Annotated in this window: 56 protein-coding genes and 1 pseudogene (2 of these 57 running past the window's edge); 24 read left to right on the plus strand and 33 right to left on the minus strand. The window is 70.7% G+C overall.

The window, feature by feature from the left end; translation table 11 throughout:
* From xseA to QFZ58_RS13630, 3 genes are all read left to right on the plus strand, one after another.
* On the plus strand, positions 1–402 hold the 3' portion of the coding sequence (gene xseA / locus QFZ58_RS13620; protein WP_307125192.1) for an exodeoxyribonuclease VII large subunit. It extends 810 nt beyond the left edge of the window; only the last 402 of its 1,212 coding nucleotides appear in the window; the start codon falls outside the window, past its left edge; it ends in the stop codon at positions 400–402.
* A gap of 188 nt (positions 403–590) precedes the next feature.
* A complete protein-coding gene (locus QFZ58_RS13625) occupies positions 591–842 on the plus strand; it encodes an exodeoxyribonuclease VII small subunit (RefSeq protein ID WP_307125193.1) in 252 nt (83 codons plus the stop codon).
* 155 nt (positions 843–997) lie between these two features.
* Positions 998–1,588 carry a malonic semialdehyde reductase gene (locus QFZ58_RS13630; RefSeq protein WP_307125194.1) on the plus strand — a complete coding sequence of 197 codons (591 nt, stop codon included), beginning with the start codon at positions 998–1,000 and terminating at the stop codon, positions 1,586–1,588.
* Between the two features lie 198 nt (positions 1,589–1,786).
* On the opposite strand, the gene QFZ58_RS13635 is transcribed toward QFZ58_RS13630, so the two are convergent.
* Positions 1,787–2,308 carry a DUF4245 domain-containing protein gene (locus tag QFZ58_RS13635; RefSeq protein ID WP_307125195.1) on the minus strand — a complete coding sequence of 174 codons (522 nt, stop codon included), beginning with the start codon at positions 2,306–2,308 and terminating at the stop codon, positions 1,787–1,789.
* Positions 2,309–2,451: 143 nt separating this feature from the next.
* On the opposite strand from QFZ58_RS13635, the gene glpX reads away from it, so the two are divergent.
* Complete coding sequence (gene glpX, locus QFZ58_RS13640; protein WP_307125196.1) at positions 2,452–3,483, plus strand: class II fructose-bisphosphatase; 1,032 nt, start codon at positions 2,452–2,454, stop codon at positions 3,481–3,483.
* Positions 3,484–3,798: 315 nt separating this feature from the next.
* Here the strand turns inward: glpX and QFZ58_RS13645 are convergent, their stop codons facing one another.
* Together QFZ58_RS13645 and QFZ58_RS13650 are read right to left on the minus strand one after the other, a co-directional pair.
* Positions 3,799–4,170: a WhiB family transcriptional regulator gene (locus QFZ58_RS13645; protein ID WP_307125197.1), complete on the minus strand. Its 372-nt coding sequence runs from the start codon at positions 4,168–4,170 to the stop codon at positions 3,799–3,801.
* 168 nt (positions 4,171–4,338) lie between these two features.
* Positions 4,339–5,010, minus strand: a complete 672-nt coding sequence (locus QFZ58_RS13650; RefSeq protein WP_307125198.1) for a DUF1707 domain-containing protein — start codon at positions 5,008–5,010, stop codon at positions 4,339–4,341.
* A 191-nt stretch (positions 5,011–5,201) separates the two neighbouring features.
* Here QFZ58_RS13650 and QFZ58_RS13655 point away from each other — a divergent pair, with 191 nt between their 5' ends.
* The 7 genes from QFZ58_RS13655 to QFZ58_RS13685 all read left to right on the plus strand — a co-directional run bounded on the left by QFZ58_RS13655 (position 5,202) and on the right by QFZ58_RS13685 (position 13,984).
* On the plus strand, positions 5,202–6,869 hold the full coding sequence (locus tag QFZ58_RS13655) for a fumarate hydratase (protein WP_307125199.1): 1,668 nt from the start codon (positions 5,202–5,204) through the stop codon (positions 6,867–6,869).
* Between the two features lie 196 nt (positions 6,870–7,065).
* Positions 7,066–7,563, plus strand: a complete 498-nt coding sequence (locus QFZ58_RS13660; protein ID WP_307128854.1) for a SigE family RNA polymerase sigma factor — start codon at positions 7,066–7,068, stop codon at positions 7,561–7,563.
* Positions 7,556–7,972: a hypothetical protein gene (locus tag QFZ58_RS13665; RefSeq protein ID WP_307125200.1), complete on the plus strand. Its 417-nt coding sequence runs from the start codon at positions 7,556–7,558 to the stop codon at positions 7,970–7,972. The genes QFZ58_RS13660 and QFZ58_RS13665 overlap by 8 nt, the downstream gene beginning before the upstream one ends.
* Positions 7,973–8,039: 67 nt before the next feature.
* A complete protein-coding gene (locus QFZ58_RS13670; protein WP_307125201.1) occupies positions 8,040–9,317 on the plus strand; it encodes a mannosyltransferase family protein in 1,278 nt (425 codons plus the stop codon).
* A 177-nt stretch (positions 9,318–9,494) separates the two neighbouring features.
* On the plus strand, positions 9,495–10,898 hold the full coding sequence (locus QFZ58_RS13675; protein ID WP_307125202.1) for an aspartate ammonia-lyase: 1,404 nt from the start codon (positions 9,495–9,497) through the stop codon (positions 10,896–10,898).
* A gap of 73 nt (positions 10,899–10,971) precedes the next feature.
* A complete protein-coding gene (locus QFZ58_RS13680; protein WP_307125203.1) occupies positions 10,972–11,661 on the plus strand; it encodes a DUF402 domain-containing protein in 690 nt (229 codons plus the stop codon).
* Between the two features lie 388 nt (positions 11,662–12,049).
* Positions 12,050–13,984 carry a SpoIIE family protein phosphatase gene (locus tag QFZ58_RS13685; protein ID WP_307125204.1) on the plus strand — a complete coding sequence of 645 codons (1,935 nt, stop codon included), beginning with the start codon at positions 12,050–12,052 and terminating at the stop codon, positions 13,982–13,984.
* A gap of 58 nt (positions 13,985–14,042) precedes the next feature.
* Here QFZ58_RS13685 and QFZ58_RS13690 read toward each other — a convergent pair whose 3' ends face one another.
* Positions 14,043–16,250 (minus strand): transglycosylase domain-containing protein, encoded by a 2,208-nt coding sequence (locus QFZ58_RS13690; RefSeq protein WP_307125205.1) that lies wholly within the window; start codon positions 16,248–16,250, stop codon positions 14,043–14,045.
* A gap of 222 nt (positions 16,251–16,472) precedes the next feature.
* On the opposite strand from QFZ58_RS13690, the gene QFZ58_RS13695 reads away from it, so the two are divergent.
* Together QFZ58_RS13695 and QFZ58_RS13700 are read left to right on the plus strand one after the other, a co-directional pair.
* Positions 16,473–17,444 carry an SPFH domain-containing protein gene (locus QFZ58_RS13695; RefSeq protein WP_307125206.1) on the plus strand — a complete coding sequence of 324 codons (972 nt, stop codon included), beginning with the start codon at positions 16,473–16,475 and terminating at the stop codon, positions 17,442–17,444.
* The gene (locus QFZ58_RS13700; protein WP_307125207.1) at positions 17,441–17,707 is read left to right on the plus strand and encodes a hypothetical protein; all 267 of its coding nucleotides are present in this window, start codon (positions 17,441–17,443) and stop codon (positions 17,705–17,707) included. The genes QFZ58_RS13695 and QFZ58_RS13700 overlap by 4 nt, the downstream gene beginning before the upstream one ends.
* A gap of 120 nt (positions 17,708–17,827) precedes the next feature.
* Here QFZ58_RS13700 and QFZ58_RS13705 read toward each other — a convergent pair whose 3' ends face one another.
* Positions 17,828–18,787, minus strand: coding sequence for a hydrogen peroxide-inducible genes activator (locus QFZ58_RS13705; RefSeq protein WP_307125208.1), 960 nt, complete (start codon positions 18,785–18,787; stop codon positions 17,828–17,830).
* A gap of 133 nt (positions 18,788–18,920) precedes the next feature.
* On the opposite strand from QFZ58_RS13705, the gene QFZ58_RS13710 reads away from it, so the two are divergent.
* A complete protein-coding gene (locus QFZ58_RS13710) occupies positions 18,921–19,475 on the plus strand; it encodes a peroxiredoxin (RefSeq protein ID WP_307125209.1) in 555 nt (184 codons plus the stop codon).
* A 12-nt stretch (positions 19,476–19,487) separates the two neighbouring features.
* On the plus strand, positions 19,488–20,024 hold the full coding sequence (locus QFZ58_RS13715) for an alkyl hydroperoxide reductase (protein WP_307125210.1): 537 nt from the start codon (positions 19,488–19,490) through the stop codon (positions 20,022–20,024).
* A 68-nt stretch (positions 20,025–20,092) separates the two neighbouring features.
* On the opposite strand, the gene QFZ58_RS13720 is transcribed toward QFZ58_RS13715, so the two are convergent.
* From QFZ58_RS13720 to QFZ58_RS13735, 4 genes are all read right to left on the minus strand, one after another.
* The gene (locus tag QFZ58_RS13720) at positions 20,093–21,490 is read right to left on the minus strand and encodes an AI-2E family transporter (protein ID WP_307125211.1); all 1,398 of its coding nucleotides are present in this window, start codon (positions 21,488–21,490) and stop codon (positions 20,093–20,095) included.
* 124 nt (positions 21,491–21,614) lie between these two features.
* On the minus strand, positions 21,615–22,322 hold the full coding sequence (locus QFZ58_RS13725; protein ID WP_307125212.1) for a lytic transglycosylase domain-containing protein: 708 nt from the start codon (positions 22,320–22,322) through the stop codon (positions 21,615–21,617).
* Positions 22,323–22,711: 389 nt separating this feature from the next.
* On the minus strand, positions 22,712–24,034 hold the full coding sequence (locus QFZ58_RS13730; RefSeq protein WP_307125213.1) for a PhoH family protein: 1,323 nt from the start codon (positions 24,032–24,034) through the stop codon (positions 22,712–22,714).
* A 382-nt stretch (positions 24,035–24,416) separates the two neighbouring features.
* Positions 24,417–25,178 carry an isoprenyl transferase gene (locus QFZ58_RS13735; RefSeq protein ID WP_307128855.1) on the minus strand — a complete coding sequence of 254 codons (762 nt, stop codon included), beginning with the start codon at positions 25,176–25,178 and terminating at the stop codon, positions 24,417–24,419.
* A gap of 207 nt (positions 25,179–25,385) precedes the next feature.
* Between QFZ58_RS13735 and mgrA the strand changes: the two genes are divergently transcribed.
* Together mgrA and QFZ58_RS13745 are read left to right on the plus strand one after the other, a co-directional pair.
* The gene (gene mgrA / locus QFZ58_RS13740; RefSeq protein WP_307125214.1) at positions 25,386–26,423 is read left to right on the plus strand and encodes an L-glyceraldehyde 3-phosphate reductase; all 1,038 of its coding nucleotides are present in this window, start codon (positions 25,386–25,388) and stop codon (positions 26,421–26,423) included.
* A 348-nt stretch (positions 26,424–26,771) separates the two neighbouring features.
* Positions 26,772–27,036, plus strand: a pseudogene (locus tag QFZ58_RS13745) (DNA glycosylase AlkZ-like family protein); the annotation flags it as partial.
* A 13-nt stretch (positions 27,037–27,049) separates the two neighbouring features.
* Here QFZ58_RS13745 and QFZ58_RS13750 read toward each other — a convergent pair.
* The 3 genes from QFZ58_RS13750 to QFZ58_RS13760 all read right to left on the minus strand — a co-directional run bounded on the left by QFZ58_RS13750 (position 27,050) and on the right by QFZ58_RS13760 (position 29,342).
* Positions 27,050–27,520, minus strand: a complete 471-nt coding sequence (locus QFZ58_RS13750; RefSeq protein WP_307125215.1) for a hypothetical protein — start codon at positions 27,518–27,520, stop codon at positions 27,050–27,052.
* Positions 27,521–27,637: 117 nt separating this feature from the next.
* Positions 27,638–28,447, minus strand: a complete 810-nt coding sequence (locus QFZ58_RS13755; protein WP_307125216.1) for a class I SAM-dependent methyltransferase — start codon at positions 28,445–28,447, stop codon at positions 27,638–27,640.
* 109 nt (positions 28,448–28,556) lie between these two features.
* A complete protein-coding gene (locus QFZ58_RS13760; RefSeq protein ID WP_307125217.1) occupies positions 28,557–29,342 on the minus strand; it encodes an A24 family peptidase in 786 nt (261 codons plus the stop codon).
* Between the two features lie 104 nt (positions 29,343–29,446).
* Here QFZ58_RS13760 and QFZ58_RS13765 point away from each other — a divergent pair, with 104 nt between their 5' ends.
* Positions 29,447–29,860, plus strand: coding sequence for a DUF192 domain-containing protein (locus tag QFZ58_RS13765; protein WP_307125218.1), 414 nt, complete (start codon positions 29,447–29,449; stop codon positions 29,858–29,860).
* Positions 29,861–29,899: 39 nt separating this feature from the next.
* Here the strand turns inward: QFZ58_RS13765 and QFZ58_RS13770 are convergent, their stop codons facing one another.
* The gene (locus tag QFZ58_RS13770; RefSeq protein WP_307125219.1) at positions 29,900–31,084 is read right to left on the minus strand and encodes a hypothetical protein; all 1,185 of its coding nucleotides are present in this window, start codon (positions 31,082–31,084) and stop codon (positions 29,900–29,902) included.
* A gap of 411 nt (positions 31,085–31,495) precedes the next feature.
* Here QFZ58_RS13770 and QFZ58_RS13775 point away from each other — a divergent pair, with 411 nt between their 5' ends.
* From QFZ58_RS13775 to QFZ58_RS13785, 3 genes are read left to right on the plus strand one after another with little or no spacing between them, the layout of a single operon-like run.
* The gene (locus tag QFZ58_RS13775) at positions 31,496–33,481 is read left to right on the plus strand and encodes a hypothetical protein (RefSeq protein ID WP_307125220.1); all 1,986 of its coding nucleotides are present in this window, start codon (positions 31,496–31,498) and stop codon (positions 33,479–33,481) included.
* A gap of 22 nt (positions 33,482–33,503) precedes the next feature.
* Positions 33,504–34,085, plus strand: coding sequence for a hypothetical protein (locus tag QFZ58_RS13780; RefSeq protein WP_307125221.1), 582 nt, complete (start codon positions 33,504–33,506; stop codon positions 34,083–34,085).
* A gap of 20 nt (positions 34,086–34,105) precedes the next feature.
* Positions 34,106–34,555, plus strand: coding sequence for a DUF3592 domain-containing protein (locus tag QFZ58_RS13785; protein ID WP_307125222.1), 450 nt, complete (start codon positions 34,106–34,108; stop codon positions 34,553–34,555).
* Positions 34,556–34,567: 12 nt separating this feature from the next.
* Here the strand turns inward: QFZ58_RS13785 and QFZ58_RS13790 are convergent, their stop codons facing one another.
* The 5 genes from QFZ58_RS13790 to QFZ58_RS13810 form a co-directional block, all read right to left on the minus strand.
* The gene (locus QFZ58_RS13790; RefSeq protein ID WP_307125223.1) at positions 34,568–35,026 is read right to left on the minus strand and encodes a hypothetical protein; all 459 of its coding nucleotides are present in this window, start codon (positions 35,024–35,026) and stop codon (positions 34,568–34,570) included.
* A 26-nt stretch (positions 35,027–35,052) separates the two neighbouring features.
* The gene (locus tag QFZ58_RS13795; protein WP_307125224.1) at positions 35,053–35,775 is read right to left on the minus strand and encodes a hypothetical protein; all 723 of its coding nucleotides are present in this window, start codon (positions 35,773–35,775) and stop codon (positions 35,053–35,055) included.
* Positions 35,776–35,807: 32 nt separating this feature from the next.
* Positions 35,808–38,216 carry a Tox-REase-5 domain-containing protein gene (locus QFZ58_RS13800; protein WP_307125225.1) on the minus strand — a complete coding sequence of 803 codons (2,409 nt, stop codon included), beginning with the start codon at positions 38,214–38,216 and terminating at the stop codon, positions 35,808–35,810.
* Positions 38,217–38,373: 157 nt separating this feature from the next.
* Positions 38,374–39,276 carry an SAM-dependent methyltransferase gene (locus QFZ58_RS13805; protein ID WP_307125226.1) on the minus strand — a complete coding sequence of 301 codons (903 nt, stop codon included), beginning with the start codon at positions 39,274–39,276 and terminating at the stop codon, positions 38,374–38,376.
* A gap of 103 nt (positions 39,277–39,379) precedes the next feature.
* Positions 39,380–39,715, minus strand: coding sequence for a hypothetical protein (locus QFZ58_RS13810; RefSeq protein ID WP_307125227.1), 336 nt, complete (start codon positions 39,713–39,715; stop codon positions 39,380–39,382).
* A 407-nt stretch (positions 39,716–40,122) separates the two neighbouring features.
* Between QFZ58_RS13810 and QFZ58_RS13815 the strand changes: the two genes are divergently transcribed.
* Both QFZ58_RS13815 and QFZ58_RS13820 read left to right on the plus strand, forming a co-directional pair.
* Entirely contained in the window at positions 40,123–40,974 is an 852-nt protein-coding gene (locus tag QFZ58_RS13815) for a helix-turn-helix transcriptional regulator (RefSeq protein ID WP_307125228.1), read from the plus strand.
* Positions 40,975–40,985: 11 nt separating this feature from the next.
* Positions 40,986–41,177 (plus strand): hypothetical protein, encoded by a 192-nt coding sequence (locus QFZ58_RS13820; RefSeq protein WP_307125229.1) that lies wholly within the window; start codon positions 40,986–40,988, stop codon positions 41,175–41,177.
* Here the strand turns inward: QFZ58_RS13820 and QFZ58_RS13825 are convergent.
* From QFZ58_RS13825 to QFZ58_RS13895, 15 genes are all read right to left on the minus strand, one after another.
* A complete protein-coding gene (locus QFZ58_RS13825) occupies positions 41,165–42,418 on the minus strand; it encodes a hypothetical protein (RefSeq protein WP_307125230.1) in 1,254 nt (417 codons plus the stop codon). The genes QFZ58_RS13820 and QFZ58_RS13825 overlap by 13 nt on opposite strands.
* 117 nt (positions 42,419–42,535) lie before the next feature.
* Complete coding sequence (locus tag QFZ58_RS13830) at positions 42,536–43,192, minus strand: OmpA family protein (RefSeq protein ID WP_307128856.1); 657 nt, start codon at positions 43,190–43,192, stop codon at positions 42,536–42,538.
* An 8-nt stretch (positions 43,193–43,200) separates the two neighbouring features.
* Positions 43,201–43,791 (minus strand): hypothetical protein, encoded by a 591-nt coding sequence (locus QFZ58_RS13835; RefSeq protein WP_307125231.1) that lies wholly within the window; start codon positions 43,789–43,791, stop codon positions 43,201–43,203.
* Positions 43,792–43,818: 27 nt separating this feature from the next.
* Complete coding sequence (locus QFZ58_RS13840) at positions 43,819–44,460, minus strand: pilus assembly protein TadG-related protein (RefSeq protein ID WP_307128857.1); 642 nt, start codon at positions 44,458–44,460, stop codon at positions 43,819–43,821.
* A complete protein-coding gene (locus QFZ58_RS13845) occupies positions 44,457–44,678 on the minus strand; it encodes a hypothetical protein (protein ID WP_307125232.1) in 222 nt (73 codons plus the stop codon). Before QFZ58_RS13845 ends, QFZ58_RS13840 begins: the two co-directional genes overlap by 4 nt.
* 203 nt (positions 44,679–44,881) lie before the next feature.
* On the minus strand, positions 44,882–45,961 hold the full coding sequence (locus QFZ58_RS13850; protein ID WP_307125233.1) for a response regulator transcription factor: 1,080 nt from the start codon (positions 45,959–45,961) through the stop codon (positions 44,882–44,884).
* A 99-nt stretch (positions 45,962–46,060) separates the two neighbouring features.
* Positions 46,061–47,401 (minus strand): sensor histidine kinase, encoded by a 1,341-nt coding sequence (locus tag QFZ58_RS13855; RefSeq protein WP_307125234.1) that lies wholly within the window; start codon positions 47,399–47,401, stop codon positions 46,061–46,063.
* Positions 47,402–47,411: 10 nt separating this feature from the next.
* The gene (locus QFZ58_RS13860; protein WP_307125235.1) at positions 47,412–48,299 is read right to left on the minus strand and encodes a DUF5936 domain-containing protein; all 888 of its coding nucleotides are present in this window, start codon (positions 48,297–48,299) and stop codon (positions 47,412–47,414) included.
* A gap of 13 nt (positions 48,300–48,312) precedes the next feature.
* Positions 48,313–49,248, minus strand: a complete 936-nt coding sequence (locus QFZ58_RS13865) for a type II secretion system F family protein (protein WP_307125236.1) — start codon at positions 49,246–49,248, stop codon at positions 48,313–48,315.
* A 10-nt stretch (positions 49,249–49,258) separates the two neighbouring features.
* Complete coding sequence (locus tag QFZ58_RS13870) at positions 49,259–50,596, minus strand: CpaF family protein (RefSeq protein WP_307125237.1); 1,338 nt, start codon at positions 50,594–50,596, stop codon at positions 49,259–49,261.
* Positions 50,597–50,627: 31 nt separating this feature from the next.
* A complete protein-coding gene (locus QFZ58_RS13875; protein ID WP_307125238.1) occupies positions 50,628–51,041 on the minus strand; it encodes a TadE/TadG family type IV pilus assembly protein in 414 nt (137 codons plus the stop codon).
* 6 nt (positions 51,042–51,047) lie between these two features.
* A complete protein-coding gene (locus tag QFZ58_RS13880) occupies positions 51,048–51,461 on the minus strand; it encodes a TadE/TadG family type IV pilus assembly protein (protein WP_307125239.1) in 414 nt (137 codons plus the stop codon).
* A gap of 5 nt (positions 51,462–51,466) precedes the next feature.
* On the minus strand, positions 51,467–52,735 hold the full coding sequence (locus tag QFZ58_RS13885; RefSeq protein ID WP_307125240.1) for an AAA family ATPase: 1,269 nt from the start codon (positions 52,733–52,735) through the stop codon (positions 51,467–51,469).
* A gap of 7 nt (positions 52,736–52,742) precedes the next feature.
* Positions 52,743–53,447 carry a Flp pilus assembly protein CpaB gene (cpaB, locus tag QFZ58_RS13890; RefSeq protein ID WP_307125241.1) on the minus strand — a complete coding sequence of 235 codons (705 nt, stop codon included), beginning with the start codon at positions 53,445–53,447 and terminating at the stop codon, positions 52,743–52,745.
* Between the two features lie 79 nt (positions 53,448–53,526).
* Entirely contained in the window at positions 53,527–54,393 is an 867-nt protein-coding gene (locus QFZ58_RS13895; protein WP_307125242.1) for a hypothetical protein, read from the minus strand.
* A gap of 573 nt (positions 54,394–54,966) precedes the next feature.
* On the opposite strand from QFZ58_RS13895, the gene QFZ58_RS13900 reads away from it, so the two are divergent.
* Positions 54,967–56,290, plus strand: partial view of a chitinase gene (locus QFZ58_RS13900; protein ID WP_307125243.1) — the 5' portion only. Its footprint extends 410 nt past the window's final position; the window shows 1,324 of its 1,734 coding nt (coding positions 1–1,324); it begins with the start codon at positions 54,967–54,969; its stop codon lies off the right edge, out of view.

The raw sequence follows: 56,290 nt of genomic DNA on the forward strand, positions 1-56,290 counted from the left end.
GGCGAGGAGCTCGACCGCGTCCAACAGCTCCGGGACCGGTCGCTGCGGACCCTGCGGGGGCTCATCGACCGGGAGGAGCGGGGGCTGGCGCATGCGCTGGGCAGGCCGTCGATGGAGCGGCCCCAGCGGATGGTGGACGAGCGGGAGGCGGAGGTCGACGCCCTGACCGGGCGGAGCCGGCGGGTGCTGGGGCACCTGCTGGACCGCGCCGACAGCGAGCTCGCGCACACCCGGGCCCGGGTGGTCGCCCTCTCGCCCGCGGCCACGCTGGAACGGGGGTACGCGGTGCTGCAACGGCCGGACGGGCACGTCGTGCGCTCTCCCGAGGACGCCGGTCCCCCAGGCGGAGAACTGCGGGCCCGCGTCTCCGAGGGCGAGTTCAGGGTACGGGTGGACGGGTGACCGGCCGACCCGGACGGGTGACCGGCCGATCCGGATCCCGCGGGACGGGTGGCCGGCGGATCCGGGTGACACGGACGAGTGACCGGCGGATCCCGGTGCCGGCGATCCGGTGACCGGCGGATTCCCGGTGACTGCTACCCGGTGACGGGCGGCCCGGGTTGTCATACCTCACGCATAAGGTGGATCACATGACGGACGACGGGACGACGGCGGCTGCCGCGACGGGCACGCTCGGGTACGAGCAGGCGCGGGACGAGCTGATCGAGGTCGTACGCCGCCTGGAGGCGGGCGGCACGACGCTGGAGGAGTCGCTGGCCCTGTGGGAGCGCGGCGAGGAGCTGGCGAAGGTGTGCCGGCGCTGGCTCGAGGGTGCGCGCGCCCGGCTGGACGCCGCGCTGGCCCGTCCGAAAGAGCCCTCGGAGGGCAGCGGCACCGGCTGACCGGGCGCCGGCGCCCGGTTCACCGGGTGCTTGCGGTTGTTCACCGGGCGCTGTGCGGTGGATCACCCCGGCGCTGATTTAGTTGAAAGTTAACCTATTTCTCGGCTACGGTGATCGCATCGCTCACCCCGTACCGCCGGAAGGTAGTTCCCCAGATGTCCCTCGTTCTTGACCCCGCCGCCCAGGACCTCCTCTTCCGCGAGGCCCGCACCGCCAACACGTTCACCGACGAGCCGGTGACCGACGAGCAGGTCCAGGCGATCTACGACCTGGTCAAGTACGGCCCCACCGCCTTCAACCAGTCGCCGCTGCGTGTCGTCCTGGTCCGCTCCGCCGAGGGCCGCGAGCGTCTCGTCAAGCACATGGCCGAGGGCAACCGGCCGAAGACCGCCGCCGCGCCGCTGGTCGCGCTCCTCGTCGCGGACCACGAGTTCCACGAGGAGCTTCCGGCCCTCATGCCGCACTTCCCGCAGGCCAAGGACGCGTTCTTCTCCGAGCGCCCGGTCCGCGAGCAGTCCGCCCTCCTCAACGCCGCGCTGCAGGCCGCCTACTTCATCATCGGCGTCCGCGCCGCCGGCCTGGCCGCCGGCCCGATGACCGGCTTCGACGCCGCGGGCATCGAGAAGGAGTTCCTGGACGGCGACCACAAGCTGCTGATGGCCGTCAACATCGGCAAGCCGGGCGAGGACGCCTGGTTCCCGCGTCTGCCGCGCCTGTCGTACGACGAGGTCGTCACGACCGTCTGACCGGCACACCCGGTCCAGTGGAAAGGCCCCCGGCGCCGAGCGCCGCGGGGCCTTTCCACGTACAGCGACGCCGCGTACAGCGACGCCACGTACAGGGACTCCGCATACAGGGACTCCGCATACAAGGACGCGCACAGGGGCGCCCCGCACACAAGCTTCGCGTACGACGGAGCAGTGGGTGTCGGGGACGAAAGCGGGTCAGGCACCCGTCTCGAGCGCCGCGGCCATCTCCGTCAGCCGCTCCATCGGGGCCGAGCCCGTGACGACCGTGGTCGCCCCCTTGCCGTGCAGCACGAGGGCGTCGTACTTCGAGCCCTCCCAGCGCTGCCACGCCTGGCCGGCCACCTGCTGCGTGCGCCCGGTGTTCTCCGCGTGCTGGCTGACCTGGGGCACGTACTTGTCCGCCGGGGTCGTGGACTGCTCCACCGCGACGTAACCGCCGTCCGGGTCCAGGAAACCGAGGTGCCAGCCCGCGCCGTTGCGCCCCTCGTAGGAGACGGAGGTCGGCTTCCACCCCTTCGGCAGCCCGTCCGGGGCGGCCACCGGGTACGGTGCGGCACGCCTCGCCGTGGCGAGCTCGACGCGGTAGTCGACGGCCTTGAGGGGGTCGGCCTTGTCGTCGTGCGGGATGAAGATGTAGACGCCGCCCGCCACTGCGGTGATCACGAGCATCGACAGGAACATGTCCCGGACCGTCTGCTTGCCTCGCTTGCTTGCCACGGAGTCAATGGTGGCATGGGGCCGTAGGGAACCAGCCAGCGGGGCGCCGCTCATACGTGACCCGCACTGCTCATTTTATCGACCTACCGATAGAGTCACAGCACCCTCTTTCCGGTCGTCGTCGTACAGAAAGGTGCGCTCCGATGTCCGAGCATCATCTGCCGTCCCAGCTCGAGGTCTCCCCGGAGGCCCCCGACCGCAACCTGGCCCTGGAGTTGGTCCGGGTCACCGAGGCCGCCGCGATGGCCGCCGGGCGCTGGGTCGGGCGCGGCGACAAGATCGGCGCCGACGGCGCCGCTGTGAAAGCCATGCGCACCCTCGTCTCCACCGTCTCGATGAACGGCATCGTCGTCATCGGTGAGGGCGAGAAGGACGAGGCGCCCATGCTCTTCAACGGCGAACGGGTCGGCGACGGCACCGGCGCCGAGGTCGACATCGCCGTCGACCCGATCGACGGCACCACGCTCAACGCCAAGGGCATGCCGAACGCGATCGCCGTGCTGGCCGCCGCGGACCACGGTGCCATGTTCGACCCGTCCGCCGTCTTCTACATGGACAAGCTGGTCACGGGCCCCGAGGCCGCCGACTTCGTCGACATCAACGCCCCGGTGTCGGTGAACATCCGGCGCGTGGCCAAGGCCAAGAGCTCCACCCCCGAGGACGTCACCGTCGTCATCCTCGACCGCCCCCGGCACGAGGGCATCGTCAGGGAGATCCGGGAGACGGGCGCCCGGATCAAGTTCATCTCCGACGGCGATGTCGCCGGATCGATCATGGCGGCCCGCGAAGGGACCGGCGTCGATCTGCTCATGGGCATCGGCGGCACGCCCGAGGGCATCATCTCGGCCTGCGCCATAAAGTGCCTGGGCGGTGTCATCCAGGGCAAGCTCTGGCCCAAGGACGAGGCCGAGCGGCAGCGCGCGCTGGACGCCGGGCACGACCTGGACCGGGTCCTGTCGACGGACGACCTCGTCAGCGGGGACAACGTGTTCTTCGTCGCCACCGGCATCACCGACGGTGAGCTGCTGCGCGGTGTGCGGTACCGCGCGGAGACGGCGACCACGGAGTCCCTGGTGATGCGCTCCAAGTCGGGCACGATCCGGAAGATCGACTCCACGCACCGGCTCTCCAAGCTGCGTGCCTACAGCGCGATCGACTTCGACCGCGGCAAGTAGAACCGGTCGGCAGGACCACGGGGGCTGTTCGTGCGGGCAGCCCCCGCGGTCCGCCGGTCCGCGCGAGGAACATCAGGGCCGCCGCCCGGTGCGTCCGGGCCGGCGCGCGGGAGCTGCGCGTACGCCGGATCAGGTCCGACGCACGGATCAGGTCCGAGGCACAGGGATCAGGTCCGACGCACAGGGGTCAGCTCCACGCGCCGGAACATCCGAACCTGCGCACCGGGACGTCAGGCCCGTGCGCCGGGACGTCGGACCCCGCACCGGAACGTCAAGGCACCGCGCACCGGGACGTCAGGCCCCTGCGCCGGGACGTCAGCCCGCAGCGGCTATGCGCTCCGCCGGGGCCGCCGCCTTGAGTTCGATGTCGCGCCTGCGCCGCCGGGCGAGCACCACCCGGCGCTCCGCGGCGGTGAGGCCGCCCCACACCCCGTACGGCTCAGGCTGTACGAGCGCGTGTTCCCTGCACTCCACCATGACCGGGCAGCGGCCACAGACCTGCTTGGCCGCTTCCTCGCGGGACAGTCGGGCAGCAGTCGGCTCCTTCGACGGGGCGAAGAACAGCCCGGCTTCGTCCCGGCGGCACACCGCCTCCGCATGCCAGGGCCCCGTCTGGTCCTCCCGCGCGGGATTGCGCTGGGACGGCACGGCGGCGACCTGCAGGGGCTGATGCGGCAGTTGCAGCACGGTCCACTCCTGACGACGACTTGGGCTTCGTGAGCGAGAGGCGATGCAGCACTCCCTACCCGCTGTACGCACGCCTATGCACTGAGTGGTCCCCACTTCGACCGCCGACAAGACCGCGCGGCCGTGTTCTGGCCGGAATGCGGCGGGACGGGAATCGGCCAGGCGTCCTCAGCGGCCGAGGTGTTTGCGCAGCTGGGCGTGGAGGTTGGCGACGAGCCTGCCCCGCTTGGGCTTTGCCTCGACGTTCCCGAAGACGGAATAGCCGTTCACGACGACCACGGGGGCTTCCGGGTCGGTGGATTCCAGTGTGTCGACCTCGAAATTGCCGAAGATACCGGTGCCGCTGCCACGCAGGGAAATGTTCTCCGGCACCTTGATTTCGACACTGCCGAAGATGGACGTCGCATTGATGACAGTCAGACGCTGGCCGAAAAGGGCTTCCGTCAAATCGATCTCGACGCTGCCGAAGAGCGCGAAGGAGTTCGTCCGGCCGCCCACCCGCCAGCGGCCCCTGCGGGTGGAACTGCTGAAGACCGCGACGAGGTTCTCGGCGGGTCCCGCCGGCGTGTCGGGGCCGTAGCCGTGGGGAGAGGCGGTCCGGGGGGCGGCGCCCCTGCTCGCCGGCAGGTCACTCACCAAGGGCTCGAGCTCGCCGACGGTCTTGGCCCGGTAGGCCAGGTCGACCCGCTCGGCGTGCTCCTCGGCGGTCAGCCGGCCTTCCGCCATGGCCTCTCGCAGGATGTCCGCGATCCGGTCGCGGTCCGCGTCGGACGCACGGATGCCGGCGGGCGCGGGACCGGCCGGAGCGACGGGCTGCTGGGGCTGCTTCTCGAGGTCCACCGGCCCAGCGTACCCAGACGCGATAGATCGCGACCAGTACCTCTACGGTCTTGTGCGGAATCCGGCGTGCCGGAGCAGGCGCTCCGGGGTGAGCCCTACCTCACAGACTCGGCGCGCCGACGGCGTTCTACCCTGGTGGATGCGCTGCCCAAGGGAGGTCAGCCGCTGTCGCCGAGTGAGGAATGGCCGTAATGCCAGAGTTTGCGTACTCCGATCTGCTCCCTCTGGGAGAGGACACCACGCCGTACCGGCTGGTGACCGCCGAGGGCGTCTCGACCTTCGAGGCCGACGGCCGTACGTTCCTCAAGGTGGCTCCGGAGGCTCTGCGCACGCTCGCGGCCGAGGCCATGCACGACATCTCGCACTATCTGCGCCCGGCCCACCTGGCGCAGCTGCGACGCATCGTGGACGACCCCGAGGCCTCGTCCAACGACAAGTTCGTCGCGCTGGACCTCCTGAAGAACGCGAACATCGCCGCCGCGGGTGTCCTGCCCATGTGCCAGGACACGGGTACGGCGATCGTCATGGGCAAGCGCGGGCAGAACGTGCTCACCGAGGGCGGTGACGAGGAGGCCCTGTCCCACGGCATCTTCGACGCGTACACGAAGCTCAACCTGCGTTATTCGCAGATGGCCCCGCTGACCATGTGGGACGAGAAGAACACCGGCTCGAACCTTCCGGCGCAGATCGAGCTGTACGCCACCGACGGCGGCGCGTACAAGTTCCTCTTCATGGCGAAGGGCGGCGGTTCGGCCAACAAGTCGTTCCTCTTCCAGGAGACCAAGGCGGTCCTCAACGAGGACTCCATGATGAAGTTCCTGGAGCAGAAGATCCGTTCGCTCGGTACGGCGGCCTGCCCGCCCTACCACCTGGCCATCGTCGTCGGCGGTACGTCGGCCGAATTCGCGCTGAAGACCGCCAAGTACGCCTCCGCGCACTATCTGGACGAGCTGCCCGCCGAGGGCTCCCCGACCGGTCACGGCTTCCGGGACAAGGAGCTGGAGCAGAAGGTCTTCGAGCTGACCCAGAAGATCGGCATCGGGGCTCAGTTCGGCGGCAAGTACTTCTGCCACGACGTGCGCGTCGTCCGCCTCCCCCGCCACGGTGCGTCGCTGCCCGTCGCCATCGCCGTGTCCTGCTCGGCGGATCGCCAGGCGACCGCGAAGATCACCGCCGAGGGTGTGTTCCTGGAGCAGCTGGAGAAGGACCCGGCGCGCTTCCTGCCGGACACCACCGACGAGCACCTGGACGAGTCCGGGAGCGTGGTGAAGATCGACCTGAACCGTCCGATGGACGAGATCCTGGCCGAGCTGACGAAGTACCCGGTCAAGACCCGGCTCTCGCTGACCGGCCCGCTGGTCGTGGCGCGCGACATCGCGCACGCCAAGATCAAGGAGCGGCTCGACGCGGGCGAGGAGATGCCGCAGTACCTCAAGGACCACCCGGTGTACTACGCGGGCCCGGCGAAGACGCCCGAGGGTTACGCCTCCGGATCCTTCGGCCCGACCACGGCCGGCCGGATGGACAGCTACGTCGCACAGTTCCAGGCGGCGGGCGGCTCCAAGGTGATGCTCGCCAAGGGCAACCGGTCCCAGCAGGTGACCGACGCCTGTGACGCGCACGGCGGCTTCTACCTCGGCTCCATCGGCGGCCCGGCGGCGCGGCTCGCGCAGGACTGCATCAAGAAGGTCGAGGTCGTCGAGTACGAGGAGCTCGGCATGGAGGCGGTCTGGCGGATCGAGGTCGAGGACTTCCCGGCCTTCGTCGTGGTCGACGACAAGGGCAACGACTTCTTCACCGAGCCCGCCCCTGCCCCCACCTTCACCAGCATCCCGGTCCGCGGTCCCGGCCTGGGCTGACCGACCGAGGACCGAAGGGGCGCTCCGGCCACGGGCCGGGGCGCCCCTTCGGCATGCGGGCCCGGACGCCGGCGGGCGACGGGTCCCCGGCGTCCGGTTCCGTGACGACCATCACTTTCTTTTGTCGTACTCCGTGTCGACCGGAAGCCCCGCGCCAGGCGTATGCCTGGTGAAGCGAGAGATCCGGGAGTGGTCGTTGACCGTCGAGGAGTTCGAAGAGTTCTACGCCCAGCGGGCCGCGCGTCTCACGGGGCAGTTGTACGTGATGCTCGGCGACCTGCACGAGGCGCAGGACGTCGTGCAGGAGGCGTTCGTCAAGGGGTGGAACCGGCGGCGGCAGCTGGACCGCGACGGGCAGCCCGAGGCGTGGATCCGCACGGTGGCATGGCGTCTGGCGGTGAGCCGATGGCGCCTGCGGCGGCGTACGGCGGACGCGTGGACGCGCACCGGCGCGCCGCCGGACATCGACGGTCCGGGGCCGGAGCGCGTGGCGCTGGTGGAGGCGCTGCGAGGGCTGCCGCCCCGGCAGCGCCGCACGCTGACCCTGCATTACCTGTGCGACCTCACGGTCGAGCAGATCGCCGATGAGACCGGCCTGTCCGCCAGCACCGTCAAGACGCACCTGGTCCGCGGCCGCGCCGCGCTCGCTCACCGCCTGCAGGACCCGCGCATGGAGGAGGTCACCGGTGCCTGAGCCCCACGACCCGCTGCGATCGTTGTTCGAACAAGCCGCTGCGGCCGGGCGGTCCCGCGCCGTCCCCGCCCCGATGGCCCGCATCGCCGAACGCGGCCGCCGGGCCCACCGGCGGCGGCTCGCCGCACTCGCGGCGGGCTGCCTGGTCCTCGTGGGCGGGACCGTCGCCACGTCGACGTCCCTGAGGAGCGCCCCGGCCCCCGCGGCGCCGGCGACCGGTGCGACGCACAGCACGCCCCCGCCCGCTCCCGCCCCCACCACCGGCCTGCCGCCGTCGAGCGGCGGCCCGAGCCCGTCGAAGACCCCCACCTGGCCGCCCGGCACGCGCATGCCGGGCGGTACTCCGACCGAATCGAGCCCGCCCCCACCCCCGCCCGAGGGGGCAGCGACCACCACTTCCGCGCCCTGACCCACCCGGCCCCGGGCCCGGCGCCGCCGGGCGGTCCCGCACGCCTCCCCTTCCGAGAGAGCAACGTATGTCCGCCACGTCGTCCAGGCCGCGTGAGAGCGCGCCCGTGTCCGTACACCGTTCCGCGACGCGGGAACGGCTTCAGGCACCCCCGCCGGCAGAGGGCGAGGCCGGCCCCCGCCTCTCGCCTCGGGGCCTCCTCGGCTCCCTGCCCTTCCGCCTGGACACGGCCGACCGTCAGGTCCTGTGGCTGTACCTGCTGACGCGCGCGGCCGTCTGGACCACCGCCTACTCCGCCCGTCACCTGTTCCCGGCGGACCGCGGTGCCCATCAGGCCGGCTCGGTCGCGTCGTCCTTCGAGCAGTGGGACTGGGGGCATTACCTGCACATAGCCAGAGACGGCTACTTCCCCGGGCAGGCGGGCCCCTGGACGGCCGGGTGGGACCACCGTGAGGCGTTCTTCCCCGGCTTCCCCCTCGTCCTGCGGGCCGTCCACACCGTCGTCCCGCACTGGACCGCGGCCGGCCTGCTGATCTCCTTCGTCTCCGGCGCCGTCGCCGTCCTGGCGCTGGCCCGGATCGCGCGGCTGCACCTGCCCCGGAAGGAAGCGGGCCGACGTGCCGTCCTGATGCTCCTGTGCTCGCCCTGCGCGGTGTTCCTGGCCGCGGGTTACACCGAGTCCCTCTTCCTCGCGCTGGCCCTCCCCGCCTGGCTCGCCGCCCGCCGCCACCACTGGCCTCTCGCGGCCACGCTGACCGCACTGGCGACCACGGTCCGCGTGAGCGGCCTCTTCCTCGCCGCCGCCCTCGTCCTCCACTTCCTGCTGTCGGCACCCGCACACCGGCGCGCGCGCCACCTGCCGTGGCTGGCCCTGCCCGCCCTGCCCGCAGCCGCCTACACGTACTACCTGCACACGCGCACCGGCGACTGGATGGCCTGGAAGCACGCCCAGGAACAGGGCTGGTACCGCACCTTCCACGCCCCCTGGGAGGCATGGGGCAACACCTGGAACGCCGCCTTCGGCCACGCCCAGACCACCGGGTACGCCTTCATGTCCCAGGCCGAACTCGCCGCCATGGTGGTCGGGCTCCTCCTGTGCGGCCTGCTGGTCCGCCGGCGACGGCCGGCCGAGGCCCTGTACATCGCCCTCAGCCTGTGGGCCCTGGGCACCTCCTACTGGTACACGTCCGTCCCCCGTGCCACTCTCCTGTGGTGGCCGCTGTGGATCACGCTGGCCCTGTGGAGCCTGCGCAGACCGCGGTTCCTGGCCGCGTACCTGTGCGTGGCCGCGCCCCTGACGACCGTTTTCGCCCTCGCCTTCCTCTCGGGACGGTGGGCCGGCTGACCACCCGGCTGCGGCAGGGCCATCAGCCCGGACCAGGCCGGATCAGGCAGAGGCCGCGCACCCCGCGATCCGTGGCGCGCGGTCCGCATGCCCCGTGAGGCACCGGGGCTGGAGTACAAGGGAGCGGGAATACGACGGGCCAGGCCCGCGCTCGCTCCAGCAGGAGGTTTACCAACCATGGACGGATCGGCCGACAGCACCCGGTACCGCATCGAGCACGACTCGATGGGTGAGGTGGAAGTACCCGCGCACGCCAAGTGGCGGGCCCAGACGCAGAGAGCCGTGGAGAACTTCCCCATCTCCGGCCGGCGGCTGGAGCGCGCGCACATCGAGGCCCTCGGCCGGATCAAGGCCGCTGCCGCCAAGGTCAACGCCGAACTCGAGGTGCTCGACCCGGAGATCGCCGACGCGATCCAGGAGGCGGCGGCGGAGGTCGTGGCCGGGCGGTGGGACGAGCACTTCCCCATCGACGTGTTCCAGACGGGCTCCGGCACCTCGTCCAACATGAACACCAACGAGGTCGTCGCCACGCTCGCCACCGAGCGCCTGGGCCGTGAGGTCCACCCCAACGACCACGTCAACGCGTCCCAGTCGTCCAACGACGTCTTCCCGTCCTCCATCCACATCGCCGCGACCGCCGCCGTCACCGCCGATCTGATCCCGGCACTGGAACACCTGGCCGCCGTCCTGGAGCGGAAATCGGCCGAGTTCGCGGAGGTCGTGAAGTCCGGCCGTACCCACCTGATGGACGCCACACCCGTCACGCTGGGCCAGGAGTTCGGCGGCTACGCCGCGCAGGTCCGCTACGGCGTCGAGCGGTTGCACGCCTCGCTCCCCCGCCTCGCCGAACTGCCACTCGGTGGTACGGCGGTGGGTACCGGGATCAACACGCCGCCCGGGTTCTCCGCCGCCGTGATCGCCGAGGTCGCGCGTACGACCGGGCTGCCGCTCACCGAGGCCCGCAACCACTTCGAGGCGCAGGGCGCCCGGGACGGTCTCGTCGAGACGTCCGGGCAGCTGCGCACCGTCGCCGTCTCGCTCACGAAGATCTGCAACGACCTGCGCTGGATGGCCTCCGGTCCGCGCACCGGACTGGCCGAGATCAACCTGCCCGACCTCCAGCCCGGCTCGTCGATCATGCCCGGGAAGGTGAATCCGGTCATCCCGGAAGCCGTCCTGATGGTCGCGGCCCAGGTGACGGGTAACGACGCCACGGTGGCCGCGGCGGGAGCGGCCGGCAACTTCGAGCTCAACGTGATGCTTCCGGTCATCGCGAGGAATCTGCTGGAGTCGGTGCGGCTGCTCACCAACGCCGCGCGGCTGCTCGCCGACCGGACGGTCGAGGGCATCACCGCCAACGTGGAGCGGGCCCGGACGTACGCGGAGTCCTCGCCCTCGGTCGTGACCCCGCTGAACAAGTACATCGGCTACGAGGAGGCGGCGAAGGTCGCCAAGAAGTCGCTGGCCGAAGGCACCACGATCCGCGAGACGGTGCTGTCCGGCGGATACGTCGAGCGCGGCGACCTGACGGTGGAGCAGCTCGACGAGGCCCTGGACGTGTTGCGCATGACACGGCCGTGACCCCGTACCGCGGCGGGCGACGCCGGGCGCGCGAGCCCGGTCCCATCCGGACGAGAGGCCCTAAGATCTTTTCATGACAGCCACGGAAGCAGGGGCTACAGAAGCGGGTGGCGGCGCGCGCTGGGTGCCGGGGGACCAGATCCTCTGGCGCTACCGGGGCAACGGCGGTGACGACGCCGTGCACATCTGCCGGCCGGTCACCGTCGTGCAGGACACCGACGAACTGCTCGCCGTGTGGATGGCATCGGGCACCGAGTGCGTGAGGCCGGTGCTCGCCGACGGCACCCAGGTGCACGCCGAGCCGCTCGCCACCCGCTACACCCGGCCGCGCACCACGGTGCGTTCGCGCTGGTTCGGCTCGGGTGTGCTCAAGCTCGCCCGGCCGGGCGATCCCTGGTCGGTGTGGCTCTTCTGGGACCGAGGCTGGCTCTTCCGCAACTGGTACGTCAACCTCGAGGAGCCCCGCTCACGCTGGGCCGGAGGAGTGGACTCCCGGGACCACTTCCTCGACATCTCCGTGCATCCCGATCGCAGTTGGGAGTGGCTGGACGAGGACGAGTTCGCCCAGGCGCAGCGGGTCGGGCTGATGGACCGGGCCACCGCGCACCGGGTCCGGGCGGCCGGGCACGCCGCGCTCGAGGTGATCCGCGCCTGGGGCTCCCCGTTCGCCGACGGCTGGGAGCACTGGCGGCCCGATCCCCGGTGGGAGGTTCCGCGCCTGCCGGATGACTGGGACCGCCCCCCTGTCCACAGCCTGTCGTGAGACCCTTGGTGCATCCCAGGGGGCAAACGTAGGATCACCCCCCGTGTGCCGCTCCTCCGGACCGCTCACCGCAACCGGCGGGCGCCACAGGGGATCTGACCACAAGTCACCGTACACATCGCATGTGTCGCACGGCCCACGGAGCCGGGTGACCCGTGCGGGCGAACGAGCCACTACGAGGGGGTGGAGACGTGCGCGCTGCCTGCTGCCCCGTCGCCGGACAGACCGATATCGGCCCACCGCGGGGCCGTCCGGTTTCGGCCCCGCTCACCGGGGCATCCGGTGACAGGCGTTGTTCTCACCGCGCTCGCCGGGGCACAGTGGCGCGACCCCCCGAGGTGACTGTGACCGCCTCGTACAACCGGCCCGGACGGACGGAATCCCACGCGTGACGGAGCATCCCACCTCCCACGAAGGCCGGCAGCCCCTCGCCGCCAGGCCGCAGGAACGCGCCCGGCCGCGGCAGCAGGAGGACGCCCCCGGTGCCCCGGCCCCGGGCGCCGCTGCCACCGCTTCCATCCCCGGCCCCTCCGCGGCTCCGAATCCGGGTCCGCCCTCGGGCCCGGAGATCGCTGCTCCCGGTGCGGACCACCAGGCGACCGCCCGTCGCGAGGGTGACCGGCTGCGCTTCGTGGGTGCGGCGACCCGCCGGATCGCCCGGGGCATAGACCTGGACGAGATCGTGCTGGGCCTCTGCCGGGCCAGTGTGCCCACGTTCTCCGACGCCATACTCGTCTACCTCCGCGACCCGCTCCCGGTGGGTGACGAGCGTCCGGTCAGTCCCTTCGTGTTGCGGCTGCGCCGCACGGACAGGCTGCGGCTGGCCGAGGAGGACGCCGACGGCGGCCCGGAGGGCGAGCGGCTGAGGCTGCCCGTCATCGGCCCGCACACCGGGCCGATGCCCGCCGCCGACCTCTGCGAGGTGCTGGCGGGGGGCGCGCTGGCCGAGGTCCTGCGGGGCGTGCGGCCGGTGTTCGGGGATTCCGCGGCCGCCCGCGTCGCACTGCCCGAACTGCTGGGCGCGGGCCGGAGCGTGCCCACGGGCCACCGGGCGATCCTGGCACCGCTGCGCGGGCGGCGCCGGGTGATCGGCGCCGCCGTGTTCCTGCGGGGCACGGACCGGCCGCCCTTCGAGGCCAACGACCTGCTGGTCGCCGCCCAGCTGGCGACGCACACCGCGCTCGGCATCGACAAGGCGGTGCTGTACGGGCGTGAGGCGTACATCGCCGACGAGCTGCAGCGCACGATGCTGCCCGACTCGCTCCCCCAGCCCACCGGCGTGCGCCTGGCCTCGCGCTACCTCCCGGCCGCCGAGACGGCCCGGGTCGGCGGAGACTGGTACGACGCGATCCCGCTGCCCGGCAGCCGGGTAGCGCTGGTCGTCGGCGACGTGATGGGCCACTCGATGACGTCGGCGGCGATCATGGGCCAGCTGCGCACGACCGCGCAGACGCTGGCCGGTCTGGATCTGCCGCCGCAGGAGATCCTGCACCACCTGGACGAACAGGCGCAGCGGCTCGGCAGCGACCGCATGGCGACCTGCCTGTACGCGGTGTACGACCCCGTCGCCCACCGGATCACCATCGCCAACGCCGGCCATCCGCCGCCCGTGCTCCTCCACCTGGGCGGCCGGGCCGAGGTCCTGCGGGTGCCGCCCGGGGCGCCCATCGGCGTCGGCGGGGTCGACTTCGAGGCCGTCGAGCTGGACGCCCCGGCCGGGGCCACGCTGCTGCTGTACACGGACGGTCTGGTCGAGTCCCGGATACGCGACGTCTGGACCGGGATCGAGATGTTGCGCGAGCGCCTCGCGGCCACGGCCCAGCTGACCGGGCCGGACCACTCGCCGCCGCTGGAAGCGCTCTGCGACGACGTGCTCGACATGCTCGGCCCGGGCGACCGTGACGACGACATCGCGCTGCTGGCCGCCCGTTTCGACGGCATCGCCCCGAGCGATGTCGCCTACTGGTTCCTGGAGCCGGAGGACGCCGCCCCGGGCCGGGCCCGCAGGCTCGCCCGCCGGGCCCTCAGCCGGTGGGGGCTGGACGACCTCTCGGACGAGGTGGAGCTGCTCGTCAGCGAGGTGGTGACCAACGCCGTGCGGTACGCGGAGCGCCCGGTGACCCTGCGGCTGCTGCGCACGGACATGCTGCGCTGCGAGGTGGGCGACGACTCCCCGCAGCTGCCCAGGCAGCGCCGGGCCCGCGAGACGGACGAGGGCGGGCGCGGTCTGTTCCTGGTCAACCGGCTGGCGAAGCGATGGGGGGCGACCCGGCTCTCGACGGGCAAGGTGGTCTGGTTCGAGATGTCCACGTCCGTCTCGTAGGCCCGGAGGCGGACATGCGGGAGGGACGGTGCCGGACGGCACCGCCCCTCCCGCGCGCTCACTGCCCCAGCAGGCCGGTGTCGCTGCCCGGGCGCTCGCCCGGCGGCCGGTCCTCGTCGGGTCCCTCGGAACTGGGCGATTCGCTCGGTGTCCCGGAGGGCGACTCGCTGGGCGTCTCCTCGGCCGGCGGCGACTCCTCACCCGGGGTCTCACTCGGAGTCTGCGAGGGCGTCGTCTCCGGCTCCTTCGACGGGGTCGCCTCCGGTGACTCGGTCTCCGGAGGCGTGGTGGAAGGGCTCTCGGTCACCGTCGTCTCACCGCGTTCCACGCCCTCCAGGTCGAAGGTCGCGTCGGAGCCGCCGCCGAGTGCTCCCAGGGTGTAGTCCGCCCAGATCCTGGCCGGGAAGCCGCCTCCGTTGGCCCGGCCGGAGTTGGCCGTGCCGGTGAGGCTGACCTGCGTACCGCCCTTGGGGGACTCGCCGTACAGGGCGACGACCGTCGTGAGCTCGGGGGTATAGCCGGCGAACCACGCCGCCTTGTTCTCCTCCGCCGTTCCGGTCTTGCCGGCGGCGTCGTAGGCCGGGGTGTTCGCCTCGTGACCGGATCCCATGTCCACGACCTCGGTCAGCGCGTCGGTCACGGTGTCGGCGGAGGCCCGGCTGATCACCTGGCTGCCGGTACCGTCCACGGGCTCCATGACGCGGTCACGGTGCACCGCGGACTTGACGATGGTCGGGGTGACCTTCCTGCCGTGGTTGTCCAGCGTGGCGTACACCCCGGCCATGTCCCACGTCGAGGCGTTCATGGTGCCGAGGGTCAGCGAGGGCGTCTCGGGGAAGTTCCTGTCCGGTACGCCCATGGCCAGCGCGGTCTTCTTCACGGCGGAGGGGGTGACGTCCACGACCATCTGCGCGAAGACGGAGTTGATGGACTTGTCCATCGCCGTCCGGACGGTCGGGCTGTCGTAGCTGATGTCGTCCTCGTTCTGCGGGGCGTACGGGACGTCGCTGCCGACCACGGGGCGCCTGCTGGTGCCGTCGTAGACCGTGTCGAGGCCGATCAGGTCGCCGTCCTGGGTGGTCGAGCCGTTCTCCAGTGCCGAGGCGAGCACGAGCGGCTTGAAGGTGGAGGCGGGCTGGTAGTCCCGGCGGGTGGCGTTGGATATGTAGTGCTCGGTGGCGCCCACGCCGCCGTAGAGCGCGAGCACCTTGCCCGTCTTCGGGTCCACGGACGTGGCGCCCGCCTGGACGGTCGCGTCGACCTGGTTGCTCTTGCGGTCCAGCTGGTTCTCCAGCTCGCGGTCGACCGACTTCTCGAGCTGCTTCTGCTTCTTCTTGTCGATGTTGAGGGTGACCGTCCAGCCGCCGGCCTCGCGCATCTCCTCGGTGATGCCCTGGCGCGCCATCTCCTGGTTGGCCGCCTCGACGAGGTAACCGGTCTGGCCCTCCATGCCGGGGGCGGCCTTCGGGGGCTGCGGGACGGGGAACGTCAGCTTCGCGCGCTCCGCCTTGTCCAGCCATCCCTCGTCGACCATGTTGTCCAGCGTGTAGGCCCAGCGTTCCTTGACCAGCTTCTTGCCGGTCGGCGAGGCGACCGCCCAGTCGTACTGGCTGGGCGCCTGGAGCAGCGCCGCGAGGTAGGCGCCCCGGGAGACGTCGAGGTCCTTGGCGTCGACCCCGTAGTAGGCCTGCGCCGCCGCCTGGATGCCGCTCGCGCCGCGTCCGTAGTACACGGTGTTGAGGTAGCCGGCGAGGATGTCGTCCTTCTTCGTGCGCTGGTCGACCTTGAGCGAGATCACCAGCTCCTTGAGCTTGCGGGTGACCGTCTGGTCCTGCGTGAGGTAGTAGTTCTTCACGTACTGCTGCGTGATCGTGGAGCCGCCCTGCTTGCCCTTGCCGGTCAGCGTGTTGAGCAGTCCGCGCGTCGTGCCCTTGAGGTCGACGCCCTGGTCCCGGTAGAAGGACTTGTTCTCGGCGGCGACGAAGGCGTGCTGGACCTTCTTGGGTACGACGTCCAGGTCGACTATCTCCCGGTTGACCCCGGAACCGGTACGGGCGAGGAGCGTGCCGTCGCTGTACTCGTAGACGTTGCTCTGCTTCTCGGCCTGGGCGTTGGCCGCCGGCACGTCCACGTACAGGTAGAGCGCCCCGAAGGCGCCCACCACGAGCAGGCAGAGCCCGAAGAAGGTGCCCAGCATCCTCCGCCAGGTGAAGAGCCGGCGTATGCCGCCGCTCCTGGCAGCTCGTCGCGCATCCGCTCGACCCATCGCTGTGGTGCTCCTGTTCCTCTGCTCGAACCGCTTCGCTCGGACCTGCCAGCTAACACCGAAGGCGTGGACAAAAGGCAGGCGATCCGGTCTTTTCCGGACGTGACAATCAGCACCCACCCCTATGGAACCGACTCACCAGGGGTGCGCAAGGTTGTGAGAACAGATAATGTGTTATCACATTGCTAGCGCGGTGATGCACCGCACGAAACGGGGGACCCCATGTCCGCACCTCACGACCGACCCGGCACCACCGACCCCGGCGCCGACCTGACGCCGGACGCCCCCGAGATGCCCGCTCCGCAGGTCAGGGAGACGACGGCCCACTCCATCCCCGGCGGCCTCGGGCTGCTGCTGACCGTCCTCGGGGTGTTCCTGGGCGTAGGACTGGCCGTCGTGGGCGGCGTGATCGGCTCCAACGGCCACAACGGCATCGGCATCCCGGTCTTCGTCCTCGGCCTGCTGCTCTTCATCGCCTCGCTCTTCTGCATGAGCGGTGTGAAGATGGTCGCTCCCGGCGAGGCCCGGGTCATCCAGCTCTTCGGCAGGTACGTCGGCACCATTCGCGCGGACGGCCTGCGCTGGATCAACCCGCTGACCTCCAGCCGCAAGATCTCCACCCGGGTCCGCAACCACGAGACGGCCGTCCTGAAGGTCAACGACGCCTACGGGAACCCCATCGAGCTCGCCGCGATCGTCGTCTGGAAGGTCGAGGACACCGCGCAGGCGCTCTTCGAGGTCGACGACTTCCTGGAGTTCGTCGCCACCCAGACCGAGGCGGCCGTCCGGCACATCGCGATCGAGTACCCGTACGACGCCCACGAGGAGGGCGGCCTCTCGCTGCGCGGGAACGCGGAGGAGATCACCGAGAAGCTGGCGGTCGAGCTCACCGCACGGGTGCAGGCGGCCGGCGTCCTGATCATCGAGTCGCGTTTCAGCCACCTCGCGTACGCCCCCGAGATCGCCTCGGCGATGCTCCAGCGCCAGCAGGCCGGGGCGGTCGTCGCGGCCCGCCAGCAGATCGTCGAGGGCGCGGTCGGCATGGTCGAGATGGCGCTGACCCGGATCGCGGAGCAGGACATCGTCGAGCTCGACTCCGAGCGCAAGGCGGCGATGGTCAGCAACCTGATGGTGGTGCTGTGCGGGGACCGCGCCGCCCAGCCGGTCCTGAACACGGGCACGCTCTACCAGTGACGGACGACACCGCCCCTGCCACCGGCGGGCCCCGGCGCGGGCCGCAGCAGCGCAAGCAGATGCTGTTGCGGCTCGATCCCGCGGTGCACGACGCGCTGGCCCGGTGGGCCTCGGACGAGCTGCGCAGCGCGAACGCCCAGATCGAGTTCCTGCTGAGGCGGGCACTGGCGGAGGCGGGGCGGCTGCCGGGGGGCGCCGCGCCCATCCCGCGCCGCGGGCGCCCGCCGAAGGCGCCACCCCTAGAGCCCGGAACCGACGCATAGCCCTGGTCCGGGACTCCGGACCAGGGGCCGCCGAGTTCGATGGCGGTCCGTATACATGCGAGGTAGGTCTGCGCGCGGAGTGACAGGGGGCGCGGTCCGGGCCCTGAGCCCGGACCGCGCTCATCCGCCCTCCGCCACCCGCACCGGCAGCGACCCCATGGCGCCGCGCAGCGCGGCCGCGAACAGTTCGAACTCCTCGTGCCGTGCCGTTCCCGTGCGTACGGCCAGCGCCACCCGTCGCGAGGGGGCCGGATCCGTGAAGTACCCGGTGGACAGCGCGTCGTTGCGCCCGGTCTCCACCGTCACCGCCGTACGCGGCAGCAGGGTCACCCCGAGGCCGCCCGCGACCAGCTGCACCAGGGTGGACAGTCCCGCGGCGGTCGTCGTCACCGGCGCCCCCTGGGTGCGCCCCGCCTCCCGGCAGATGTCCAGCGCCTGGTCGCGCAGGCAGTGGCCCTCGTCGAGCAGCAGCAACGGCAGGTCCCGCAGTGTCTCGCGCGGGACGTCCTCGCGCCCGCCCAGCGGGTGCCCCTGCTCCATCACCAGGACGAAGTCTTCGTCGAACAGGGGAAGTTCGGTGACCCCCGGCACCCCGAGCGGCACGGCGAGCAGCAGCAGGTCCAGCCGGCCGGCCGCCAGCCCGTCCAGCAGTGAGGACGTCTGTTCCTCGTGGACCTGGAGGTCGAGCTCCGGATAGCGCTCGTGGACCAGCCTGAGCACGGTCGGCAGGAGGTAGGGCGCGACGGTCGGGATCACCCCGAGCCTGAGCACGCCGGTGAAGGGCGCGCGCACGGCCTCGGCCTCCTCCATGAACTCGCCGACGGCCTCCAGTACCGCATGGGCCCGCAGCGCCAGCCGCTCCCCCGCGGGTGAGAGCAGTACCTTGCGCGTCGTACGCTCGATGAGCTGGACACCCAGTGCCACCTCCAGCGCGGACACGGCTCCGGAGAGTGCCGGCTGACTCATCCCGATTGCTGCCGCCGCGTCCCGGAAGTGCAGATGGTCCGCCACGGCGGCGAAGGCGCGCAGCTGGGAGAGGCTGGGCTGCTTGGGCCTATTCGGCTGATTTACATACGTCACTGATAGGTACCTCCGATCACCACGCCCAAGTGTAGCTATTTCCGTGATCAATGCACTCTGTGCCAAGGTAGACGCAGTCCAACCCCCCAGGAAGCCCCCCAAAAAGGGACGTCCTATGCAGCAAGGAGTGCGCGTGCTCACTGTCGGTGACAAGTTCCCCGAGTTCGACCTGACCGCTTGTGTGTCGCTGGAGAGCGGCAAGGAGTTCGAGCAGATCAACCACAAGACCTACGAGGGTCAGTGGAAGGTCGTCTTCGCGTGGCCGAAGGACTTCACCTTCGTGTGCCCCACCGAGATCGCCGCCTTCGGCAAGCTGAACGACGAGTTCGCCGACCGTGACGCCCAGATCCTCGGCTTCTCCGGCGACTCCGAGTTCGTGCACCACGCCTGGCGCAAGGACCACCCGGACCTGACCGACCTGCCGTTCCCGATGATGGCCGACTCGAAGCACGAGCTCATGCGTGAGCTCGGCATCGAGGGCGAGGACGGCTTCGCCCAGCGCGCCGTCTTCGTCGTCGACCCGAACAACGAGATCCAGTTCACGATGGTGACCGCCGGTTCCGTGGGCCGTAACCCCAAGGAGGTCCTGCGGGTCCTCGACGCCCTGCAGACCGACGAGCTGTGCCCGTGCAACTGGACCAAGGGCGAGAACACCCTCGACCCGGTCGCGCTCCTCTCGGGCGAGTGAGCTGATACGGACATGGCTCTCGACGAACTGAAGTCCGCCGTACCGGACTTCGCCAAGGACCTGAAGCTGAACCTCGGTTCGGTCATCGGCAACAGCGAGCTCCCCCAGCAGCAGCTCTGGGGCACCGTCCTGGCCTGCGCGATCGCCTCGCGCTCGCCGCAGGTGCTGCGCGAGCTGGAGCCGGAGGCCAAGGCCAACCTCTCCGCCGAGGCGTACACCGCGGCGAAGTCGGCGGCCGCCATCATGGCGATGAACAACGTCTTCTACCGCACCCGGCACCTGCTGTCGGACCCCGAGTACGGGAACCTCCGTGCGGGTCTGCGGATGAACGTCATCGGCAAGCCGGGCGTGGAGAAGGTCGACTTCGAGCTGTGGTCGCTCGCCGTCTCCGCGATCAACGGCTGCGGCCAGTGCCTGGACTCCCACGAGCAGGTGCTGCGCAAGGCCGGCGTCGACCGTGAGACCATTCAGGAAGCCGTCAAGATCGCTTCGGTGATCCAGGCGGTCGGCGTGACCCTCGAGGCCGAGGCCGTCATCGCCGAGCAGTAACCCCTGCACGAGAAGGGCCCCGTGGACGACCGACCGTCCCCGGGGCCCTTCTTACGTCCGCTCCCGCCTCACTTCGCGGGCGGCTCGTCCCGTGGGCCGGGATCCTCCGCGGTGTCCTCCGGCTCGTCGGCCGGCCCGGGGGCGGGCCGGTCGGCAGGCGGAGCCGTCGGCGCCACCGAGATCGCCGTGGCGCCGTGCGGGCCGGGGCCGTGGCGCAGGGCCGGCTCCTGGCTGTAGGACCGCAGATAGCCCACCACCGTGTTGGTCACGGCGACCAGGGGCACCGCGACGACCGCACCGCCGATGCCCGCGATCATCCCGCCCGCGGCGACCGAGAGGACGACGGCCAGCGGGTGGACGCGTACGGCCCGGCCGAGGATGAACGGCTGCAGGATGTGGCCCTCGATCTGCTGCACCGCCAGCACCACGATCAGCACCATCAGGGCGGTGAACACGCCCTGGGTGACGAGCGCGACGACCACGGCGAGCGCCCCGGAGACCACGGCGCCGACCAGGGGCACGAAGGCGAAGAGGAAGATGAAGACGGCGAGCGGCACCGCCATCGGCACGTCGAGGAAGTAGATGCCGAGCCCGATGAAGATCGCGTCGATCAGGGCGACGATCACCGTGCCCCGCACGTAGGCGGTCAGCGTCCGCCAGGCACGCGGCCCGGCGCCCGCCACTCCCGGGCGGGCCTGCGAGGGCACGAGCTTGAGCACCCACTGCCAGATGCGCTTGCCGTCGTACAGGAGGAAGAGCGTCGAGAACATCGCCAGCAGAAGACCCGTGAGGAACTCCACCATCACGGTGACGCCCTGGAGGCCGGCGGAGGTGATCTCCTCCGTATTGGTTCCGATGGTGTCGCTGAGGTTCTTGGCGATGTCGTTGATCTGCGACTCGGTGACGTGGAAGGGGCTGTCCAGCAGCCAGCGCTTCAGCTCGTCGATGCCGTCGCGGACCCGGTCGGAGAGCGTGTCCAGGTTGTCCATCACCTGCCACACGACGAACCAGCCGACGAGGCCGATGACGACGAACCCGAGCACCGCTGTGAACGACGTGGCGAGGCCCCGCGGCAGCCCCAGCCGCATCAGCCGCACGACGGTCGGCTGGAGCATCGCCGTGACGAGCAGTGCGGCGACGAAGGCCAGGACGACCAGCTGCACGGCGCTGATGACCCGCATCAGCACCCAGAGCGTGCCCGCGAGGACGAGCAGCCGCCAGCCCGCCTCGGCCGCGACGCGCATCCCCCAGGGGATGGCGGCGACCGGATCGGGCCTGGCCGCGACGGCGGGCGCGTACGCGGGCGGGCGCGGCACCTGTTCGGCTGCGACCGTGGCCAGCGTGGAGGAGGAGACGTGATCCTCCTCCGCACGGCGGTCGTCCTCGGCGCGCCGCTCTTCCAGGCGCGCCCCGATCTCGGTGAGTTCGGCACCCAGCCGACCGAGCCACCCCGGAAGTCTTGACATGCTGTTCCCTTTCCCCCGCCTGCTCCCCCCACGCCCCCGGAGCTGTCCGGATCGACCGTACACGCGAAGCCCCGCACCGTAGGACGGTGCGGGGCTTCGGGGAGGCTGAGAGCCGGCGGGGCTCCTAGTACCAGTGGTTGGCCTGCCAGAAGGACCAGGCGCCGCACGGGCTGCCGTAGCGGCCGTCCATGTAGCTGAGGCCCCACTTGATCTGGGTGGCCGGGTTGGTCTGCCAGTCGGCGCCGGCGGACGACATCTTGGAGCCGGGCAGCGCCTGCACGAGGCCGTACGCGCCGGAGGAGGCGTTGGACGCCTGGTAGTTCCAGCTCGACTCGTGGTTCACGATGTTGCTGAAGCACTGGAACTGGTCGCCGGGGATCATCTGGCGGGCCATCGCCTGGACATCCGACACGCTGTAGGAGCCCTGTGCCGAGAACGCCGAGGCGTCGCGGATGGCGGACCGGCTCGCGCGCTCGGCGTCCGCCTTCTCCTGGGCCTCGCGCTCGGCCTGGAGCTTCTCCTCGGCCGCCTTCTTCTTGGACTTGGCGTCCTTGGCGGCCTGGATGCGGGCCGTCTCCTCGGCCGACCTCTTCGCCTCCGCGTCTGCCGCGGACGCCTGGGCGTCCGCCTGCTGCGTGAGCGAGGCTGTCTGTACCTGGGCCTGCTGGCCCGCGGGGATGTCTGCGAGCAGCGTGGTGTCGGCTGCGGCCGCCTCGAAGTTGTTGTCGTCGACAGCGGGAGTGCTGCCCGACGCAACGCCTACGACGGCGCCTACGGTGGTGACCGCGGTGGCAGATGCCACGGCGAACCCCCGGACCGAAATCCGGCTCACACGGTGTCCTTCCAGCATCGCCCGCTTAGGTGACCTCGCGGGCGCAATCGTGCCCCTGACACTGGCCTCCCTACTGCTTGGGTCACGGGAGGCACGGGCCCGGTGGGCAACTCCCTTGCGGAAGTGCCGCGTGGTACTCGCGGGCGGCATACGGGCGGCGGTTGTTGAGTTGTGTGGTGCGTGGCACCTCTGGAGGTGCCCAAGTGCCGTATGCGGGGCCTGACGGAAGCAAGACTCTGCCGGACGGACACGGCTTGTTGCAATTCTGTGTTGCGTGTTAAAGCTCACACCCCGTTTGGAGCACCTCTTTTTCGGAAATGACGGCGCAACACGATGCCGCCCGGCTAAGCTCCTTGGCTCGCCGGGCGGCATCAATGGGACCTTTCCTGTCAGATGTGGCCTTCCTCCAGCATTTCGGTCACGAGTGCGGCGATCGGCGAACGCTCGGAGCGCGTCAGCGTGACGTGGGCGAAGAGCGGATGGCCCTTCAGCTTCTCGACCACCGCCACGACTCCGTCGTACCGGCCGACGCGGAGGTTGTCCCGCTGGGCCACGTCGTGGGTGAGCACCACGCGCGAGTTCGACCCGATCCGGGACAACACGGTCAGCAGGACGTTGCGTTCCAGCGACTGCGCCTCGTCCACGATCACGAAGGCGTCGTGCAGGGAGCGTCCCCTGATGTGGGTGAGCGGCAGGATCTCCAGCATCCCGCGCCCCAGCACCTCTTCGATGACCTCGCGTCCGGCGACCGCCGAGAGCGTGTCGAAGACGGCCTGCGCCCAGGGGCTCATCTTCTCGGCCTCGCTGCCGGGAAGGTATCCGAGCTCCTGTCCGCCGACCGCGTACAGCGGCCGGAAGACCATCACCTTCTGGTGCTGCCTGCGTTCGAGCACGGCCTCCAGGCCCGCGCAGAGGGCGAGGGCCGACTTGCCGGTGCCCGCCCGGCCTCCCATGGACACGATGCCGACGTCCGGATCGAGGAGCAGGTCCAGGGCGATGCGCTGCTCGGCGCTGCGGCCGTGGATCCCGAAGGCCTCCCGGTCACCGCGCACGAGACGGACGTTGCCCTCGGCCGTGACCCTGCCCAGCGCCTTGCCGCGCTCGGACTGGAGGACCAGCCCGGTGTGGACGGGGTACTCGGCGGCCTCGGGGACGTACAGCGTCTCCTCGCCGAACAGCAGGTCGACCTGTTCCGCGGCGAGGGTCAGCTCGGCCATCCCGGTCCAGCCGGAGTCGGTGATGGCGAGCTCGGCGCGGTACTCCTCGGCGAGCAGGCCGACCGAGGACGCCTTGATCCTCAGCGGCAGGTCCTTGGAGACGACCGTGACGTCGTACCCCTCGGCCTGCAGGTTGCGCGCGACCGCGAGGATCCGTGAGTCGTTGTCCCCCAACCGGTAGCCGGCGGGCAGGACGCCGGGGTCTGAATGGTTGAGCTCGACGCGGAGCGTCCCGCCCAGATCCCCGAGCGGGATCGGGGCGTCCAGCCGGCCGTACCTGACACGGAAGTCGTCCAGCAGGCGCAGTGCCTGCCGGGCGAAGTATCCGAGCTCGGGATGGTGCCGTTTGGCCTCCAGCTCCGTGACCACGACGATCGGGAGCACCACTTCGTGCTCGTCGAACCGGGCCATGGCGTTGGGGTCGGCCAGCAGGACGCTGGTGTCGAGAACGTATGTGCGCCTGTCGGGCATGCGGCGCTTGCTGCTGGTCACCACGGAAGGACGTACCCCCTCGGACGAGGTCGGGGAGTGCGACGGGCGTCGCGGAGCTTCCCGAAGGGAGAGGACGGACCGGGTTCGGGCCCCGTGCGCGGGCCGAACACCGGCCCTCCGCGTCGGCCGCACGGTGTGCGGGCCTTCGTGTGCAAAGGGCCTCCCGGGCGAGCGGGCTGGGTGCCGCTCACTTGGCTGCGACGTCCGCCTGGTTGGTGACCGGACGTCGACCTGACAGGGATATGCCCTTTCACACGCGAAGCCATGCCGCTGCCTGCGACAAGGTGTGTACGCGTCCTGGTGAACGGACCGTGGCCGCCGGGTGGCCGGCCGGCCCCGGCGGCCGGCCGGGAGCGGCCCGCGGGACCGTGGGAGAAGGGGGAACTCAGGCGCCGTAACGGCGGTGGCGGGCCGCGTAGTCGCGCAGGGCGCGCAGGAAGTCGACCTTGCGGAAGGCCGGCCAGAAGACCTCGCAGAAGTAGTACTCCGAATGGGCGCTCTGCCAGAGCATGAAGCCCGACAGCCGCTGCTCCCCGCTGGTGCGGATCACCAGGTCCGGGTCGGGCTGTCCGCGGGTGTAGAGGTGCTCGGAGATCAGGTCCGTGGAGACGACCTCGGCGAGCTCCTCGAAGGTGGTGCCCTTGGAGGAGTGCTCCAGCAGCAGGGATCGCACCGCGTCCGCGATCTCCTGGCGTCCGCCGTAGCCGACGGCGACGTTGACGATTATCCCCTCGATGCCGGCCGTGGCTTCCTCGGCCTCCTTGAGCACCGTCTGGGTCCGCGAGGGCAGCAGGTCGAGCGTGCCTACGTGGTGGACCCTCCACCGCCCGTCGGCCGCCAGGTTGCGCACGGTGTTCTCGATGATGCCGAGCAGCGGAATGAGCTCCGCCTCAGGCCGGTCGAAGTTGTCCGTGGAGAGCAGCCAGAGCGTGACGACCTCCACGTCGGTCTCGCTGCACCAGCCGAGGAGCTCGGAGATCTTGTCGGCCCCGGCCTGGTGCCCCTGCACGGCGGAACCGCCGGAGGCCTTCGCCCACCGCCGGTTGCCGTCGAGGATGACTCCGATGTGCTTGGGCACCTGGGCGTGGTCCAGGCGGCCTTCCACCCGGCGTGCGTAGAGCCCGTACACCAGGTCGCGCAAGTTCACTGAGTTCACCCTCTCGGTTCCGTACGGGCCCGAGGCCCGTCCTCCCCGTCGCCGGGGGTCGGGGGTCGTCCCCCGGGGGAGCGCCGCGCGGTCCGCACACCGCGCTCGCGCGCCGCGGATCGGCAAGTCCCGAAGCCGCCACATTACTGCGGGCGGGGCGCAGGGGCCCAACCCGGTCTGTCACAAGTCCGTGATAAGGAGTGAAACGTGACTGATTCCCTCTCCTACCGCGCCGACGCGTCGCGCTACGACTCCATGGAGTACCGGCGCACCGGCCGCAGCGGCCTCAAGCTCCCCGCCGTCTCGCTCGGCCTGTGGCACAACTTCGGCGACGACCGCAGTCTGGGCTCCCAGCGGGCGATCCTGCGCCGCGCCTTCGATCTCGGCGTGACCCACTTCGACCTGGCGAACAACTACGGCCCGCCGCCCGGCTCCGCCGAGCTCAATTTCGGCAAGCTCTTCCGGCAGGACTTCGCCCCGTACCGTGACGAGCTCGTCATCTCCACCAAGGCCGGTTACGAGATGCACCCCGGCCCGTACGGTGAGTGGGGGTCCCGCAAGTACCTGCTGTCCTCGCTCGACGCCTCGCTGCGGCGGATGGGCCTCGACCACGTCGACATCTTCTACTCCCACCGCTTCGACCCGCACACCCCGCTCGAGGAGACCATGGGGGCGCTCGCCTCCGCCGTCCGCCGGGGCAAGGCCCTGTACGCGGGCGTGTCCTCGTACAACGCCGAGCAGACCGCCGAGGCGGCCCGGATCCTGCGCGGGATGGGCGTTCCCGCCCTGATCCACCAGCCGTCCTATTCGATGGTCAACCGCTGGGTGGAGGCCGACGGGCTCCTCGACACCCTGGAGGCGGCCGGCATGGGCTGCATCTCCTTCGCACCGCTCGCCCAGGGCCTCCTCACGGGCAAGTACCTCACGGGCATCCCGGAGGGCTCGCGCGCGAGCCAGGGCAAGTCCCTCGACCCGGGCCTGCTGTCCGACGAGATGGTGCGCCGCCTGCGGGGGCTGAACGACATCGCACAGGGCCGCGGCCAGTCGCTCGCCCAGCTGGCCCTCAAGTGGGTGCTGCGCGACAGCCGCATGACGTCGGCCCTCATCGGCGCGTCGAGCGTGAAGCAGCTGGAGGAGAACGTGGCGGCGCTCGGCGCTCCGGAGCTGACCGCGGACGAACTGAAGGAGATCGACACCTTCGCCGTGGACACCGCGCGCACCAACATCTGGGCGAACCGGGGCTGAGACCCCTCGCCCGGCACGGAGCCGGCACCGTGTCCGCACACGCTCCGCACACCCGTCGTCGACGGTGCCGGGCGGGGGCACAAAAAAACGGGCCGGTCCGTGGGGGGGGATACGGACCGGCCCGAGGGGGGGTTTCCACCATAACCCTTCGTAAGTGATGGTGGGTGCCACGCCACTCCACAATCACTCTCCGGATTCGCCGGAATGCGCTGCGGGCACGGATCCCGGCTCTTCCGGGGCCCGGCCGGCCGGCCGTACAGGACCGTTTCTGTCCTGTCGCCGCTCTGCGTTCGGCCCATGACGACGCGCACCCGCACCGTGAGCGTGACCTGGGCCGAGGTGAACGCGCGGCTCTTCCCCGGCGCCGCGTACGAGCGCGCCCTGGCGGGCGGGCAGGCGGGCGACGACCCGGTGCTGGCGGTGGCCGGCACGGTCGCCGGGGTCTGGCGCCGACGGCCGGCGGGGAAGCGGATCGCGGTGACGGTCGAGCCGCTGACCGACCTGCGCACCGGACGGCTCGGGGAGCTGGAGGAGCAGGTGGCACGCATGCGAGGTGCCGGCGGGTGCGGCGCGGCTGACGGTGGGAAAGGTGACGGTGGGAGCGCACGCGTAGGCCTTCGGGCGCGTCAGCGGCGGACGAACCGGATGTCCACCGTGTCCCCGCCGCTGACCACGAAGTCGCCGTTCTCGCACCGGATCACGGCTTCGCGCACCTCGCCGTGCCCGTCGCGGGTCTCATGGGTCCCGACGACCGTCCACGCCCCGCCGTAGGGCGGCGGCGGAAGCCGGCTCAGCTCCTCCAGCTGCCACTGGCCCGCGGGGACGCACCAGTCGGGGAGAGCGGGCCAGGCTCCGGAGGTGATGCGCAGTGACCGGTCGGAAGCACAGGTCAGGAGGACCGACTGGCCGTCCGCGAGCACGAATTCCACGGCTTCCGGCTCGCCCGTGCAGCCTTCCGGCCGGTAGAACAGGCCCTGGACGGCGGTGATGCGCGCGCCGGTGAGCCAGTCGGCGTTGCCGTGGCGCGGACGGCCGGGCTGCCGCTCCTCCCGGCCCCGGCTCATCTCGTCGCCGGACGTTTCCCTTCCCACCGTCATGACCTGCTCCTTCGTTGTGCGCTCAACCACAAGGGTCGCACTACCCGTGAGTAGGACGGTGGGGCAGGTGGTGCAGTTGCGTCCGCAAGAGGTGAATGCCCCTCAGGCGTACTCCGGTCAACCGTCCTTCGGCTTGCGCGCCTCGATCAGGAAGCGGGTGGAGTGCGCGACGAACGGCCCCTCGGTCTCGATCAGGCGGTGCAAGGAGCGGAGTCGGGGCAGGTACGCCGCGACGGTGAACCCCGGGACCATCCAGATGACCTTGCGGAGGAAGTGGACGACGGCCCCGATGTCGTGGAATTCGATGCGCAGCCGCTCCGCCCGCAGGTCGACGACGTCCAGACCGGCCGCCTCGGCGCCGGTCCGGGCGCGCTGGGGATCGCGGGCCGTGCGCGCCTCGGGCGGCTGCGGGCCGAGGAAGTACTCGACGAGCTCGAACACGCTGGCGGGGCCGACCTGCTGGGAGAAGTAGGTGCCACCGGGCGTCAGCACCCGGGCGATCTCCTCCCACCAGGTCGTCACCGGGTGCCTGCTGACCACCAGGTCGAAGGCGTGGTCGCCGAAGGGCAGCGGCGGCTCGTCCGCGTCCGCGACGACGACGGCGCCGCGCGGGTGCAGCAGGGCCGTGGCGCGCGCGATGTTCGGGGGCCAGGACTCGGTGGCCGCCGTCAGCGGTGGCAGCACGGCCGCCGAGGCGAGGACCTCACCGCCGCCCGTCTGGATGTCGAGCGCGGCCCGGGCACGGGTCATGCGGTCCGCCATGGCACGGGCGTACCCCCAGGACGGCCGCTGCTCGGTGGCCCGCCCGTCGAACCACGAGAAGTCCCAGCCGTCCACGGACACGGCGGCGGCCTCGGCGACCAGGCCTTCGAAGCGTGCGTCGGAGTCGGCGGCGGAGGCGGGCCCGGCGGGGGACGGTTCGCTCATTCCGGAATCGTGTCAGCCCGCACAGGCGCGCGCGACCCTATATCCCGGGTGGGCCGGTGCGCCGCACAGGCGCATCCACGGGCCCGCACACCTGGCCGCACGGTGAGGATCATGCGGCGAGTCCACCGAACAGGAGGCCGAGCAGCGCTCCCGCGATCATGAACGGGCCGAACGGGATGCCGGTCCTGCGCCCGGCCCGCCGCAGCACCATGAGGCCGACGCCGTACAGGGCACCGAGCAGGAACCCGGCGAACCCGCCCGCGCACAGCACCGTCCAGCCGTACCAGCCGAGCGCCACGCCCAGTCCGAGGGCGAGCTTCACATCACCGAAGCCCATGCCGTTCGGGTTGATCAGGAAGAGCAGGAGGTAGAAGCCGCCGAGCGCGGCTCCGCCGGACAGGGCCGAGGTCCAGGATCCGGCGTGGCCGGGCAGCAGGGCCGCGCCTCCCAGCAGCAGGGCGGCGGCCCCGGCCAGTGGAAGCGTCAGCCGGTCCGGCAGCCGGTGGACCCGGCGGTCGACGACGGCGAGGAGCACGGCGACGGGCGTCAGCAGCAGCCAGACGGCCAGTTCGGGCCGGGCTCCGGTGGCGGCGGCCAGGACGGTGCAGGCGAGCACGGTGGCGGCGGGGGCGAGCGCCGCGGGCGCGTAGCGTGCGGCCGGTACGCCCACTTCGGGAGCGATGCTCCCGGACGCCGAGGGGACGGCCACGGCGCAGGCCTGGCACCGGGCCGCGCCGAGCCAGCCACTGCCGGGCCCGGTGAGCGTGTGCCCGGCCGGACAGGCGTCCCGCCAGGGCTCCTCGGGCTCGACGGAGAAGCGGTACGCGGCACGCGGCAGCAGCAGTCCGGTGGCGGCGCCCCAGAGCGCGGCGACCGCAGTCAGTGTGGCGTCCACGGTCCCGACCCTAATCCGGTCGCGCGGCGGGGTCTTGGGCCCACGGGCCCACCGCGCACGGTTCCGGACCCATGGTGCGGCTCCGGCGGCTACGGTCGGTGCCCATGGGGACATGGCGCAACGGCAGCGGCATATTGACGGTCGGCACGGGAGCGGGGACCCAGGAGGTGCCGCTGCGGATCGCGGCCTCGTACGGGGCGCGGGCGCGGGGACTGCTCGGCACGGACGGGGTCGACGGGGCGTTGCTGATCACACCGTGCGGGAGCGTGCACACGTTCCGCATGCGGTTCGCCATCGACGTGGCCTACCTGGACCGGGAGTTCGGCGTCCTGGCCGTCCGGACCATGAAGCCGGGCCGCCTCGGCCTTCCCCGGCTGCGCGCCCGCCACGTGGTGGAGGCGGAAGCGGGGGCGATGGCGGAGTGGGGGCTGCGGCCGGGTGCCCGGGTGCGCGTCTCGGCGACCGGCGGCGACGGGCCGGACGGCCCCTCGGTGGACGGCGGGCCGGGGCGCGGCTGAGCGCGGGCCTCCCGCGCCCAGGTCGCCCGGCGGCCCCACTCAGGGCGGTCCCGCCCCCAGCAGCGTCCAGGCACCGTACGCGGCCGAGCCGAGGGCGAGCACCCCGAGGGTCACCACCGCGCGGGCCGTCGTACGCGGCCCCGCCAGGGCGACGGCCGGTGGGAGGAGCAGCGGGAAGGCGGGCATCATCAGGCGCGGCCGGGAGCCGAAGTAGCCGGAGCCGATCAGCGAGACGACGACGATCGCGATGCCGTACACCAGCACGGGCAGCGGCTGCCGCTGCCGTACGCACAGGAACACCAGCCACCCCAGCAGCCCCAGGGCGGCACAGAGTCCGAACGCGGCGGGGAGCGGCAGCCCGGCGATGAACGCGGCCAGCGCCCGGCCGCCGTCGATGCTGTTGCCCCACTGCGCCTGGACCTCGAAGTACGCGAACGGGCTGCTCTCGCGCAGGGCGACGAACACCACGTAGGCCAGCCACCCCAGCGGGGCGAGGCAAACACCGAGCAGCATGCGCGCGTTGCGGCGCAGCAGGCCGTGCCCACCGGCCGTCCGGTACTCCCGTACGAGCACGGCGGCCGCGGCCACGCCCAGCGCGGCGATGAGCGCCACCGCGGAGGGGCGGGTCAGCCCTGCCGGTACGCACAGGGCGCCGGCCACGATCCAGCGGTCCCTGAGCACGGCGTACAGCGCCCAGGCGGCGAGCCCGGTGAACAGGGTCTCGGTGTACGCCATCGACTGTACGAAGGCCGTCGGGTGAACCCCCCACAGCGCGGCCAGCAGCACCCCTGCCCGCCGGCCGTGGAGCCTCGCGCCCACGGCGTAGATGCCCCAGGCGGCGAGCAGCCCGGCCGTCCAGGCCACGAGGAGCCCCGCCCCCTGGACGGTGAGAGGGGTCAGCTCGGCGACGGAGCGTTCCAGGGCGGGCAGCAGCGGGAAGAAGGCCAGGTCGGGATGGAGGCTGCCATCGGGCAGGGTGGCGGTGTAGCCGTAACCGTGCTCGGCGATCCGCTGGTACCAGACGGAGTCCCACCGCCCGCCGAGCAGGTGCGGGGCGTCCTTCCCCGCGGCCGAGGCCGATGCCCAGAAGACGAGGAGCCCGACGGCCCGGACGACCGCGTAGGCACCCAGAGCGGGTGCGGCGGCGGTGAGCGCGGCTGTGACGCGGTGGCGGCGGTCGGTGCGGGGCGCCGCCGACCGGGAGCGCGCCTGTAGTTCGGGCATGTGGCCGATTATGACCGCATCCGTCCACGGCTCCGCCCGGCCCGGCACCGTGGGGGGTGTGCCGGGACGGGCATTGCTCCGTGACGGAAGTGACGCTAGCGACAGAAGAAGCTCACGTCGTGGGCCCGGGGGCCCAACCCGCCCCGATGTCCACCCGACGGCCCATCGCCCCTCCGGCCACGGACCACCGGCCGCCTCGGACGGACGGAGCCACGGACCACCGGGCCGCCTCGGACGGACGGCACTGCCGGAGCCGGCTCCCCGGCAGCACGGACGCGGGAGACGGGGCCGCCTCATCGGCGCCTGGGAGTTGGGCCCGCCTTTGGTGCCGTGGGCCCAGGTCAGGCGCCCGTTCCGGCCGTACGCTCACGCCGACAGGCAGCACGGCGAGTGGCGGAGAGAGGTCGGACCGTGAGCGGTGACGAGGGCTGGGGCGGCAGAAGCGCGGGCCACATACCCCCGGGCGGCGGGGGTCGTGGCTGGTTCTTCCCCCTGACCCGGGCGTGGGCGGCGGGCGCGCTCGTGTACGTCGCCTCCGGCTTCGTGGTCACACGTGCCCTGGTCGAGACGCTCGCGACCGACGAGCGGCTGGACGCGTTCGGGTGGCGGCTGGCCCTGCTGCACCTGCCGGGCGTCGTCGTCACCGTGCTGACGGTGCTGGCCGCCGCCCGGGCGCTGCCCGAAGAGCGGCGTGACTCGCGTGTGCTGTATCCGCTCGGCGCGCTGGCCGTCCCGCCGGCCGGACTCGCCTACGGCTACGTCGTGTCGTGGGACGTCGTGGGCACCGAGGGCATCCTGATGCCGGTCGTCGCGATGGTCACCGGCGCGGCCGTCGGGCTGGCACTCGACCGGCTGGTGGAGGAGCGCGGCACGGGGTCCCCGGCCCCGGCGCCGTACAGCCGCTCGTACGACTGGCGTGACAACGGTGCCACCGCCACGGAGTACCTGGGCGTCATCGTCCTGGTCGTCGCGCTGATCGGCGCGCTCGCCATGGCCGGTCTCGGCGGCCGGATCGGCGAGGGCATCCGGTGCGCGATCAGTTCGCTGACCGGTGACGGCGCCGGGTGCACCGCGGGCGGGAACGGTACGGCGAAGCCGAAGACGGACGCCGACTACGAGCCGGCCCTCTGCCAGGTGTCGAGCATCTCCGACACCGCGGGCGGGAAGGTCAAGATCGGGTGGTTCGAATGGGGTGAGGAGTACGGCTTCCAGCAGAAGGTCGCCCAGGCCAACACCGATGTGAACGAGGACGGAAAGGTCGACGAGAACGACAAGCTCGTCTACATGACGTTCACCGACGCCGCGTCGGCCGGCCTCAACGCCAGCACGCCCGGCGTCAAACTCGGCAAGCTCGGCAAGGCGGACATCGACATCGGCGGCGGGATCAAGATCACCAACGGTGACACATGGGTGTTCGAGAGCGAGACGGACGCCCAGAAGATGAGGGACGACATCGAGGAGATGAAGATGTGGGAGACCTCGATGAAGCACAGCGGCGGCTACGGCGGCAACTGGTACTCGGGCATGAAGTGGGCGGAGAAGAAGGAGGCGATCGAGAAGAAGATCGGCGACAAGAAGATCTCCTACTCGACGCTCGGCATCAACGTGTACGCCGACGGCGGCCTCTCCATCAAGCCGGGTGACGACACGAAGCTCGGCGCCAAGCTGGGCGGGAAGGCCAAGTTCTCCCCGGACGTGACGATCACCAAGGACGACGTGAAGGGCAACGAGTCCTACACGTACACCGCCAAGCTGGAGATCGAGGGCAAGGTCGGCGGCAACGCGGGCCCGCTCGGCGGCACGGCCGGCGCGAAGGACACCCGCACGGGAGCCCTCACCGTCACCCGCGACCAGAAGACCGGGAAGATCGTCCGGATCGACATGACGCAGACGGTGGAGAAGACCTCGACGTCCGACAAGGGTGAGGCCGGTGGCGACAACGGCCAGAAGGACAAGGACAAGCGCGGTGGCAAGGGCGGCGTGACCGACTCCTCCGGCGACACGGGCATCGAGGTCAGGACGGACTCGATCGTCTTCGGCAAGGAGACGGACAAGGACACGGAGGCCAAGAGGGACATCGCCGAGCAGTGGCTGGACGGCTCCGGCAACAACACCGCCCCGTTCGAGTACATGTTCGGCGACAACTCCCCTCAGCAGAAGCCTGCCGGTACCGATCCCTTCGAGCAGATGATGTTCCAGGACGGCCTGTCCAGCACCATGCGGTACCACGGTGAGACGGACGCCCAGGAGTTCGGTTTCGAGGTCTCGCTCGGCATGAGTCTGGGATTCTCGATCTCCGACGAGCACAAGAAGGAGACACTGACCGACGCGCGGTTCCTCGGAGCTCCGCAGGGCGACAAGCGCTCGTACCTTCCGTACAGCTACTGCGCACGGTGAAGACGCACGACGAAGAGAGGCGATGACGTTGACGAAGTCCAAGGCGCTCGGCCCGGTTCTCGCCGCCGCCCTCGGTCTGACGCTGCTCACCGGCTGCGGCGGCGGCGACACCGCCGCGGTCCCGGAAGGGTGGGGCACGCTCGACACGAAGAGCGTGTCCGTGGGCTACCCCAGGGACCAGGGGTACGCCCCGCAGCCGGCCGCCGAGCGCAGCGAGTCCAACGCCGCCGTCGCGCTCAAGGAGGAGAGAGGGCTGCGCACCGGCATGGTCTCGGTCCAGTTGGACTTCGCCACCGGCGTCAGCGACGCCGGTGAGGCCGCCGCCGCGGCAGGTGCCGGGATCGGTCTCGGGGCGACCCGGAAGGACACCCGGGACGTGCGGCTGGCAGGTGAAACGAGCGCCCGCGAAGCCCGCAGGATCGACTACGAGTTCACGTCCGGCGGCGAGGACCGGACCCCGGTGAAGGGCACCCGGATGACCGGGGTCGTCGTGGCCGGTGTCGACTCGCGGGACGTACCGTTCGCGATCCGGGTCAACGCGGTGAAGGGTGCGCTGAGCCCCGCCGATCTCGACGCGTTCGTCGAGTCCATCACGGTCAAGTAACCCGCTGGGGAGCCTCTTCCATGGACGTACTGCCCGGTGGCACGGCCACCTTCCTGCTGTTGTTCGGCCTGTTCCTCGGCGCGTTCGCCGTCCGCTCCGCCCTCCGGCTGGGCCGGGTCCTGCGCCTGGTGCGGCACGGCGAGCACGTCGAGGGCCGCTGCTCGGACCGTCGCGTGGTCGACCGGGGCGCCGGGATGGAGCGGAGATACGCCACGGAGTACGTCTTCGCCTTCCGCACCCCGGACGGCCTGGACGTGGAGTTCACCGATCACGCTCCCGGCCCGTTCGGCTTCGAGGTCGGTGCGCCGATACGGATCTCCTACGACCCGGCGGACCCTGTACGGCGGGCCACCGTGGCCGGGCCGGGCGCGTGGGGGCCGGTGCTGATGCCGGCGGTGTTCGCCACGGTGCTCGGGCTGTTCTCGCTGGGGCTGCTGCTCGGCTTCGCGGCGATGCGGGGCTGGGGCTGAGGGCCGGGCGTGTCATCCGGCGGACGCCGTCGCCAGGGCCACGGCGAAGAGGACGACCGGTTCCTCCCGGTCCATCCGGCCGGTACCGACCCCTACCGTGCGCCCGCCGCCCGCGTCCCAGACGTGCAGGTCACCGAAGTAGCCGAGCTCGAAGAGCGCCGCGTGGAACGGGGGGACGGGCGCGCCCTCCGCCTCGCGTTCGGCGTACGCGTCCGTGGCCAGTACACGGTGCGGCCCCCAGCGCTCGTCCAGCGCGAGGACGACACCCCAGCGCTCGGTCTCGAACGCCTCGTGCGCGGCTTCCGCGCTCTCGCCGTCGTCATCGGCGCCGTAGAAGTCCTGACTGACCCGGAGCGCGACGATCGCGAAGTCCTCGCCACCGGCGGAGCGGGTGGTGTCGGCACAGCCGGCCCACGGCGGGGTGAAGGGGCCGGTCCGCAGCGCCTCGACCGCCGAGACGTCCTCGCTCACCCTGGCTCCGAATTCCCGTGCCCCGCTCACCACACGGGCCGTGGCGCCGACGCGGGCAGGGGCTCCAGCGCCCCCGCGGCGGCCAGTGTCCGCTGCGCGGCGACGACCGCTTCGCCGGAGTGGCCCGTCTCCAGGACCAGCCCTCCGCCGGCCGTGGCCCGGCGCGGACCGCCGAAGTCCTCGGGGACGAGGGCTGCCCTGTTCGCGGAGAGGTAGGTCGCCCACCCGCAGCGCGGCTGCGAGTTGCGGAGGCCGAAGGCGGCCTTGACCGTGCCGAAGAGTTCGCGGTCGTACGTCAGCCCGGTGTCGGCGTCCCAGGACTCGGCGAGAGCGGTGAGCACCTCGGGCAGCCGGCCGGTGAGCGGCGCCTGCGCGGCGGTCGCCGCACCGGGTGCCGGGAACAGCTGGAGGGTCGCCGTGAACGGCGTGTACTCGTCACTGCCGCCCCCCTTGGCCCGTAGATAGGCGTAGCCGCCGTCCGGCCACCTGCCGACGACGGCAGCCGACCAGCCGATGACGTCGGCGTCCTCCTCCGGTCCTCCGGCCTCGACCACGGCGGCGACGTCCTCGGCCTTGTCCGGGACGGCCTCACCCGTGGCGGTGCCGTCCACGTCCCAGCGCCAGTCGACCGCCGCCCCGGCCGACAGCTCCGTCAGCCGGCCGAGCGTCACCAGCCAGCGTCCCGCCAGTTCCAGGGGCGACTCGGGCCGGGGCCCCCAGGACACCTTCACTACCACTTCGCCGGACATGCGCGCCTCTCCGCCCTCGTGCTCCGCTGCCGCTAATTCTCCACCGCAGTGTGCTTCACGATCACATCCACGTCCGCGTCGTCGAACGCTTTCTGCGCCGCGTCGGCGACCTTCTTGTTGGAGAAGTTCCACTCGACCGGTTTGCCCCCGGCCGCACGCACCTGGCGCTGCGCCTGCTCCACGAACTTCGCCGCCTGCGCCGGCTCCAGGGTGCCGTCCGCCCGGACCTTCTTGCCGTATCCGAACTTCGCCTCCTTGTACGTCCCGGACGCGGAGTCCCATCCGTCGAAGTCGACGTCACGGCCGGTCCGCGGGTCCTTCACCGCGTACTCCTTGCCGCGCTTCACCCCGGAGACCTGTTCCTGGTAGCGCATCCAGCGCTCCATGCCCGGCCAGTAGGCCACCGACTTCTTGGCCTTCCAGGTGCCGTCGCCGAGGTCCTTGGACCCCTTGCGGGGGTTCTTCAGGTCGCCGTACCAGGAGGGCTTCTTCCATGCGGCCACCTTCTTGCGGCTCGCCTCCTTCGCCGCCTCCTTGGCCGCGTCCGCGTCCTTCTGCGCCTGCTCGGCCGCGTCGATCTCGTCCTGGTCGACGCCCTCGCACTTCTTCTCCGCGAAGAGGAGGACGGGCGCCCCCTGCACGCGGTAGGCCACTGCCGCGCGTCCCGCCGCGTTCACGCCGCCGGCGTACGAGGGCTGCCGCCGCCCGGGGTCGAGCGGCACGGTGTCCAGCGGCCCGGCGCCGATCAGGCATCCCTTGCCCGCGAGTTCGTCGGCGGCGTCGTCGGCGTGCCGCTGGGCCTCGTCCGCGGCCTTCTTCGCCCCGTCGACGTCGCCCTTGCCGGCCGCCTTGCGTGCCCGCTCCGCAGCCTTGCCGGCCTTCTGGGCGGCCTTGCCGAGCTTGCCCAGTTTCCCGAGCTTGCCGATCTTGCCGAGTTTCTGGGCGACCTTCGCCTCCCCGTACCCGGGGATGAAGAGCGATCCGATGTTCCAGACGACGTTGGTGCCGGCCCGGGTCTTCTGGCCGTTGTTCCACTGGTCCTTGACGTCGTCACCGATGAACATGTCGTCGAGCACGGTCAGCCCGGTGTCGACCGAGGAGCCGCCCCAGTCGGTCAGGGCGTCCCAGTAGTCGCCCTTGCGCCACTTGTCACCGGCGTCCTTGGTGCCTTCGGACCACGCGTCGCCCAGCGAACTGCCGTAGTCCTTGAGGCCGTCCCAGGTGCCGGGGAGGTCCGTGACCGTGTCCCAGATGCCGGTGACGTCACCCCAGACGCCGTCGACGAACAGACCGCCGCCGACCTGGCCGACCTTGTCGCCCGCGCAGGAGAAGAAGGCGCCGAAGCCCGAGAAACAGCCCTCGTCGTCGTCGCCGCCCCCGTCGGCCTCCTCCTCGTCGTCCTCCCAGCCCGGCTCGTCGTCGGCGGCGTCGGTCTTCTCCTCGTCCGGCTCGTCCCACCCCGCAGGCACGGGTGTGGTCGCATCCCACCCGCCGGCGCCGTCCGTGCCGCCGGTGCCGCCGGTGCCACCGGTGCCACCGGTGCCTCCTGAGCCCTCCGAGCCCCCGGTGCCTCCTGAGCCCTCCGAGCCGCCGGTGCCACCACTCGTGCCATCTGCACCGCCGGTGCCGCCCGTCCCGCCGGTGGATCCGGTGGTTCCGCCGGTGGATCCGGTGGTTCCGCCGGTGCCGCCGGTGGACCCGCCCGTAGTTCCCGTGGTTCCGCCGCCGGTGCTCCCGCCGGGCTCCTGAGCTCCGGTCTCCCCGTCGGCCTCGACCGACTCGCTGCCGTCTCCCGAGGCGGGGCAGGCGGTCCCGGTCAGTGAGCAGATCGCGGACTGGAGGCCGTTGGATATCTGGCCGCCCACCCCGCCGAGGACGAGGGCCAGGATGATCATGGCCACGAGCGCGATCAGCCCGGCGTACTCGACGGTCGACTGCCCTCGGTCGCGCCGCCAGGTGATCATCCTGGGCAGGGAGAACGACCGCGCGTCGTCCCCCTCGCGTTGCGACGCGGACAGACCGAACCAGGCCCTGCTGGACGCACGGCTGAGGAAGACGAGGATCAGCAGCGGCAGGAACATCTGCGTCAGGCCACGGAACGAACCGTCCCGGAGACTGGACAGCCCCCCGAGCAGCAGCCACACCTGGACGGCGAGCAGCCCACGCCACACCCACACACCACCCGTGCGGACCCTGCGTACCAGCGCCCAGCCGGTGACGCCGGGCGCGGCCCCGTACGCGACGAGCGCGAGCATGGTGGCGTCCAGCGCGTCGGCGGCGGATGCCGCCAGCAGCAGGCCCACCCCGCCGAAGACCGTGACGGCGAACAGCACGTGGACGAGGACGCGCGCCACGCTCAGCAGTTGCGGCATCTCATGGCGCCGGTCAGCAGGTGACTGCCAGGCGCCGCCGAAAGCGGGAGTTCCCCCCAAGGTGGACATGATCGACCTCAACTCGCCTCAGCACGCGGCAGATTGAGCTCCGACGGTACGGCGTCCCACCCCGTGGGCGCTTGGGCCCACGGGCCCAAACAAGGACCCACGGCCGGCCGGCGCGGGCATCACCTGCGCAGCCGGGGCCCCGGCAGTCACACCCCTGTCAGTCCTTCACTCCCAGACCCGCGTAGATGTTGATGTCGGCGTCCGTGACGTCGCTGATGTCCTTGTACCGGACCTTCTCGATGTCGCGGAGACTCGCCAGGTACGACACGTCGGGGCGCTCGGGGGCAGGGGCCGAGTGGTCCGGTCGCCAGTGGTGCACCGGGACGACGCCCGGTTCGGCGAGCTTCAGCCCGCTCTCCGTGAAGAAGCGCTCGACGTCGGCGAGGGAGCGCAGCACGAAGGTGAAGCCGCGCTCGGTGTACGTCCGCTGGACGGCGCGGACCTTCTCCGGGTTGAGGTCCTCGGTGAGGTGGCTGAGGACCACCCGGCTGCCGGAGGGCAGCGCGGCGATCAGCTCGCGCACGATCGGATACGCCTCCTCGTCCCCCACGAAGTGCAGGACGGCGACGAGGCAGAGGGCGATGGGCCGGTCGAAGTCGAGGGTCCGCACGGCGTGGTCGAGTATGCGTGCCGGATCCGCCAGATCGGCGTCGATGTAGTCCGTACGGCCTTCGGGGCCACTGGTGAGAAGTGCGCGGGCGTGCGCGAGGACGACCGGGTCGTTGTCCACATAGACCACGCGCGACTCGGGGGCGATGCGCTGGGCGATCTGGTGGACGTTCTGCGAGGTCGGCAGCCCGGTGCCGATGTCGAGGAACTGCCGTATGCCGTACTCCCGCGTCAGCGTGGTCACGGCACGGCGCAGGAAGTCCCGGTTGTGCCGTACGTCGAGGTAGCCGCGGGGGTTGGCGGCGAGCGCGGCTGCCGCCGCTTCCCGGTCGGCCGCGTAGTGGTCCTTACCGCCGAGGAAGACGTCGTAGACGCGCGCAGGATGAGCCTTGCCGCTGTCGATCCGCGTTCGCAGGTCGTGCGGATTCTGCCTGGTTGCGTCACCGGTCATCAGGGTCTCCTTGGAGAGCGGTTCGAAAGCGGACGGGCGGGCCCACCGACACGACAACTGCCGCAGGGACTTGATGGTGCCCGGCCGTACGTCACGGCGCTACTCATCGGGGCAGTGTCACCCAGGACTTGACACCCGGCTGCCCGGGGCGGGCGTCACGGATGCCCCACTCGCCTCCCCAGTCGTCCACCACGACGGCCAGCAGCCACAGAGCGCGACGGCGGAGTGCGTCGCACCCGAAGTGCCCGGAGTGCCCGGAGTGCAGCAGGTGCTGGTCCCAGACGAGGAGTCGCAGCGCGTCGTCGCGGTGACGGAGGAAGAGGTAGAGGTCCCGGCCCGGCGTGAGCCTGGCCGCCACGGCGGCCATTTCGGCAGTGACGGCGACGGCGGGCCAGAGGTAGGCGGTCAGCCCGTGCGCCCGGAGCGTTGCGGTGGTCACGGCCCGCGCAACGGCGGCACTCCGGGGATCACCGGGCAGGGTGACACCGACTGCGGGCCCGGGTGCGGCGCGTTCGCCTGCAGCGGGGCAGGAGACGGTGGGCGGGTACCGGTACGGGCCTGACGGCATGGTGACTCCCCTGGTGAGGATGATGAGTTGGCGGTTCACCGCCGCTGCGGGTGAGCTGTGGCCTGTCTCCCTGACGCGGACCTGCCCCTCCCAGGGCAGGAGGTGGCGGGCAGGGCCGCGCGATGCACTTCGACTGTTCGCGCAGAGTGAGCGGTGTGCGACTTAAAGTAGAGGACTGGGGGCAAAATTGCCCCGCTTATCGGAGCAGTGCACCCTTTCGTGGCTGCGTCGCACGCGTAGGCGGCAAACTGCCAGTGACCGCACGCGAGAGGAACGGCATGGCAGCGAGGACGTCTCCCACTGAACGTCAGAAACGTCTTGGCGTGGAGCTGCGGAAAATGCGCACGTCAGCTGATGTATCAGCCGAGTTCGCGGCAGGCCTCCTGGGCGTCGACCGTGGCAAGATCTCCAACATCGAGTCAGGTGCGCGACCCATCAGCCCGGATCGGCTGCGTACCTTGGCCTTCAACTGCGACTGCACTGACCAGCAATATGTCGATGCGCTCGTCGAGATGACGCAGCCGCGCAGCCGAGGCTGGTGGGAGAAGTACCGAGGGGCGCTGCCTCAAGGCCTGTTGGACATCGCCGAGCTGGAGGCCCACGCACTACGCATGCGGGCGGGTTACGCGATGCACATGCCTGGTCTGCTCCAGACGTCCGACCACGCCCTGACCTTGTTCCGGGTCGTCGTTCCACAGCTCCCCGAACGCGAGATCGCGTTACGCCTGGCCCATCGCATGGAACGGCAGGAGGTTCTCGAAGGCGACTCGCCGCCGCCGTACACCGCCATCGTCCATGAGGCAGCCCTACGGATGCAGTTCGGCGGGCGCGGCGTGGCACGTGCTCAGCTGGACCACCTGCTGAACAGGTCCGAACAGCCCAATGTGAGGCTGCTGGTCATTCCCTTCGCCGCCGGGGCGTTTCCCGGTGCCGGTCAAACGGTGCTGTACGCCGACGGCGCGGTGCGGCAACTCGACACCGTGCAGATCGACAACTCGCACGGCCCTGTCTTCGCCTGCTCCGAAACCCAGCTGGCCAAGTACCGGGCCCACCTGGACTGGATGGAGGGGATGGCTCTGCCGCCCCGCAAATCACGGGATTTCATCCGCACGATCGCACACCAGCTGTGAAGGGAACACCCATGTCGGACGTCCAATGGGAAGAGCCGTTCTGTGGTGAGGGAAACTCCTGCTTCCGGATAGGCACCGACGCCGAGGGCAACGGCTACATAGCCGTCCTCGGGGAGGAGCAGAGCTACCTCACCGACAGCCGCGAGGCCCTGCGGCAGATGATTCGTGACATCAAGGCCGGCAAGGCGGATCACCTGCTCTGAAGGGGCCCGGCCGAACGGCGGCGGGCCGCGTAGTTCCAGGCTCCTAGGGCCGCCACCAGCGTCGTGCCGGTTCCGATGCCCGCGAGACCCAGCATCCGCATCCGGGAGTCGACCCCCGCTCCGTGGGACGGGTCGCCGAGGCCGAAACCCGCCGCCTCCGGGTCGCCGTCGTACGGCGGGCCCGACTGCGCCGTTCCCCTGAGGTCGACGTCCAGCGTCAGGGGAACGGTGTCCCGGGCCCGGTCGGTGAGCGTCACCTGGACGTAGTACCACCCCTGGAAACGCATGGCGCTCGCCGCGTCGGTGTCGTCCTCGAACCGGTTGGCGTACGCCGCCGGAGCGGTGCCGAACTCCGCCTCGGCGGGCTTGCCCGTGTAGCCGACGGCCTTGTCGGCGACCCGGCCGCGAGCCGTGTTGTAGAGCTCGAGGCGCAGGCCGTCGGCCGCGAAGAACGAGCTGCCCGTTCCGGAGTCGGCCAGCTGTGCCCGCAGGAACACCTGCTGTCCCCAGGCGACGGGCACTCGGTAGAAGAGGCTCTCACCGGGCCGGATGGCGTCGCGCCACACGCCTTCCCGAACGGGCGCAGCGTCGTTGAAGCCCGTGCCCCCAGCGGTCTTCTTCCGGCTGGTGGTACTCGGCGAGGGCGGCGCCTCGGAGCTCCAGCCGGTCGGCACCTGCGGTGCGCCGGCGCCTGGTTCGAGACCGGGCTCGGCCATGTACGTCAGCTCGATGGGCCAGGGCTGGGCGGCCTCGTCCGAGGTCGCGGGACCGGCCCACTCCACGGTGTAGAGGTACTCGCCTGCCTGCCGGCAGTTCCGGTCCCGCTCGATACGCCGGGACGCGAACCCTGCGACGGGCCGGGTGGACTCCCCGCCGAACGTCAGAGTCAGGTCGGTACCGCACTTCGTGCCGTCGGTCGAGGCCAGTGAGAGCCGGACGCCGTCGGCGAAGCCGATCTCGGTACCGGGGGGTGGTGCGACGACCGTGGAGACGAAGGCGTTCGACGAGTCGTCGAGCCGCACCCGGTAGTACCTCTTCTCACCGGGGCCGACGGTGTCCGTGTATAGGGCCGACTTCTCCAGGGCAGGAGCGTCGATGCTCGACACCGTCCCCCTCACGGACTGTGCGCCGGAGGCCGGCTGGTAGGCGGGCGGATCTTCGGCGGTTGCTGCTGCCGCCGGGAGCAGGGCAACGCAGAGCGCCGCCGCTCCGATCATGGCACCGCCTCGGGACCACGCCATCTTTTCGCTCCCAGCTCCCCGCAACCGGATCACTCCCACCGCCCGCGCACGCAGGAGAACGGGGCCCGGCGTCCTGGCCGTCCGGCGGGCCAGGGCGCTGAACCCCGTTCGGATGCGTCAGCTCTGCGATCCGCTGGTACGCGGGAAGGAGACCTCCACGCGGCGATTCTTCTTGCGGCCCTCTTCGGTGTCGTTGCTGGCGATCGGGTACTGCTCGCCGTAGCCGCGGATCTCGAAGGTGACACTCGGGAGCTTGCCGGCGAGCACTCCCTGTACGGCGTTCGCGCGCTCCTTGGACAGGACGTCACCGTGTGCGGAGGAGCCGAGGTTGTCCGTGAAGCCGAAGACACGCACCTTCGGGGCGTTCTGGGTCTGGATCTCCGCGGCGATCGCGTTGATGCGGGCCGTGGCCACACCGCTCAGCTTGGCGCTGTCCTTGCCGAAGAGGACTTCGGCCTGCAGGGCGAAGGTGATGTCGGCGTTGGTGTCCTCACGGCGTTCCTCCCCGCCCATGTCCTCGACGATCGACTTGATGTCGAGCACGCGCACGTCACCGAGCGTCGCCCCGTCACCGAGCATGAGCCCGGGTGAGTTGGCGTCGACCTCGACCGGGGGCGAGGCACTCGGGACGGCGGTGGGGTTGTCGTCCGCCGAGACCGAGGTGGCACCCCAGAGAGTCGAGGTACCGAGGACGACCGCCGCGGCGGCGCAGAGGCCGATACGGCAGCGGAGTGCGCTTCGCGGTGCGGCTGGTGTGGGGGTGGGTGGCTGCATGGCGGTCGTCACCCCGAGATCTTGATCGTGGCGGTGGGCATGGTGGGGAGCTGGAAGTCGACGTCCGTGGTGCCCGCCGGCGGAGCGGGGAACTGGACGAAGAAGGGAGCGGTCCCTCCGGGCGCGATGCCTGTGGTGAACTTCGTGCAGAGACACCTGCCGTCCGTGTCCCGAAGAGCCAGGTAACGCTTCTTCCCTGCCTGATCCACCAAGGAAGCACCGGCAACGGAAGCTCCGTTGCCAACCATCTCCTGTTCGTTGCCCTGCCATCCCTGGGCAGCGAACTGTTGCTTGGAGCCGTTCGTCACGCTGCCCTTCACCGTGACGAAACCACCGGAATCCCTCTGGGCCGAGTTGATGACCAGCTCGATACCGTCGGGCCCCTTCACGCTGGCCAGAACGACTGACGCGTCGGCGCTCTCCTCGGCATCCGGGGTTTTCTGCCCTTCCGACGCGGAGGATTTCGGCTGCTTCTGCTCGCTCTCAGGCTTGTCCGATCCTGCATCGCCGCCACAGGCCGTCAGCATGACAGCCATGGCGACGGAGGCGGCAGCGACGGCGGCCCCCTTGAAGCGAATCCGGGTCATGGCTGCACGCATCGGCGTGTTCCTCTCGGTGACGTTCACTTACTTGTCGGCCAGGTGGACGGAGAAAAGGTCTGCCAGGTCGGGCAGCAGGTCGAGATTCTTCGGGTCGATACTGAAGTCTTCGTCATCGCAGACGACTTTGTACGACTTCTGCTCCTCGACCTCGCCCGTGTCGCCGTCGTCGTCCCCCTTCGGAGGGCTCGGTGTGGGACTCAGGTCCTCTTCGATGCGACAGCGTGGCTCGATCACCGCCGTGGCGGTTGCCCTGGCCTTCTTCGACTCGGTGCTGGCGATCACCGAGCTTCCTACGGTCTCGTTGGTCTCCACCGTCACCGTGTAGGACGCCTCGGGCGCGTAATCCGGACCGCAGGAGATGGGATGGGCATCGTTCTCCGCCGCAAGCCGGTCGGCTGCGGAGCACGATCCCGAGCCGATGTCCCGGCCGCTCAGCAGGTCGTCCCACTTCTCGAGATCGAAGACCCCTGGCCAGCTCCACTCGTCCCGAGCATCCTGAGCAGCCGCCAACGCTGCGGCGTCGGCGGCTGTCTGGGCCTCGTTCTTCTTCATCGACGCCTGGCCCACGGCAAAGTAAGCGAACGCAAGGAAGAGCAGGCCCGCCACCACCGCGATGTAGATGGGGAAGGCCTGCCCTGCGTCGTTGCCGAACCCTCTGCGGGTCAGCCGCCCGTGATCTTGCCGATCTGCGTGGTGATCGCACCGGCGATGGCGTTGCCGAAGTTCGTCGTCATGAGCACCCCGATGATCGCCACGACCACCACGATGATGCCCAAGTACTCCACCGCGCCCTGCCCCCGGTCCGCCCGGGCCTTCATGCGCTCGACGGACGTGTTCGCCCAGACCTTGGCGTTGATGGAAGCCTTCAGCATCAGCTTGCTCATGGTGTTCCCCTCCGGGTCCGGCCGGCCGTATGCAGGCCGACGCGTACGTCTCTGTGGTGCCGCCTCCGATACCGGCTTCCTCCTGGCCGGTGCCGTTGGCGACATGAGAAACGTACGGCCGGACACCGCGTGCGGCGCAGGGCCCCAGGGCCCAAAGCCGGGCCCAAAGCGCGCGTTGGGCCCGCCCTGATGTCCTCCCCCGTTCAGCCATGGCGGCCTGTCCCCCTCGTCCCAGGTCCCGGGCCCGGCGCCGTGCCGAGCCAGCGGGCGATCGCTTCGCTGCGGCTGCCGCTGTGCAGCTTGGTGAAGATCCTGTTGATGTGGTTCTTGACTGTCTTCTCGCTGATGAAGCAGGTGGCGGCGATCTGCTGGTTGCTCATCCCGGACGCGATGAGTTCCATGACCTCCGCCTCCCTCGAACTCAGGTCGTACTGACGCCTGTTGGGCGCCGGCAGCCGGTTGCGGCTTCCCTCAGTGGAAGACTGTGCCACAACGGGTTGCAGTTGCGAAAGACTTTCCGGCGGGCCCGCAGCTCGCGTGCCGGAGGGCCCAGGGGGCTGCGCACCGTGCGGGTCGTTCCCCGCCGGCCGGCCCGGGTGGCCGGGTCCCCCCTGGGGGGCACCGGTCGTCAGCGCCGTTCCCAATCCGTCCGGAAGGTGCCTGGCAACCTGGCCGGGGCCTTGGCGCATATGGGCGAGGAGGGCGTTGGCCGCCGTGGCGGTGAAGTGCGCCCGGCCGCTCTTCGTGTCGCGTACGGCCTGCACCAGCTGGTCCGCCGTGAACTCGCCGTGCACCAGGTAGCCACCCGCGCCCAGCCGCAGCGCCTCGTGGACGATGTCGCTCTCGCGGCTGTACGTCAGCATCATCACAGGTGCAACCTGCACCAGGTGCGGCAAGGCGGAGATGCCGTCCACCCCGGGCATCCGGACGTCGAGCAGGACGACGTCGGGCCGGTGACGGACGGCCGCCTCGTAGGCCTGGCGGCCGTCCGCGGCCTCGGCGACGACCTCGATGTCGACGCGGCCGCTGAGCAGGACTCCGAGACCGGCCCGGACGACCGGGTTGTCGTCGGCGACCACGACCCGCAGGGGCCCTGGGGCCGGCGTGTCCGGGCCGCTGGGGAAGGGTGGCAGCGCTTCGGGTGCCGGGGAGTGCTGGGTGGCCGGGAATCCGGGGGAACTGTGCTCCGCGCCGGGGGGATATGAGTGCGGGGATGTGTGCTGGGAGACGTGGTTGTGTGCGGACCGGTTCTGGCCCGAAGCACGGGAGACGTCGTCCGGCATTCTGCGACCTCCTCTCGGGTGTGGTGGGGACGGGTACAGGAGCGGTCATGCGAGTTCGGCTACCCGGTGGGAACCCGGGCGGGGCCCCGTGCCAGGGCCTCAGGGGCCCGGCCCCGGGCGGAACTCCGGGCCGGGACCCTGGGGGCCGGGGCCGGGTGTGAGCGCCGCGGTGGGGAGTTCCAGGCGGACCTCCGTGCCCTTGGCCGCCCTGCCCTTGCCGATGCGGATGCGGGCGCCGATCGAGGCCGCGCGCTCGACCATGCCGACGAGGCCGAAGTGACCGGCCCGCCTGAGGTCGTCGAGGGTGGTGCCGGCGGGCAGGCCCTGGCCGTCGTCGTACACGCTGACGCGCAGGACGTCGCCCTTGATGCCGGCCAGGACGACGAGGTAGGTGGGGTGGGCGTGCCGGTGGGCGTTCTCCATGGCTTCGGAGGCGACGGTGAGCAGCTGGCGGGCGACGACCTGCGGGACCGGCGGGACCGGGGTGTCGCCGAGTGTGCGGAACACCGTCCTCGTCCCGTGGCGGCGGGAGAAGTCGTCGGCTCGTGCGCGGAGTTCGCCGACGAGGTCGATCCCGCCGTCCAGGCCGGATTCGCGGCGCAGGTCGGAGAGGAGTTCGCGGGACTCCGCGGCGGCCCGGCGGGCCGAGCGGGCCACCAGTTCCGCCTGGTGTTTGACCGTGAGAGGGTCCATGCGGTCGGCGGAGTGGGCCAGGCCGTCGGCGGCCAGAGCCAGGCCGTGGAGGGTCTTGGCGACGGAGTCGTGCATCTCGCGTGCCAGCCGGGCCCGTTCGTCCTCGACGGCCACGCTGACGGCGAGTCGCGCCCGGGTCTCGGTCAGCGCCTGGCTTGCGGAGCCCACGCGGAGCATCAGGTTGCGCAGTGCGACCCCGACCGCCCCGGCGAGGACGCAGAAGCCCGGGAGCAGCAGCACCGAGGCCAGGGCGCCGGCCTGGAGCTTGTCCTCGGCTCCGTAGGCCGCGGCCAGGATCAGGCTCTGTACGACGGCGAAGACGCCCGCCGCCCGCCAGCCGTAGAGCAGTCCGGCCAGGAGCGGGGTGCAGACGACGGCGTATCCGAGGGTGGACTCGGGTGTGGCGGTGAACAGGAGCAGGGCGCCGAAGACGGTGTCGGCCCCGAGCAGGAGCGGGGAGCGTACGAGGAGCGGCCCGAAGCGTTCCCAGTCGCGGTAGAGGGCGTACGAGCCGACGACCGTCACCAGGACGGCCGAGGCGACCAGCCAGCTCGCGAGGCCGGGGGCGGTGTTGTCGAGCGCCTGCGGGGTGCCGATGGCGATCATGGCCAGCCGGAAGAGGAACACCTGGCGGGCGAGCGCCGACAGGGCGTTGACCTGGATGGACACGGTGGGCGCCGGGCCGGCGGGGGTGGACAGGGCCGCGTGCCGCGATTCCTCGGCGTCCGGGTGCAGGGAGATCGTCATCGGCGGCCGCTCACTCCCCCGTGAGGGATCCGAGGTCGGTGTCGGATCCGAGCAGCATGGCGGCACCCATGAGGATCATGGTGGCGGGGATCATGAAGGTCGTGACCATCAGTGTCGCCTTGGGGACCGCCTTGGCCGCCTTGCGCCGGGCGTTCTGCGCGTCGGTGCGGCGCATGTCGTTCGCGATGGCGATGAGGGTGTCCACGATCGGCGCACCGAGTTCCTCACCCTGCTGGAGCGCGGTGACGAACATGGCGACCTGTTCGGAGTCGTTGCGCCTGCGCAGCTCGTCGAAGGCCTGGCGGCGGCTCACCCCCATGTCCATCTGGCGCAGGGTGATGCGCAGTTCGTCCGACCAGGGGCCCTGGTACTTCTCGGCGACCCGGTCGAGGGCCTGGCGGAAGCCGAGGCCCGCGGAGACGACGACGGCGAGGACGTCCAGGAAGTCGGGGAGCGTGCGGTCGATGTCGTCCCTGCGCTTGCGGACGGCCGCCCAGATGCCCACCTCGCCCCAGAACAGGCCGAAGGCGATCATGAACAGGGCCATGAAGATCTTGCCGCTGGTGAGCATCGCGAAGGCGGCGAAACCGCCGAGCGCGCTGTAGACGGCACGGCGGGCGGCGTAGCGATCGATGGTGAGACCGCCGGGGTTGCCCGCCATGTCGATCTTGCGGCGCTTCTCGTTGACCTTCTTGGGGCCCATCAGGCGCAGGACCAGGGGCGCCCAGCGCATTCCGAGCCGGTCGATGCCCGAGCCCACCGCGGTGGTGCGGGTCGAACCCACTTCGAGCGCGAGTGCGAGGTCCCCGGGGAGGGTGGCCTCGGCGCGGTACATCCGTACGCCCTTGAAGGCACCGAACACGCTGAGGCCGACGACGAGAGCGAGCAACAGTTCCATATCGGTCCCCTCCTCAGATATCGATCTTGGAAATGCGGCGGATGGCGACGAAGCCGAGGGCGTACAGGCCGAGCGAGATGATGACGGCGATCTGGCCGGCGACGGATCCCGTCATCCGGTCGAGCGCTCCGGGGAGGATCGAGTTGACGAGGAGCATCGCGCCGACGCCGATCGCCGGGACGGCGTAAGCGGTGGTGTTGACCTGCGAGAGCTGGGTGCGGACCTCGCGCCGGGTCTCCTTGCGTTCCTCCAGGGTGACGGTGAGGTTGCGCAGCGAGGAGACGACCTGGCCGCCGGCCCGGTTGGAGAGGATCAGCGTGGAGACGAGGACGACGAGCTCACGTGAGGGCAGGCGTTCGGCGAGTTCGTCGAGGGCGTCGTCGAGGGTGCGGCCCACGGCGAGCTGGTCGGCGACGACACGGAGTTCGTCCCCGGCGGGCGCATCGAGCTCGTCGGCGGCCATGGCGATGGACGTACGCAGCGAGAGTCCGGCCTGGGTCGCGTTGGCCAGGACCCTGGAGATCTCCGGCAGCTGACTGATGAAGGCCTCGGTGCGCTTGGTGCGGTGCCAGTTGAGGAAGGTGTTCGCGCTCCAGACGCCGATGATCCCGGCCAGCGGGCCGAAGAACGAGGCGAGGACGGACGCGGCGATCAGCCAGAGGGCCGCCACGGAGCACACGACGTAGAAGAAGTACTCGCCCGGAGTGATGTCGAGGCCGGTGGCCGCGAGCTTCAGCTCGATCCTCTTGCCCAGCTTCGTGCGGCGCAGCCGGCGGTCGAGCCCCCGGAAGCGGCGCTGCGGGCCCATGTCGATCTGCCCGGTCGAGGAGAGCCGGTCGACGAGGGCTTCGCGCTGGGCCTTGCCCGAGGTGTAGGCGTGCAGGCCCATGACGCCGAGTACGCAGCACAGCAGCGTGACGCCGATGGTGAGCGGTGCGAGGTTGTCCATGTCGGGGTACCTATCTGGCCTCTCGGGTGGCGAGGTATTCGTCCGACGGGGCTACCCCGAAGGCCTGGGGGATCGGCTGTCCGGCCATGTAGAGCCGGTCGGCGATGCGACGCGGGAGCGGGAGGGCCTGGAACTCGCCGTGGACCACCCCGTCGGGGGCCATCGGCCGGGCGTTGAACCGGGCCACGGTGACGATCCTGTAGGGGTCACGTCCGTGCGAGTCCAGCACGGCGATCTCGGTGACCTTCCTGGTGCCGTCGGCGTGCCGGGTCAGCTGGACGATCACGTCCACCGCGCTGTTGATCTGGTCGTGCAGCGCCTCGAAGGGGATCTTGATCTCCGACATCGACGCGAGGGTCTGGAGGCGCATCAGGGCGTCCTCCGCGCTGTTGGCGTGGACCGTGGCCAGCGAGCCGTCGTGGCCGGTCGACATCGCCTGGAGCATGTCCAGCGATTCGCCGCCTCGGACCTCACCGACGACGATGCGGTCGGGGCGCATACGCAGGGAGTTGCGCACCAGGTCGCGGATGGTGACCTGCCCCTTGCCCTCCACGTTCGCCGGGCGGGTCTCGAGCCGGATCACGTGGCTCTGCTGGAGCTGGAGCTCGGCGGAGTCCTCGATGGTCACGATGCGCTCCCCCTCGGGGATGAGCCCGGAGAGCGCGTTGAGGAGCGTGGTCTTGCCCGTGCCGGTGGCCCCGGAGACGATCACGTTGAACTTCGCCTGGACGAGGCCGGCGAGGAGCAGCAGCATCTGCTGGTCCAGCGAGCCGAAGCCGATCATCTCCTGGAGCGAGAAGGACCGGGGGAAGCGCCGGATGGTGAGCGTCGCCCCCGTCAGCGAGAGCGGCGGGATGATGACGTTGACGCGCTCGCCGCTCGGCAGGCGGGCGTCGACCATCGGATTGGCCTCGTCCACCCGCCGGTTGACCGTGGAGACGATGCGCTCGATCGTCTGCATGAGCTGTTCGTGACTGGCGAAGCGCATGGGGAGCTGCTCGACCCTGCCCGCCCGCTCGACGAAGATCTGGTCGGGGCCGTTGACCATGATCTCCGTGATGGAGGCGTCCTCCAGGAGCGGTTCCAGGACGCCGAGGCCGAGCGCCTCGTCGACCACCCGGCGGATGAGCTGGGAGCGTTCGACGGTGGAGAGGACGGGGCCCTCACGGCTGATGATGTGGCCCAGTACGCGTTCCAGCCGTGCCCGGCGGTCGGCGGCGGCCAGCGAGGACATCTCCGCGAGGTCGATCTCCTCGAGGAGTTTCGCGCGGTACGTGGCGACCATGTGGCCGTCCTCCCGTCCCCCTCCGCGCTCCTCGGGGGCGGTGATGCGTGCCCGCAGGCTCATGGGTGGTACTCCTCGGATGCGATGGGTGTGCTCAGTCGCGGGGCGTGGCGGAGTCGCGGGGCATGGTGGCGGACTTCGCGACGGTCCGGTCACCGAGCAGACCGAGCAGGACGTCCGGGATGTCGACGGTGACCGTCACCGTCACCGTGTCGCCTCCGGCCGGCGGGGCGATCCGCGCCCGCTCGGCCACCCAGCCGGTCATCGACGCCTTCCCGACCCGCTCGTACGACCCGTACAGGTCGTCCTGCGAGGCGGTGCGGGCGGCGGCCCTCGCTGCGGTGCCCGCCTGCTGCGCGGTGAAGGCGACCAGCCCGAGCTGGAGGCCCGCCAGGCCGATGAGGATGAGCACGGGGAGGAAGCCGAGGTACTCGATCGCGGTGGAGCCGCGGTCCCGGTTCCGGCCGGGGACCGGCCCTTCCGCGCGGGGAACTCGTACGGGTGCCATGACGCGTCACTTCCCTTCCGCGGCCGCGCCGGCCGTCGCCTCGACGGGGATGGGGAGGTCGGCGAAGCCCGGGAAGAGGGCCGGGGCCTTGAGGGTGACCTTGACCGTGACCACGTCGTCCGTATCGGATTCGGGGCACCTGATGTCCGCGGAGCCCTCCCAGGCGCCGGGCAGCCGCTCGTGCACGGCGTCCTGGCACTGTGCCGTCCGGCCCCAGGCCCCCGCGGCGACGGCCTTGCGCACCCCCTCGTCCGCGGCGCCGCTCGCCAGCGTGAACGTGTAACCCACCAGCACCGCCTGCCAGAGCAGTACCAGCGTCACCAGGATGATGGGCAGCATCCCGGTGAACTCGACGATCAACTGTCCTCGGTCGCTTCCCAGCCGGGCCCGTATCCGCCCCGGTGCTCCCGTGGTTCGCATCGCTGTCAGCCTCCCCCGCCGGTCGTGCCGCCCTTGCGCCGGCGGCCCCCGATCGAGCCCTTGTCGCCGCGCAGTATGCCGCCGCGCGACTCCGCTCCCGGAGAAGGCTTCACGAGTCCGAGCTCTCCCGCCAGGGCCCACAGGGCCTGTTTCACGGCGGAGCGTGGGTCCAGCTCGTGCATCCGCCCGGCATCGACCGCGCCCTGGAGCTCCTTGAAGTTCGCCGGGACCGCCGTTCCGGCCATCCGGGTCCCGGTGATGCGCTGGATCAGCGGGGGCTGGATCTCCGTGTTGCGGTTGAAGCGGTTGACGAGGGTGACCGTCTCCTCCGCCTTGCGGATCTGGAGCCGGTCCCACATGCGGACGATGCGCTTCGCTCCCCGCACGGCGACCACGTCCGGTGTCGTGACCAGCACCGCCGTGTCGGCCATTTCGATCGCGGCGGCGTTGGCCCCGTTCATCTGGCTTCCGCAGTCGATGACGACGATGTCGTACCGCGAGCGCAGGGCGCTGACGATCTGGCGGGCGGAGCGGTCGCTGACCTCTTCCCCGCGTTCGCCCTCCCCGGGCGCCAGTAGCAGCGCGAGGCCCGTGTCGTGCGAGAAGACGGCGTCGGACAGAACTCTCGGTGATATGTCGGTGATGACCGCCAGGTCGACGACGGAACGCCGGAACTGCACGTCGAGATAGGCCGCGACGTCGCCGGTCTGCAGGTCCAGGTCGACGAGCGCGGTCGGGTGCCCGGACGCCTGCGCGGCCAGCGCCAGCTGCACGGCGGTGACGGTCGTCCCCACCCCGCCCTTGGCCCCGGTGACGGTGACGACGGTGCCCCCGGGCCCGGTGAACACGTCGCCGCCCGTGCCGAGGTGGCGCCGTACTCCCGTGGACCACTGGGCCGCGGCCTGCACGCGGTTGGTGAGCTCCTCGTACCCCAGGGGGAGGGTGACCAGGCCACGCGCTCCCGCGTCCATGGCCGCGGCGAAGAGTCCTGGGCTGGCGTCCGCGGTGATCAGCACGACCCCAACGGCGGGGAAGCGCAGGGAGACCTCCCGGATCAGTTCCAGGGCGGGCACCGGGCCGATCCGTTCGTGCACCAGCACGACCTCGGGCAGTTCCTCGATGGACTCGCCCGCCAGCCGGGCGAGGGTGTCGATGAGTTGCGTCGAGTCGCCGACCGGTGCCGCCGGCTCCGCCTCGGGGAGCTGGCTGAGCAGGGTGGTGACGGACCTGGCCGCGTCGGCGTCACCGACGGCCGGGAGGATTCTGGTGGTCATCCAATCCTCACTTGTCCTTGTCGAGCGTGTAGGTGCGGTCGCCCGGGCGGATGGTGCCGTCGCTGCCCGGCGCGATGAGTGCGAGACGTACGTGCTGGGCGAAGGACTCCGCGTAGGCCACGCGCTGGGTGTCGAGGGTGTTGAGCGCGAAGGTGATCGGCACGGCCTCGGACGCCTGGTTCCTGTCGTTCTTACGCGGCTCCAGGGCGGTCAGTTCACCCACGTCGAGCACCTTGGCGTTGGAGACGATGACCTTGGACTGGGGCGCCTCGCCGTCCCGCTCGCCCTCGAAGGTGGCGTAGATGTTCACCTTGTCGTTCGGCCGGATCTTGCCCGCCACGCCCGTCGCCGCGTCGATCATGATGGCGATCTCCTGCTCACCCGGCCTCAGCTCCGGGCTCTTGACCATCATGTCGGACTGCATCAGGGAGCCCGCCTGCAGTTCCGTCACCGCGATCTTGCCGTCGATCTCGTCCAGGTCCGTGACGGCGTTGTCCGACAGCCAGCGTTTGGGCATCGACACCTTCTCGAACTGTGCCGGGGTCAGGTCCGAGTACGGCGACACGTCCTGCTTGAGCCGGTAGGCGGCGACCTCGGGCCCGACCTTCGAGTTGACGTCACTGATCACCGAGAGCACCCCGGCGAAGGCGCCGAAGGCGCACAGGACCGACAGGAGCAGGAGTATCACGCCGCGGCGCTGGCGGGAGTTCATGGCCGGACAACCTCGTTCGAATCGGATGCGTGGGGCAGCGGACAGGGGGTGCGCGGTGCCGGGGAACGGCCCCGGGGCGCTAGGAGCCCGGTGGCGCGGCCGCTCCATGGGTCAGGACACTCGCGGAGCGCATTCGGTTCTCGGGCGGAGCCAGAGGGGAGGAGCAGAACCCGCAGCGATCACCGATGAGTTCCATTCCGCACCAGTGGCAGCTCTCCCGCCGCACGGAGGAAACGAGCTGGTAGATCACCGAGATGTCCGGCAGATACGAGGCGAATTCCACCAGCTTCCCGGTTCCCCACCACCGTGGCGAACCGGAAGGCAGCGCGCATTCGTGAATGGCCTGAACCTTCCAGGCGGGAGCCAGGGTCTGCTGTACCCATTCGGACGTCAACTGGCCCTTGGCGACCAGCAGGTGGGTGCCGAACTCCGGACCGCCCGGCGGCTCGACGGCCGGTCCGATCTTCACGAGTTGTGGGCTGGGGCCGGCGAGTACGGCGAACTGGGAGCCCGGCACCCACGACGTGGCGTGCGTCTTCAGGCTGACGGGCACCAGGTCGAGTCTGGCGACCGAGTTCAGCAGGGCGCCCGCGTGGATGTAGTGGGTGAGCAGGCGGGCCGCCGACGCCACCACGCCGGGGCTGAAGTCGCAGATGGAGAGCTGGCGCAGCTGACGCACCAGCACGGCCACGCCGAGCGGGGGCAGATCCACCTTGAGCAGGGCGATGCGGTCGCTCTCCATGACGGAGCGGATGGCGTGCAGGCGGCGTTCGTGCGCCTGGGTGATCCCCGACGGGTAGACGACGACGACATGGCCGTGCTGCTCCAGGAGCAGGTTCATGTCACCGATCGCGAGATCCAGGGTCTGGGCGTCGGGAGCCTGCAACAGGGCCGCCGTCGGGGTCTGCTGATCGGTCGGCGGCAGCACCAGATCAGCACTCGTCACTGCTATTGCGGTCGGCACGCTCTTCCCCGTTCGGCTCCGGCCGCAGTCGTGGTGACTCCGGCCGCAATCGCTCCCTGCTCCGTGCTTCTTCCTCAGCACTTTAGCCACGTCCTACCAGGCAGAGAACAGATAGCGGAGTCCAGTACCGCAACGTCCGGCGCGGGCGTTCGTAACGCCTCCGTGCGAAATGGGACGAAAAGCGAGCTGGTTAACTCCTGTACCACTGCGCAGGGTTACCTCAAGGGGTGAGGTTTAACGGTCGCCGCTATTCATTCGCGCATGTCAGGGCGGCTCGTCGTCGGCCTTCCCGCCCTGAGTGCGATATCCGCTTCCCGCTCACTCCGTAACGATCCGGATATTCGCGCGGACGCCACGGCAACTCACTCGCGCGAGTGCATGCCCGAGGGGCTGAACCGGCACCCGCCGCACCTCCGGCGGGCCGGCGACCGGCCTCCCCGGACGCATCCGCCCCGCCAGAGGTCTTGACAACTCTATTGGTCTGGACCAGTTTATCGCCCAACGGTGGCCACCGTTCCCCGCCAGCACCCCCAACTCCCCCACCGGAGGCAGCAAGTGGAACGCTCCGCAGGCAGCAGACACAGAAGTCGCCGCACCCGGCCCCTCCTCGGCGGAGCCGTCGCCGTGGTCGCGGCCGGAGCCCTGTCCGTCACCGGGCTCGTCAGCACCGCGGAAGCGGCCGACGTCAACGTCGCCAAGAACGCCGGATTCGAGTCCGGCCTCGCCAACTGGACCTGTTCCGGCGGCAGCGGAGCCACCGTCTCCTCCCCCGTGCACGCCGGCTCCTCCGCGCTCCGGGCCACCCCGGCCGGACAGGACAACGCCAAGTGCACGCAGACCGTGGCGGTGAAGCCGGGCTCCACGTACACACTCAGCTCCTGGGTGCAGGGCGGTTACGCCTACCTCGGCGCGAGCGGCACCGGAACGACGGACGTCTCCACCTGGACCCCCGGCTCCAGCGGCTGGACGCAGCTGAGGACCAGCTTCACCACCGGCGCCTCCACCACATCGGTGACCGTCTACACCCACGGCTGGTACGGCCAGGCGGCCTACCTCGTGGACGACGTCTCGGTCACCGGCCCTGACGGCGGCGGCGGCACGGAGGAGCCCGGCCCCGCCGTTCCCGGCGCCCCCGGCGGCCTGGCCGTCGGCACCACGACGTCCTCCTCCGTGGCCCTCTCCTGGAACGCCGTCTCCGGCGCCACCGGCTACACCGTCTACCGGAACGGCGTGAAGGCGACCACCTCGACCGGCACGTCCGCCACGGTGACCGGTCTGGCCGCCGACACGGCGTACCAGTTCACGGTCAGCGCCACCAACGCCGCCGGCGAGTCGGTCAAGTCCGCCGCGGTCAGCGGGCGCACGGCCAAGTCGGACACCCCCGGCCCCGGCCCGGTGACCTCCGTGCCCAAGCACGCGGTGACCGGTTACTGGCAGAACTTCAACAACGGCGCGACAGTCCAGAAGCTCAGCGACGTACCCGCGAACTACGACATCATCGCCGTGTCCTTCGCGGACGCCACGACCACACCGGGTGCGGTCAGCTTCACCCTGGACTCGGCGGGCCTGAACGGCTACACCGTCACGCAGTTCAAGGCCGACATCAAGGCCAAGCAGGCAGCCGGCAAGAACGTCATCATCTCCATCGGCGGTGAGAAGGGGACCATCTCCGTCAACAGCGACGCGTCGGCCGCCGCCTTCGCCGACTCGGTCCACGCGCTCATCCAGGAGTACGGCTTCAACGGGGTCGACATCGACCTCGAGAACGGCCTCAACTCCACGTACATGACGAAGGCGCTGCGCTCGCTGTCGTCGAAGGTGGGCTCCGGCCTGGTCATCACGATGGCCCCGCAGACCATCGACATGCAGTCCACGTCCG

This window comes from Streptomyces sp. B1I3, assembly GCF_030816615.1.
Classification (GTDB): Bacteria; Actinomycetota; Actinomycetes; order Streptomycetales; family Streptomycetaceae; genus Streptomyces.

Coding starts and splice junctions, on each gene's coding strand:
- cpaB (WP_307125241.1), bottom strand. CDS start 53,447: ATGAACTCCCGCCAGCGCCGCGGCGTGATACTCCTGCTCCTGTCGGTC.
- QFZ58_RS13825 (WP_307125230.1), bottom strand. CDS start 42,418: ATGGCGTGGTCCCGAGGCGGTGCCATGATCGGAGCGGCGGCGCTCTGC.
- QFZ58_RS13765 (WP_307125218.1), top strand. CDS start 29,447: ATGGGGACATGGCGCAACGGCAGCGGCATATTGACGGTCGGCACGGGA.
- QFZ58_RS13690 (WP_307125205.1), bottom strand. CDS start 16,250: ATGGGTCGAGCGGATGCGCGACGAGCTGCCAGGAGCGGCGGCATACGC.
- QFZ58_RS13820 (WP_307125229.1), top strand. CDS start 40,986: ATGTCGGACGTCCAATGGGAAGAGCCGTTCTGTGGTGAGGGAAACTCC.
- QFZ58_RS13770 (WP_307125219.1), bottom strand. CDS start 31,084: ATGCCCGAACTACAGGCGCGCTCCCGGTCGGCGGCGCCCCGCACCGAC.
- glpX (WP_307125196.1), top strand. CDS start 2,452: ATGTCCGAGCATCATCTGCCGTCCCAGCTCGAGGTCTCCCCGGAGGCC.
- QFZ58_RS13695 (WP_307125206.1), top strand. CDS start 16,473: ATGTCCGCACCTCACGACCGACCCGGCACCACCGACCCCGGCGCCGAC.
- QFZ58_RS13670 (WP_307125201.1), top strand. CDS start 8,040: ATGTCCGCCACGTCGTCCAGGCCGCGTGAGAGCGCGCCCGTGTCCGTA.
- QFZ58_RS13655 (WP_307125199.1), top strand. CDS start 5,202: ATGCCAGAGTTTGCGTACTCCGATCTGCTCCCTCTGGGAGAGGACACC.
- QFZ58_RS13845 (WP_307125232.1), bottom strand. CDS start 44,678: ATGAGCAAGCTGATGCTGAAGGCTTCCATCAACGCCAAGGTCTGGGCG.
- QFZ58_RS13625 (WP_307125193.1), top strand. CDS start 591: ATGACGGACGACGGGACGACGGCGGCTGCCGCGACGGGCACGCTCGGG.
- QFZ58_RS13800 (WP_307125225.1), bottom strand. CDS start 38,216: ATGTCCACCTTGGGGGGAACTCCCGCTTTCGGCGGCGCCTGGCAGTCA.
- QFZ58_RS13875 (WP_307125238.1), bottom strand. CDS start 51,041: ATGGCACCCGTACGAGTTCCCCGCGCGGAAGGGCCGGTCCCCGGCCGG.
- QFZ58_RS13680 (WP_307125203.1), top strand. CDS start 10,972: ATGACAGCCACGGAAGCAGGGGCTACAGAAGCGGGTGGCGGCGCGCGC.
- QFZ58_RS13785 (WP_307125222.1), top strand. CDS start 34,106: ATGGACGTACTGCCCGGTGGCACGGCCACCTTCCTGCTGTTGTTCGGC.
- QFZ58_RS13715 (WP_307125210.1), top strand. CDS start 19,488: ATGGCTCTCGACGAACTGAAGTCCGCCGTACCGGACTTCGCCAAGGAC.
- QFZ58_RS13675 (WP_307125202.1), top strand. CDS start 9,495: ATGGACGGATCGGCCGACAGCACCCGGTACCGCATCGAGCACGACTCG.
- QFZ58_RS13865 (WP_307125236.1), bottom strand. CDS start 49,248: ATGGACAACCTCGCACCGCTCACCATCGGCGTCACGCTGCTGTGCTGC.
- QFZ58_RS13870 (WP_307125237.1), bottom strand. CDS start 50,596: ATGAGCCTGCGGGCACGCATCACCGCCCCCGAGGAGCGCGGAGGGGGA.
- QFZ58_RS13720 (WP_307125211.1), bottom strand. CDS start 21,490: ATGTCAAGACTTCCGGGGTGGCTCGGTCGGCTGGGTGCCGAACTCACC.
- QFZ58_RS13755 (WP_307125216.1), bottom strand. CDS start 28,447: ATGAGCGAACCGTCCCCCGCCGGGCCCGCCTCCGCCGCCGACTCCGAC.
- QFZ58_RS13855 (WP_307125234.1), bottom strand. CDS start 47,401: ATGACGATCTCCCTGCACCCGGACGCCGAGGAATCGCGGCACGCGGCC.
- QFZ58_RS13830 (WP_307128856.1), bottom strand. CDS start 43,192: ATGCAGCCACCCACCCCCACACCAGCCGCACCGCGAAGCGCACTCCGC.
- QFZ58_RS13780 (WP_307125221.1), top strand. CDS start 33,504: ATGACGTTGACGAAGTCCAAGGCGCTCGGCCCGGTTCTCGCCGCCGCC.
- QFZ58_RS13885 (WP_307125240.1), bottom strand. CDS start 52,735: ATGACCACCAGAATCCTCCCGGCCGTCGGTGACGCCGACGCGGCCAGG.
- QFZ58_RS13805 (WP_307125226.1), bottom strand. CDS start 39,276: ATGACCGGTGACGCAACCAGGCAGAATCCGCACGACCTGCGAACGCGG.
- QFZ58_RS13750 (WP_307125215.1), bottom strand. CDS start 27,520: ATGACGGTGGGAAGGGAAACGTCCGGCGACGAGATGAGCCGGGGCCGG.
- QFZ58_RS13835 (WP_307125231.1), bottom strand. CDS start 43,791: ATGCGTGCAGCCATGACCCGGATTCGCTTCAAGGGGGCCGCCGTCGCT.
- QFZ58_RS13630 (WP_307125194.1), top strand. CDS start 998: ATGTCCCTCGTTCTTGACCCCGCCGCCCAGGACCTCCTCTTCCGCGAG.
- QFZ58_RS13850 (WP_307125233.1), bottom strand. CDS start 45,961: ATGCCGGACGACGTCTCCCGTGCTTCGGGCCAGAACCGGTCCGCACAC.
- QFZ58_RS13860 (WP_307125235.1), bottom strand. CDS start 48,299: ATGGAACTGTTGCTCGCTCTCGTCGTCGGCCTCAGCGTGTTCGGTGCC.
- QFZ58_RS13880 (WP_307125239.1), bottom strand. CDS start 51,461: ATGCGAACCACGGGAGCACCGGGGCGGATACGGGCCCGGCTGGGAAGC.
- QFZ58_RS13815 (WP_307125228.1), top strand. CDS start 40,123: ATGGCAGCGAGGACGTCTCCCACTGAACGTCAGAAACGTCTTGGCGTG.
- QFZ58_RS13795 (WP_307125224.1), bottom strand. CDS start 35,775: ATGTCCGGCGAAGTGGTAGTGAAGGTGTCCTGGGGGCCCCGGCCCGAG.